The following is a 44,059-nucleotide window of genomic DNA, read 5'->3' on the forward strand; positions in this document are numbered from 1 at the left end:
TCCTCGATCAGATGGCGGCGGCCCTGAACATCCGTCAGAGCTTCTTCTCGATCAACCCGGCCGAACCGACCGTGCAGTTCAAACTTGAGCCGTACACCCTCGATCCGGCGGTCAGCCGTTCCGAGTTCAAGTTCGGCGACAAGACCATGGAATACCGCCACGGTCCGATCCTGCCCATGAGCTTCAAGTGGCCGACCGATGCTGAAGACGGTCGCACCAGTCTGGTCATGGACAAGATGGCCGGTCGCCCGATCGGCATCGAGAAGAACTCCGGCCCGTGGTCGCTGTTCCGTCTGTTCGACCTGATGCAGACCGAGTACCTGACCGGTCGCGACGTGCTGGTGCTGAAAGCCGACGTGGGAGGCCTGCGCGCCAACTACCTGCTGACCAGCCAGCGCACGCCGAACCCGTTCGACATGGGCGTGCTGCGCACTTTCCGTATGCCGGTGCAGCTCTGATGCTGGTGGCCAGTCCCTGGCGCAGCGCGGCGCGAACCGACCCGGGCAAGGTGCGGTCGCGCAACGAAGATGCCTTCCTCGACACCCCGCAGCATGGGCTGTGGGTGGTCGCGGACGGCATGGGCGGTCATCAGGGTGGCGACATCGCCAGCCAGTTGATCGTCGCCAGCCTGGCTGAACTGCCGCAGCACGAAGACTTCGACGAACGCCTCAAAGCCATCCGCCAGTGCCTGCACTGGCTGAACCGGCGCCTGGGGCAAGAGTTGACCGTCACCGCCGGGCGTCACGACAGCATCATGGGCAGCACCGTCGTGGCGCTGCTGGTGGAAGGCAACCGTGCGGCCTGCATCTGGGCCGGCGACAGTCGTTGTTATATGTGGCGCGGGCAGCGGTTGTATCAGCTGTCGAAGGATCACTCGCTGCAGCAACAACTGATCGACGAACAGCAGATGAGCGTCGAACAGGCAGCGGCGCACCCGGCGGCCCAGGCCTTGACCCGGGCGGTCGGCGCGGCGGAACAACTGACCCTGGATGTGCTGGAGCTTGAGGTGTATCCGGGCGATGTGTTCCTGCTGTGCAGCGATGGTTTGTATCAAGGCCTGAGCAGCGATGCCCTCGGCAATGCTCTCAGCCTGGCGGCGCCACATGTGGCGCTGGAACGTCTGTTCGACGGTGCCCTGCGGGGCGCCGCCCGCGACAATCTGACGGCCGTGGTGATCCGCCAATGACTGAAATCGAATCCTCAGTCGATGACTTGCTGATGAGTGAAGAGCAGGCCAACAACCTGACCTATTTTGCTTTTGCAAAGCAGCACAACGCCGAACCCGCGCTGGCGCCGACCAAGGCCAGCGTCGGCGAACTGCCGGATGTTCTGGCAGGCCGCTACCACCTCGAGCGTCTGCTCGGAGCCGGTGGCATGGGGGCGGTTTACCGGGCCCGGGATCTGCTGCACGAACAGTTCGGCGATCCCGATCCTTACATTGCGCTGAAAATCCTCAGCGAAGAATTTGCCGAGTCGCCGGACGCCAGTGCCTTGCTCTACAGCGAGTTCGCCCTGACCCGACGCCTGCGCCACGACAACGTGCTGCGACCGCACACGTTCGAAGTGGACACCGATTGCCAGCGGGCCTTCATCACCATGGAACTCATGCGTGGCCTGACCCTGGACAAACTGCTCTGCGAACGGCCGCTGGGCCTGCCGTGGAAAGAACTGCGCGACATCGCGCTGCCGCTGCTCGACGCGCTGGCCTACGCCCACCGTCGCGGTGTGCTGCACGGTGACATGAAACCGAGCAACGTCATGCTCAGCGAAGACGGCGTGCGCCTCTTTGACTTCGGTCTCGGGCAAGCCGAGGAGGGCATCCTGCCCGGCCTGCCGCACCTGAGCCGCGAGCGCTTCAACGCCTGGACCCCGGGCTACGCCGCCCCCGAACTGCTTGAGGGCCAACCACTGTCGGCCAGCGCGGACGTGTACGGCGTGGCCTGCGTGATCTATGAACTGGCGGGCGGCAAACACCCGTTCCGCCGCTTGCCCTCGACCCAGGCCCGTGACGAACACCTGGATCGCGAACTGCAAGCCCCGGCAAATCTGCCGACACACTGCTGGCCCGCGCTGCGCACCGCGCTGGCCTTTGACGCGGCAGAGCGCACCATCACTGCCGACCAATTGCGTGACGCCTTGGGCGCCACTTCGTCCTGGCTGCAGCGTTTGCGACTGCGGGCGTAACGGATGACATTCGAACAGGGAGCACTTTATGTTCAACCCAGCTAACGAAACGCACTTCAGCCTGACCGTTGAAGACTACGTGGGCGACCTGCAAGTCCTGTCGTTCACCGGCACCGAAGGCATCAGCCAGCCGTTCCGTTTCGACCTGGAACTGGTCAGCGAAAACCCGGATCTGGACCTGGAAAAGCTTCTGCACAAACAGGCATTCCTCGCCCTCGATCCGCAGGGCTCGGGCATCCACGGCCAGATCTACCGCGTCGCCCAGGGCGATGCCGGCAAGCGCCTGACCCGCTACAAAGTGTCGCTGGTGCCGCAGCTGCAATACCTGCATCACCGCACCAACCAGCGCATCTACCAGCAGATGTCGGCGCCGAAAATCATCGCGCTGATCCTCGACGAGCACGGCATCAAGGGCAACGCCTACAGCTTCCAGCTCAGCCAGCCATGCCCGGATCGCGATTACTGTGTGCAGTACGACGAAACCGACCTGCACTTCGTCCAGCGTCTTTGTGAAGAGGAAGGCATTCACTACCACTTCCAGCACAGCAAGAAAGGTCATTTGCTGGTGTTCGGCGATGACCAGACCGTGTTCCCCAATCTCGGCCAACCGACCGCGTATGTGCAGGGCAGCGGCATGGTCGCCGAAGAACCGGTGATCAAAGGCTTCAAGCTGCGCCTGGAAACCCGCACCAGCCGCACCACCCGCCGCGACTACGACTTCGAAAAACCGCGCCTGCAAATGGAAGCGGCCTACAAACCGGACGGCGCTCTTGATAGCAAAGACGCTGAACCGGATCTGGAAGACTACGACTACCCCGGCCGCTTCATCGACCGCGCGCGCGGCAAGTTCCTCAGCCAGCGCGCCCTCGAACGCCATCGCGCCGATTACCGTCAGGCCGAAGGTCGCGGCGACCAGACCAGACTGGTCAGCGGCCACTTCATGGAAATGTCCGACCACCCGCGCAGCGAGTGGAACGACCTGTGGCTGCTCACCGAAATCTTCCACGAAGGCAAACAGCCACAAGTCCTCGAAGAATCGGTGACCAGCGACACCACCGACAACAAGGACGACTTCCACCAAGGCTACCGCAACCGCTTCCTCGCCACCCCGTGGGACGTGTTCTACCGCCCAGCGTTGGAGCACCCGAAACCGCGCGTGCTCGGCAGCCAGACCGCCATGGTCACCGGCCCGAAAGGCGAAGAAATCCACTGCGACCAATACGGCCGCATCAAAGTGCAATTCCACTGGGACCGCGAAGGCCTGGCCGACGACAAGACCAGCTGCTGGCTGCGCGTCTCCAGCTCCTGGGCCGGCGACCGCTACGGCGCCATCTCCATCCCGCGCATCGGCATGGAAGTCCTCGTCACCTTCCTCGAAGGCGACCCCGACCAGCCACTGGTCACCGGCTGCCTGTACCACAAGGAAAACCCGGTGCCGTACGCCTTGCCGGCAAACAAAACCCGCAGCGTCTTCAAAACCCTCAGCTCCCCGGGCGGCGGTGGCTACAACGAACTGCGCATCGAAGACAAAAAAGGCGCCGAACAAATCTTCATCCACGCCCAGCGCGACTGGGATGAAAACGTTGAGCACGATCAGAAGATTCGGGTCGGGAATGAACGTCACGACACGGTGGTGAAGAACAGCTACACCGAGCTGAAGGCTGAAGAACATCGCACCACGATTTCCGATCGCAAAGTCGAAGCGCGGATGGACGACCACCTGACTATTGGCGAGAGCCAGCATGTGAAGCTCGGGACGGCGCAACTGACCAGTGTCGGGAAAGAGATTCATATCAAGGCCGGGGACAAGATTGTCATTGAGGCAGGGACTGAGCTGACGATTCTCGGCGGCGGCAGTTTCATCAAGCTCGATGGCGGTGGTGTGACGGTGGTTGGGCCGGTGGTGAAGATTAATGCTGGCGGTTCGCCGGGGAGTGGCACCGGGATCGGTATCAAACCGCCGGTGCTGCCGGGGGCGGCGGATAAGGATAAGGCGGGGAGTTTGATGGATCAGGCGTTGTTGAATGCGCCGCCTGAGAAGGTTAAGCCGAAGGCTTTTTTTGTGTTTTCTGAGTGATGAGTTAGTTATGAAAATTAAAAAGAACGCCGGGAAATTCGGCTTGAGATGGATCGTGTTGCTGGTATTGGGCCTGAGTTCAGACGTATTCGCCATTCAGTGCCCTTCTGATAATTTTCATGGTTTTGTGAAAGAGTTTTTGGCGAAGCCAGAGGTGCAACGCGCGTTTACCGCTTCTCCTATCCACTTTTTGGAGGTTGTTGCCGAGGGTAGTCAACCTAAAGTGGTTGAGCGAGAAATTGAGGTACTAGGGGGGGGCGAGCTGAGCGCGGTCTCTCCCGAAGTAGTCGAAATGTCGAGTTTGGAGGTAAAGGTTCAACCTCCGAATAAGATCTTCGTACGTGATCGGGCAGGAGAGTTGCTGAAAATCCTTACATTCCAAAAAGCCGATTGCTGGTCTTTGAGTAGCCTTGAAAACTGGTCGCTAGAAACCGTGTTGGACTCTCAGGTTGATGCATCAAGTCTCCCTCCTGGGGAGCGCAGCTTGATGAGAGGGAAAAACTATGCTGATTTGGCGATGGAAGCAGAGTTTCCAGCATCAAGTCAGCTTTATATTTCTGCACTTGATAGCTATATGAACGGCGCAGATAAGGGCTCCATAGAAGCGGGGTATCAGGCAGTCTTGCTGAGCCTATCAGGTCAAGCGCCGCGCTTGGATGACGCAAGGATTCTTGAGCTTTTGCTCAGCGCGGCCAGCACTTCTGGAGCAGCAAATCTGGCACTAGCGAACTTCTATTGCGACGAAGGCCGTTATGACCAAGTCCGTCCCTGCGCAGATCCCCAAAAGTCTTTGAACGCCCTTGAGGCAGGTTCAAAACTGGGCTCTATGGAAGCGTTGAATCAATTGGGACTCTCATATGAAAGGGGGACCCTCGGTACTAAAAACATCAATCGTGCACTGGCGTGTTTCCAAGCTGCGGCTGCTCAAGGTTTTGAGTTATCCAAGGAAAATGCAGCGAGATTGATTGCCAAGAATGTAAAAACTGAATCCTCAAATTGCTTGAAGCAGGAAGCTAACTGATGACTACTGGAGTTCTTGAGCAGCGACCGCTCTATACCAAAGGCGATTATGTTTATGGTGGCGGCAAGGGAAAAGATACTGATGGCGACGGCAAAAAAGAGATTGATTGCTCAACTTTAGTGTGGGAAATGCTAAAGGCGGCTGGCTATAACGTTCCGTACAATAATACTGCTTTGCTCAAAACGAACGTCGACAATTACGATGTTATTGAGTGGAAAGATGTGTTGCCAGGGGACATCGCGCTTTGGCCAACCCATACGGGATTTGTCGAAGATATCGATGTCGAAAACAGAAGTGGAAACTTTTTCGGTTCACAAAATTCTACTGGTCCTGCTTCCGCTAAATTTGGGAACGGTTCAAATTATTGGCGAATGCCGATAAAGTTCTTACGAGTTAAGGAGATTTTTAAGACAGGTTCCCAACCTGCGTCTACCCCTGCGCCGACTCCCACAGCGCCGACTGCGCCAGCCGCTGCTCCTATAATGAATTTTCAATTTCCATTTAGAAAGGCTGATGGAACACAGTTCAAAGATTCTGAAGAGGTTTTTAAGGCCCTTGAGGGTGAGACTTCGGGAAATTTTTTATTAGGTAATCATGGTTTTTGGCATGGCGGAATTCATATATCACATAGGATTGCCCCGCAATGTATGCGAGACGAGCCTATTCGTTGTATTGGAGACGGTGTCGTCGTAGCCTACCGTTTGAATGAAGATTATCTAGCGACTGCATTTGAGGCATCAAATTCTACAGAAGTATTGAAATACTCAAATTCATTTTGTCTTGTTAGGCATGACTATAAGTCACCTCCGAATAAGGAAGTGACGCCTAACACTAAGAATGAGCTCGTATTTTATAGCCTGTATATGCATCTGCTACCATATGACAGGTATGCGGATGACCCAGAGCAACCAGGTGCTCCAAAAATAAAAATGATCGCAAGTGGGTTTAAAGCGCGAAGCGATATTCTTGGTGCAAGCGGCTGCGTCGAATATGGTTCAATTTCTGCTGGAACTGAAATTGAAATACTAGAAGAACATTCTGATCACGTCCACGCCAAGGGTAAGCTGATTAAAGGTACTGTTGGAGGGCGCACTCCAGGGCAAGATTTTTGGTTCGCCTATAAGCAAAACGGCATCGCCTATCCAAGAGGTGATGGAAGCCCGAGCTGGAGCGCAATAACTGCACCAGAGCGAAAGAAACCAGACTATTGGAAGGGCAAAGTCAGAGCTGTAGTTTCCGGAACGGGGCTTACTTTGCGAGCGGCTCCCTCAACGCAAAGTCACGGTGCTTTAGCTGGGGCTGCAATTAGACAGGTAAATAGTCTAGGACAGAACGCAGACTTAGTTCTTTGTACAAATAGCATAATAGAATTTGATAGCGGGAAAGTTTTTAGCCTGAAGATTGGCTCTAAGTTTTTCAAAATGGCGGAATGCTCCTTTGTACCGAGTGCTTCCGGCGCTGCAACCGGTTTGAAAAGCCACTCCACTCCTGTGCCCGCCACTTTTTGGGCTTGTGTTGAAAAACCTTATGTTCAATTGCAAGGCTTGGTTCCGACTGAGTTTGATAAGATTGTGCCGATGGATACGGCAATTAAGGCAGGCGACACAATTGGTTTTCTTGGTTTAAATGAAACATTGGCAGGTCCAGATGGTGGAGTTTCGAGAAGTTATCAAGTTCACGTGGAGATTTTCTCGGCTGATCCTAAAATTGAGGATTTTCTAAAAAATAAAGCAAATGTGAAACAGGGGAAACAATACCTACATTTGCCAGCGAATACGAACTTAAGAAGCAAGCCACCGCAAACCGGAGTGGTGACGATTTCTAATGAAAGCTTTGTAGAGCTTGGAAAGGCCGTTCTATATAAGGACACTGAAGAATGGTATGAAATAACTATAATTGATAACGCAGAAAGCAAAACCGGCTTGCTCAAAAAAGAAGGCGCAAAGCTCCTCAGTCAACACGATTGGGAAAAACTAGGTTTTCGTGTTGTTAAGGAGTCGAATTCAAATTCCGATGGTTTTCTGGATCCCGGAGATATGCCGGATTTTTTTCAAGCCTTATATAAGGATTTGGATAAGTTTGGTAATAAGGATCAAAAAGTCACCCCCGAAGATTTTCCAATTGCGCTTAAGAATGTAGAGTTTAGAAACCACTGGTCAAAGCTTATTGCATATCACCCAACAGAGTGGAGGTCTAAGTCTGATTCTGCCAAGTGGGCACGGCTAGATACGTTGCTCGAGGGGAATCCGTCTGTTTTAAAGCACGAGAAAGAACGGATAGATAGCTTAATATTTTGGGATGATCCGGTTACGCAGTCTAAAGGCGTGGGCGATGGAAATGTATGGCATTTTCATCCAATTGCTATGATCGGAAATATGATGCCTTCGTCGGGCACCAATATGTGCAAGAAGTGTGGCAGTAATATCGCGTTAACTAATGCATTGATGCGAAGCATTTGTCCATCCTCTGTAGCGGATACATTTATCAGTGAATTTGTTACGGTGGCGAACGAGCTTTTCCCCAAGTATGGTGTGAATACCTGTTCTCAGGTTTTCCATATAATGGGGCAGGGTAAGCACGAAACTTTTCAATTTTCTGCTTTCAGAGAGAGTCTAAATTATACTCGCCGTAGTTATACTGCCGAAAAACTCTATAGAATGGCACCGACCGCTATTAATGATGGTTTTGCAAGGCTGGGAATGTCACTAACCAGAGAGGAAAAACTTGAGTATATAGATCAGCATTTGATTGAAAACGATCCAGCGTACGGTAAACATAGCTTTGGTAGCAATCAGTACCCTCATAACGACTACAGGGGTAGAGGTCTTCTTCATTTGACTCACTATGCTAACTATCGTGAATGCGCTGTGGCGATAGGTGTGAATATCGATGCTAATCCAAACCTGGCACAAGACAATATGAAAGTCGCAATAGAGTCTGGTCTGTGGTTTTGGAAGTCGAAAGGTATCGGTGCGCTTGCGGATGCTAGCTCATCTGATATAGATGCCAAGATTAAGTCTGTAACTAGGGTTATCAACTCTGGGCTGAAAGAGCTTGATAAACGAGAGAAGTACACGAAAGAGATTGCTGAAAAATTTAAGGCTGGATTTGGAGGCTGTTCGTTATGAGAGCTTTGTTTAAGTCGGGATTTCTAATTTCATTTTGTCTGTATTCGGTAGCTTCATTTGCTTGCGATGTCCCTGAGAGTCAAGCTTACCATTCGATCTCAACAAAAGACGGTGCGATTGTTTTTGATCTGGTTCCCATAGAGGGTGAGGCGAGTAGTGACGGATCAAACAGTCAAATGGGTATAGATGTTAACTATATTGATTGTGCGAGTAGGGCTAAGACATTGGTCGGGCAGTTACCGTATTTGGCAGATACAGGACAAGTCCGTGCGGCTTTTTTTGCTGATGTAAAAGGCGGCTCTGAAAGTGAACTATTTGTAATTCACAGTGTGGGAATACATTCTGATACCGGAGTTAAGTACTCTGGCGAGTACTACAGTGTGCATGTTTACAAAAAGAGCGATGATGGTTACTCAAGGGATGAGCGGATTTCCAAGTATTTTGGTGAGGGTGGGGATATATTGACGGATGACTATAAGGGGTTTTTGTACGTGTTTCCTTACAAGGATCAATTATCTGTCAGTAATAAACTTGCTACCACGGCTTTTTCTAAATGGAATGACGGTATTCCTGTTCAGCTGACGATAAACAAAAAAGCCAAAATTTATAGTTCTCCGGTTTTTGACGATGTCACTCGTATGTATCTGATCGCTGGGGACAAGGTCCAGCAGGAAGCTGTTGAGGCTGGCTGGCTCTCGGTTATGTTCAAAACACCAAAAGGTAAAGAAATTCGCGGATGGATCTTATGTGGTGATGCGGATGGATGCTGATATCACGGGACTATGAACAGGGCAAAAAATTAGGGTTTGAATGGCGAGGGAAATGACCGCCGCCAAGCAATCCGTTTTGCAAAGCGCGAAGCGTGATGACCTGAATGAATCAAGGATTAAACACAGTGAAGCGTTTTTTTTTTGCGTTTATCGGCGGGTTTTTGCTGCCGGCTTCGGCGGTGTATGCGCAGGATGGCTGCACTCAGGTTACTTCGAGTCTGGAAATGGTGCCCTGTTCCGAATCGGCAATGAAGGCTGCCGATACGCAGCTGAACGTCAGCTATAAGCAATTGATGGCGCGGCTTGAGTCTGACTATCGAGCAGATCCGGCATTGGGCGCAGAGTACGCGGCGAAGGTTAAAGAGTCGCAACGCGCGTGGCTGAAATTGCGCGATGCGAATTGTCCATTGGAGGCATTCGAGATCGAGACGGGGATGCCGGCGCATGTGTTCGCGGTCAACTCGTGCATCACAAGAATGAGTCGCGAGCGCTCGGCGTACCTGGACAAGATCGTCCCTGTTCTTGCATCCGACAAGAGCACTTCGACGACGCCGGCCAACGGCGCTTGTCCTTCGGAGGAATTCCCTGCTTTCCTGACAGCGTTTTCCGCCAGCAGTGAATCACAGCGTCGTCTCACTGCGATGACGGTCAAGTTGCTTTTGTTGAAGCCGGTTGCAGGCAAGGACCGTAGTACCTTTGAGCCTTCGACCTCGGGCGTCAGCGGAGCTTCCTTCACCTATCCGCTGATGGCCGCCATCACACCCGGCAAGACACCTGGAGTCGAGATTGAAGAGGTCGATGACAGTCACGTCGATGTGGTCGATAAACGGGCGGGCAACAGCAATGTAAAAATCTTCAACTTCTCTCGTCAGGCGTGCTGGGTGCTTGAAGGCGTTGAAGACTGGTCGATCAGCGAGAAGGATCTTGTCGCAACACGTAACCCTGCAATGAGCCGTGCCGAGAACTTCTGTGATCAACGTGCCGAGGCTTTGGGAGGGCTGGGTTCGCTCGAGCAATACCGTCTGACTGCGGAATTGTTAGAAGCGTCCCTGGAAAATTATGTCTGTGCGGCTGAGTCGGGTGATCCAGAGGCGAGCCTGTCAGCGGCGAGCTTGAGTCTTTCGCAGATGGCGTCTCAGTTGGAAACCAGCAAGGTTGAAGCGTTGTTCAAAGCGGCTTCGAAAATACCGAGTGGTGCGTTGGGCTACGCCACGTTTCTTTGTTCAGGAAACTCCACCGACTATAACGGTCCTTGCCTTCATCCCAAGCAGGCAGAAGAGCAGGTCATTCGGGCGATTACCATGGGCTCAAAGGAAGCGATGTTTTATCTGGCATCTACCCTTGAGGGGGGCGAGTTGGGAACGAAAGATATGTCCCGGGCGTTAGCCTGTTATCAAATGGCGGCTGACAAAGGTTATCGGTCGGGCGTCGACAGTGTGGCGCGATTGAAGTCGCAAGTTCCAGAGCCGATCAAGGCGAGCCATTGCATTTGAAACTCGGAGCGCGGATGTGTCGCGATTCTTTGCCGTTAAATTCCAAGTGGGTGGAACTGTGCCTGACTTGTCGATACCGGGTTTCGTGAGGCCTCGATTTCTGCGGGTATTGCTGATCAGCGTTGCTGCGTTCGCGCAGGCCAGTCATGCCGCCGCAAGTGTTGTCTCGGTGGGCAATGCGTCGGGTCAGTCGCAGATCGCGCAAGGCCCAGCCGAAGCTGCGGTCGACATGACACCTTGCCGGTTCTCAATGACGCTCTCGAAAGATCAATGGTTGCAGTTCAATACGCCTGATCTGGTATTCATTGCGGCCAAACAACTGCCTGAAACCACTAACGCCCCGCGTTTATCGCAGGCTCAGACCTCGACTGGTTATGAGTGGAATTTCGAAAAGCCCGCAAAGCTGAGCCAGCCCTGGTTCGGTGTCATGTGTGAAAGTGCCAACAACCTTTCCGCGCTCACCACTCAGAAGCCGCCGCTTGATGACGCGATTGAGTTGCAACTAGTGCGAGAAAGTAACGACCTTAAATGCCCGGCGACCCTGACCGATCATGGTTGGGAACCGACGTTGTTGGCCGGTGATCCGCAATCCTTCACTTTCGAATCCCTGCAGAGCGCGAGTTCATCAGGATTCGTCATTGGTTACCACGGCAAGAATCCACGTCAGTTCAGTCGTATCACCTTCTGCTTGATGCATAACGAACAGGTGCTGATCGGTTCGGCGGAGTCGGGTTCATCCACCTCATTGGCGATCAGCGCCGAAGGCTTTGAACAAATCAAAACAGCGGTGCGCAGCATGGCTTTTGAGTAAGCCTGCGAAGACCGAACGGAGTTACAGCGTGAAAGGATGTTCAATTCTACTCGGTGGCCTCTTGGCCATTGCCACGTCCGTGGCTTTCACACCACACGCGCTCGCTGCACCCCAAGTCCTCAAGGAAATCCCGGCAAGCCTGCTGGGTGATGGATCACGGCAAAACGTGTTCGTTCTGGCGGGAGGCGCGGACGAGGCATCCAACCGGTTGTTGATCGCGCCGGTTCAAGGGCGCAATGAGGATATATTGCTCGATACGTCCAAGGCTTTGCCTCTTACGAAGAGTCAGTACTCGTCTGATCTTCTGGATAGTTTTAGCGTGCGGGTTTTCAACGGCCGGCCTGGAGCCATGACGGTTGTGGATCCACAAGAGGAAGAGGTTCTGGTCAAGCAGCGGTTCGTTGAGGCGGGGGACTACATTGCGCTGGTGACCAACGAAGAAGACAACGCTGTTTATAACTTCAATCTTTTGTTCACCTTCAATAAAGGCTCAAAGCAGTTCGAGCTGAAAAGTTTGCTGAAAGTGGTCAATAACGACTCCTGCGATCGCTCGCTTGTGAGCATCGCGGAGCTGCCGATTGAGACGCTTGGCCCAACCACTTTGGCTTCATTCAACGGCCTCGAAGCGCTTAAAAAGTTGCGGGCTGCAAACGTTGGCAGCCCTCAGGGCGGTTATAAAAAACTGATGACAGTTGGTTCGGCTGACCTGCTGGATAAAGCGCTGGCAGCCTATCGAAAGGGCGACAGCAGCTCGTTCAAGGAGGTGATGGGTAATATGTTGATGGGAAATGATGCGCATGGCGCGTGCTCTCCGGAAAGTTATATCGTCGGAAAGTACTTCTTCTCGCAGCAGCCTGGTTGGTCCAACGACGTCGGTTTTCTGCTGGGCGAGGCGGGTTACTACACGGAGTCTGTCCAGTTGCTGAATGCGGTGATTGCCCACAACCCGGAACGGACGGTGGCTTACCTGAATCTCGCAGATAGCTATTGGGCCATGAACAATAAAGAGCGGGCGGTGCCGGCGTACAAACAATATGCATCGCGTATGTCGGACGCGGGAAAGGCTTCGAAGATTCCCGCTCGGGTTGCTGAGCGCAGTGCCGGAGTATCCGGATCATGATCAAACTCAAGGCGTTCTTTGGGCTGATCGCAGGTGTTTCTTTGACTGCTTTGCTGGTTCCTGCGCATGCCCAGGAAACCTGCAATCCCGACAGCTTTTCCAATCCCGATTTGGTCATTTGCGGTCAGCAGACTTTCAAGAAAGTCGACGCAGTGTTGAATGAGCAATACAAGAAAGCGCTGGTCAGTCTGGCGCCCGCCGACAAGAAGCAACTGACTGACGTGCAAAAGAAGTGGGTGCGCTTCAAAGAGGCGTATTGCGAGGATATTTATCAGTCGGCCTTGCCCGGTGCAGAGGCGCCCATCGAAAAGCTTGGGTGCCTGGTGCAAACAACCAATGCCCGGTTGGGGGAATTGGTTGCTCTGCAGACTGGGTTACCCCTGGACGGTTTTTATAAAGCTGCATCGGCCATGGCGGGGCAGGATCGAGAAAAAGGTCTGGTGGCTTCGATGGAGCGATTGGGGGGTGACAACTTCGATGATCCGTTGTGGCGGCAATACGTCGATGGGCACTGTGAAATGAGTGAGCGCGTGTTCCGGGAGGACATCGCTAACTGCGCAGTGCGAATGCGTTTTCAGTTGCCTCTGAATCGTTGAAGGAATGATCAGATTGAAGTCACTGCGAGTTTTATCTGCTGCACTGTTTGTTCTCTTTCCTATGGCGGCGCACAGTGAGGTCTCGACGGAGATTTATTGCTTCCGTTCGCAAGAAAGCGCCAAAAGCATCAATTTCGAACTCAGAACTTATTACGACTCCTTCTCCAAATGGAGCGGAGCGGCTGTCAGGTACAGCAAGTCAAAGAAGGCCATTTCTCTGGTGTATCGGAATACCGAGCAAGAAATTCTGGCAGAGGATCGTCCGTATCAGTTCACTACGACTTGGGTTGAGGTATCGGAGGGCGCGCTGACGGGTGAGTATGAAATGGTGAGTCAGGGTGCCCGGGTCTATGGCATGACTTATACGAACTACAAAACCGGGAAGAAGTACTCCTTCGAACACGATTTCAGTATGGATTTCTCATCGGAGACGGGCTGTCAGTGGTGAGGAATTGGTCAGTTGGAAAAGGGGACTCATCGTCCCCTTTTTTCCGCCCGCGATTCAGCTACGGCTTGGCCTGATACTCCCGAAACTCAATGTGATCGAGCGTGCCTTCCACCATCAAGCGCACGCCATCCGCCATTCTGCTCAGGCCCAGTGCCATCGAGCGGCGGGGACCGTCGAGGTCGTCGGCCAGGTTGGCGGCGAAGGCGCTGATGGACAGGAGGTCTTCTGAGGCGTTGGCCATGAGGGCTTCGGCGTCGGCATTGGGGCAGAGGGCGAACAGGCCACCCAGGCGTTTTGGGCGTGGGGTGGTAGGTTTGAAATGGTGGTCGAGGGCGCGTTCGGCGGCTTCGTGGAGTTTCTTTGAATCGGGGGATTCGTAGGGGGAGGTTTCTGGTGTTTCTGGTGGATTGGGTGTTGGTTTGATCATGGATGTCATCCCTGGAGTTAAGACGCTGACACCGTTTCGCTTTGCACTTCGAAATAGGTGGCAGCTGTGCGTTGGTGTGCAAGACCGGTCCAGGTGCCCGGCAGACCCGAAGGTCTCCGACGCACAGCCGCCATAACGATCCGCGAGCATAGGAAAAGGCTCGGCGAAATGCCATTGCGATTGTGCACCTGAACCGGACTTGCACGTCCGAGTCACCGATTTTGCGGTGACACACAGAGGCTATCGACGATGGTTCAGCCTGCCTAGTTCATGGACAGCACCGCAGTTTGAAGGACATTTCCCAAGGATTTGCGAGGTAGAAGATCAATAGATCGCAGCCTTCGGCAGCTCCTACAGGAATGTGTTTCTTCAGGTGTAGGACGGGGGGATGGTGTGACGCGGAGCGTCACGGGAGGCATTCCCACGCAGAGCGTGGGAACGAGCAAGGCAAGGGGACTGGAAATCGTGACTTGGTAGTCATCTGGCAGGAAAAGCCCAGCATCGTCTTCTATCAGCCCAACATAGTGGCGAATCCATCCGAATCCCTTACACTCCCCCAGCCGTTCATTTTCCTTTTGAGGCTGTGCGCATGAAATTTCGTTTTCTTCTGTGGATGCTGGGTCTGTTGATGGGTAAGGCCAGTCGGACAAATCCTGCGTTCCAGCAGCAGTTGGGTGACAAGGATCTGGTGTTTCAGCTGCAGACTCTGGATGGGAAAGTGGCGCGGCATTTCGTGGTGAAGGACCAGCGCATTACCAGCAAGTCCGGGGTGGTGGCGGAGCCGGCGTTTGCGATTGCCTTTAAAGACGCGGCGTTCGGGTTTGCCACGATGCAGGCGAAGAACAAGCAGCTGGCGTTCATGCAGGGGATTCAGGACAAGTCGATCCAGCTCAAGGGGAATCCGGCGCTGGTGATGTGGTTTCAGGGGTTGATGAAGTATTTGAAGCCGCGGAAGGCCAAGCCGAAGGCATAGGTCTTTCAGGTAGCGTGCCGGATGGTTCAGCCTCTTCAGCTATCCGGCTCATGAGGCTCGGCGTCCAGCGAGTTTTGAACATATCCAGCCGTTTCGAAGTCGCCGAATGGATCAAAAGTCATGCGCTACGTTTCTGTGCACGCCTTTCTTGAAGATAGCGCCCTTGGAGCGCCAGGATTTCAGATTTGCTCAGAACGCCTTTTCGCTTGAGATTGACGAGCAACTGTTCGATGCCATCCAGCTCGACGACATCGCCAGACAAGCGGGTAATCCCCACGGCCATACGACTCATGCCGTCACGACTGGCTGTAACCTTGTTGTCTTTGGCAAGCTTGCGCACTTCGCTTGCAACGCTGACAGCATCTGTTTGGGTCATCGGAAATTCCTCTGAATGCCGTCAAATCATAGCAGGGCGCTTGTTTGCTGTCGTTGCTGGCAAAGTGGCCGAAATCTGTGGAGCCAGGGCCCTATCTGCAATCAAGACAGGCCCTGGTTGACGTTCCGAAGAATGCTTTAAGCCTGGCTGAACTGCGAAGCCAGTTCCCGCAGCAACACTTCCGCCTCAAGCACTTTGCTGACCACATCATTGGCCTTGTCGCGAGTCAAACCAACACGCTCCAGCAGCGCATCCGGAATATCTTCATCCGGGCCGGAGCCGATCCCGCGGCTGCGCAGCAGGCGCACGGCCAGGCAGACGAGGTTCGGGTATTCGGCGTAGGCGCCGTCGTAGTTCGGGTCGTGCTGGAAGCGCAGGGCGGTGGCCAGTTCGTCCGGCATGTCCCAGTAGCGCATCAGCCAGGAGCCGATCTGTTCGCGGCTGATGCCCAGCAGGTGTTGCTCGACATAGCTGTGGCACAGGTGCGGGTTGACCTCCAGGTGGCGGCAGATCAGCGAGAAGTGCGGCGGAAACACGTGGGCCAGCAGCAGGTAGCCGAAGTTGTGCAGCAGGCCGGCGAGGTAGGTCAGGCCGGATTCCGGGCGTTGGGCACGCGGCATGGCGCGGGTCAGGCCTTCGATGACGGCGGCGGTGTAGATCGACTGCTGCCAGTACGGCGTGGTGTGCTGCGGGTGATCCTTGGGCAGGCTCAGGGTCTTGCCGAGGGCCAGGCCCAGCGCCAGGTTGATCACCAGATCGAAGCCCAGCACGCGCACGATCGCGTCTTCCACCGAACGGATCTTGCCCGGCGAGGCGTAGTACGGCGATGCCGCCCAGCTCACCACTTGCGCAGCCAGCGCTGGGTCGGTTTCGACCACGCCGGTGATGTCGTCGATGGTGGCGTTCGGGTCTACGCGCAGCTTGATGATTTTTTGCGCGGTTTCGGCCAGTGGCGGAATCTCGATGGTCGCTTCCAGACGCTGCTGGATGCGCCGCGCGGTGAACGCCTGCACGGCCTGGGTGATTTCCTCGCGGTCATCGTCCGGGCGGTCGAGGTTCGGGCGGATGCTGCTCAGGGCTTCGCCGAAGTTGGCGGCGCTGGCCTTGGTCAGCATGGTCTTGAAGTCTTCGCTGGCGATTTCCAGCAGCAGACCCGGCTCGCCGGAGTTGATCAGCAACTTCGGCTCGCGCAGCAGACCTTCTTCGTAGAGGCACGGCGAGCTGGTCAGCGCCGGCAGGCCCGGCAGCAGGCTCAGGCTGTGTTTGCCGAGCATCTTTTCCAGGCGCTCGGTGGACACGGCGGTCAGGCGACGGCCCGTCAGTTCGGCGAGGCGGTTGAGATCCAGCAACTGGCTCTGTGGAAACAGCACCATCAGCGCACCGACCGCGTCGTCCAGCAACACCGCCTGCACTTTGCGCGAGGCATTGAGGCCGTGGTGGTCGAGCACTTCTTCGTAGGCGACGCCCAGCTTGTTGAGCAGCAGCCGAATAACAGACGGAGCGTGCGGTGATTCGGGGGCGAGAGCAGCTTCGGTCATGGTCTGTATCCGTTTTTGAAACAATTGCAGGAGTATAACCAGCTTGGTTGGAACGAGCTGTCAGAAACTGCGACGGTGCTCACACTTGGCCGTATTGCTGCCCGTGTCGCAGCCAGCGGTCGAGCAACGGGCTGACGTGGGTGGGCCAGCGCTCGAGCAAGGCCTGTGCGGCATCGCGCACGGCGGGCAGCAGATCGGCGTCGCGCATCAGGTCGGCGACCTTGAATTGCAGCAGGCCGGTCTGGCGAGTGCCGAGCATTTCGCCGGGGCCGCGCAGTTCGAGGTCTTTTTCGGCGATGACGAAGCCGTCGTTGGTCTCGCGCATGATGCCCAGGCGCTGGCGGCCGATCTGTGACAGCGGCGGATGGTAGAGCAGCACGCAATGGCTGACCGCGCTGCCCCGGCCGACGCGACCGCGCAACTGGTGCAGTTGCGCAAGGCCGAGACGCTCAGGGTTCTCGATGATCATCAGGCTGGCGTTGGGTACGTCGACGCCGACTTCGATCACGGTGGTGGCGACCAGCAGTTGCAGGTTGCCGGCCTTGAATTCGGCCATGACGGCGGCTTTTTCGGCAGGTTTCATGCGGCCGTGGATCAGCCCGACTTTCAACTCGCCGAGGGCGGCGGTCAGGTCTTCGAAAGTGGTTTCGGCGGCCTGGCAGGTCAGCTCTTCGGACTCTTCGATCAGCGTGCACACCCAGTAGGCCTGCCGACCTTCGGCGCAGGCGCTGCGCACCCGCTCGATGACTTCGACGCGACGCGTGTCGGTGACCAGCACGGTGTTGACCGGGGTTCGGCCGGGCGGCAATTCGTCGAGGATCGAGGTGTCGAGGTCGGCGTAGGCGCTCATCGCCAGCGTCCGGGGAATCGGCGTGGCGGTCATGATCAGTTGATGCGGGCACATGCGCCCGCCGACGCCTTTCTGCCGCAGCGCCAGACGTTGCTGCACGCCGAAGCGGTGTTGTTCGTCGATGATCACCAGCGCGAGGTTCTTGAACTGCACTTCATCCTGGAACAGCGCGTGGGTGCCGACCACCATCGGTGTGCCGCTGGCGATCTGCTCCAGCGCGGCGACGCGGTTCTTGCCCTTGAGCTTGCCGGCCAGCCACGCCACGTCGATGCCCAGCGGTTCGAGCCAGCGCTTGAAGGTGATGAAGTGCTGCTCGGCGAGGATCTCGGTCGGCGCCATCAACGCGACCTGATAACCCGCCTCCAGCGCTTGCAGCGCGGCGAGGGCGGCGACCACGGTTTTGCCCGCGCCGACGTCGCCCTGAATCAGTCGCAGCATCGGTTCGTGCTGACTGAGGTCGTAGGCGATTTCGTTGCCGACCCGTTGCTGAGCGCCGGTCGGGTTGAAGCCGAGGTTGGCCAGGTATTTCGCCGGCAGTTTGGTGGCTTTCGGCATCGCTGGCGCACGCAAGGAGCGCATGCTCTCGCGCAGGCGTTGCTGCGATAGCTGGTGAGTCAGCAGTTCTTCGAAGGCCAGGCGATGCTGGGCCCAGTGATGACCGAGGGCGAGTTCATCGACGTCGGCATCAGCGGGCGGGTTGTGCAGGTAGCGGATCGCATCGGCCAGCGGCGCCAGTTGATAGTCGCGGGCCAGTTCGGTCGGCAGCCAGTCGGGCAGGGTGGCCGGTTTGAGCAGGGTCAGGGTCTGCATGCACAACTGACGCAGACGCGCCTGGGTCAGGCCTTCGGTCAGCGGGTAGACCGGGGTCAGGGTTTCATCCACCGGCGGCGGTTCGTCGCCGTTGATGGCGCGGTATTCCGGGTGGTAGATCTCCAGCCCCGAGGCGCCGGGCCGGGCTTCGCCGTAGCAGCGAATCCGCGTGCCGCGCTTGAGGCCTTCTTTTTGCGCGTTGCTGAAGTGGTAGAAGCGCAGGCTCAGGCCGCCGGTGCCGTCCTGCAAGCGCACGACGAGGCTGCGGCGCCGGCCCATGACCACGTCGGCGCCGCTGACGGTGCCTTCGACCACGGCGTCCTGCCCCGGCCGCAATGCGCCGATCGGCACCACGCGGGTGCGATCCTGATAACGCAGCGGCAGGTGGAACAGCACGTCCTGGAGGTTTTCCAGGCCGACCTTGGCCAGTTTCTCGGCCATGGCTTCACCGACACCCTTGAGTGCGGTGACCGAGACCTGCGACAGCTCCGTCATGACGCTGGCTAACCGGCCGTGACCGGCGCGGCAGGTTTGGCGACCGAGCACAGGCGAATGGAGTCTGCGAGGATCTCGATCGCTTTCGGCCGTGGGAAGCTCGCGCGCCAGGCGATGGCCACGGTGCGGAACGGCACCGGTGCCGACAGCGGGCGCACTTCGATCACGCCGGGGGCGTAGTGGTGACTGTCCACCGCCGACAGCGGCAGGATCGAGATGCCCAGGCCGGACGCGACCATGTGGCGAATGGTTTCCAGCGAGCTGGATTCGACCGTGGTGTGTTTGGCGCCGTCGTTGCCTTTGGTCAGGGTCGGGCAGGCCTCCAGCACCTGATCGCGGAAGCAGTGACCCTCGCCGAGCAGCAGCAGGCTCTTGTCGTTGAGCAGGGCGGCGTCGATGGATTCTTTCTGGGTCCACGGGTGCTGGGCCGGCATCAGGACGTAGAACGGCTCGTCGTAGAGTGGCAGGGTCAGCACGTCGGCTTCGTTGAACGGCAGGGCGATGATGATCGCGTCCAGCTCGCCGTTGCGCAGTTTGTCGCGCAGCACGTGAGTGAAGTTTTCTTCGATGTACAACGGCATCTGCGGGGCGACCCGGTGCAGTTGTGGAATCAGATGCGGAAACAGGTACGGGCCGACGGTGTAGATCGCGCCGACTTTCAGCGGGGCGGTCAACTGGTTCTTGCCGGCCTGCGCCAGTTCGCGGATGCCCTGGGCCTGCTCCAGCACTTTCTGCGCCTGGGCGACGATGCCTTCACCGACCGGGGTCAGACGCACGGCGCTTTTGCTGCGCTCGAAAATCAGCACACCGAGTTCGTCTTCAAGCTTTTTCACGCCCACCGACAGGGTCGGCTGGCTGACGTGGCAACGCTCGGCCGCGTGGCCGAAATGCTGCTCTTGGGCGAGGGTAACGATGTAGCGTAATTCTGTGAGAGTCATAGCAAGCGTCCATGAAGATGCGGGCCAAGCATACCGGCTGCAATCGATAGACGCACGTTATCAGACTGAGTGATGAATGCGACACCGGGCAATGCCGGTTTGCCGTTTGCAGATATGACAAAGGCACCTTTCGGTGCCTTTTGGGCGGGATCGAGCCGTGTTCTGCCAGTGCAGATCAGCGGCGGCGTTCCAGCGAGTAAACAAACGGCGCAACAATTTCGATCGAGCCATTGGTCAACATGTCGGCCGGTGGCTTGGGCAGCGGTTGGGCGCGGCGGATCATGTCCAGGGTGGCCCGGTCCAGATCGGCGTTGCCGGAGCGGCCCACCAGTTCGAACGACAGCACGTTGCCTTCGCCATCGACCACGAAGCGCAACCGGTTCAAGCCTTCCTTGCCCCTTGCCTGAGCGCTGGCCGGGTACTTCTTGTACTTGGCCAGATGCGCGAGCAGGGTGCCTTGCCAGCTGGCCTTGGCGGCCAATTGTGCAGGCGACGGGCCCGGTGCAGGCTGGGCGGATTTCTCCGTCGGGGCCTGAGTCGGCTGGGTATCGGCCGGCTTCTCTTCGGACGGTTTCTCCTTCGGCGGATCGGGCAGTTTCTTCTCGATCGGCTTCGGCGGTTTGGGTTTCGGCTTGGGTTTCGGTTTCTGCACCGCGATCTCGGCTTTCGGCGCTTCGGCCAGTTTCGGGATCGGCAGTTCCTCAACCGGAGCCGGTGGCTGCGGTGGCGTGACGACTTTCGGCGGTGCGGGCGGTGGCGGGGCCGGAACCGGCGCCAGCTCGACCATCATTGCCTGCGGCGGCAATTCGATGGGCGGGCGGACGTTCCAGTTCAGCGCCAGCGCGATGGCCAGCGCGTGAACACCCAGCACCACGGCCAGGCTACCGCTGTAACGCGTCAGCTTATGGCGCGTCGTGATCATTTCTTGACTGCGCTCTCGAGCCCGACCAGACCGACCTTCAGGTAACCGGCGGCGCGCAGGTTATCCATCACGCTCATCAGATCGCCGTAATCCACGCCTTTGTCGGCCTGGAAAAAGATCGTCGTGTCTTTCTTGCCCTGGGTCTTGGCGTCGAGTGCGGCGCCGAGGGTTTCGGCTTTCACTTCGTCATCGCCAATGAACAGGCGCTGGTCTGCCTTCACGCTGAGAAACACCGGTTTCTCCGGCCGCGGCGCCGGTTTGGCGGTCGAGGCGGGAAGGTCCACCTTGATGTCCACGGTGGCCAGCGGAGCGGCGACCATGAAGATGATCAACAGCACCAGCATCACGTCGATGAACGGCGTGACGTTGATTTCGTGGTTCTCGGCCAGATCGTCGTCTGCGCCTTCTTTCAAATGCAGGCCCATGGCCGATTACCCCACTTTCACCATGTGCGGATGCGAGCTGCTGCGCTCAGGCTGGTGGTCGAGGTCGCGGCTGACCAGCAGCAGCACCTGAGCCGACGCATCGGACACCTGAGCCTTGTAACCGGCGATGGAGCGGGCGAAGACGTTGTAGATGACCACGGCAGGAATCGCGGCCACCAGACCCAGTGCGGTAGCCAGCAGCGCTTCAGCGATACCCGGTGCTACGACGGCAAGGTTGGTGGTCTGGGTTTTGGCGATGCCGATGAAGCTGTTCATGATGCCCCACACGGTACCGAACAGACCGACGAACGGCGCGGTGGAACCGATGGTGGCGAGGACGCCGGTGCCGCTGCTCATGTTGCGGCCACAGGCTGCAACCAGACGCTCGAGGCGGAAGCTGACGCGTTCCTTGATGCCTTCTTTCTCGCGGGCGTTGGCCGACAGGCGCATTTCTTCGAGGGCGTCGTGTACCAGCAGGTTGGCCAGGGTACCTTCTTTCGCGGCGGTGGCGCTGGCTTCCTTGAGGGAGGCGGCTTTTTTCAGGTTGGCGATCTCACCGCGCAGGCGGCGTTTGGCGCCCATCAGTTCGAAACCCTTGGCGATCCAGATGGTCCAGGTGATGATCGAGGCGATGGCCAGGCCGATCATCACGGCTTTAACGATCACGTCGGCGTTCTGGTACATACCCCATGGCGACAGATCGTGGGCCATGCCCAGAGTGTTGTCGGCTTCGAGGGCTTCCGGTGCGTCGGCGGCGCTGGCGTCTACGGCCTGCACCGGGTCGGTCGCGGCAGGTGCAGCGGCCGGAGCGCTCTGCTCGGTGGCGGCTGGTGCGGCCGGGGCTTGTGCGTCAGCGAAGGCGGCGACCGGCGCCAGCATCAGGCTGAGCAGCAGGGCAGCCACGGCGCTCCAGGCGCGAGGTCGGTTGGTTGGCGAAGCGGAGTTTTGAATGCGTGTCATGCTGGCCGGACCTGAGATAGAAAAACGGTGATGCTCTTCCAGGCCTCGTGAGGCCGAGAACAAAAGTGGCATGCATTATTGCAAGTAATTCTTGTTAACAAAAGTAATAGAGTTGCTTTTTTTCCTTCATTGCTAGCCGCTCGTCCCTTGCCGAGGCTAGTCTGTCGCTTTCCGATGGGAGATTTTTGATGTCCGCGCCTTCTGTTTTGATCGCCGGTTGCGGTGATGTCGGCAGCCGTCTGGCCACGCAATTGCTGGCTGCCGGCTTCCAGGTCTACGGCCTGCGCCGGGACGTTTCGCGTTTGCCGTACGGCGTTATCGGTGTCGCTGGTGACTTGTTCAACGAGGATTGCCCGGCGACCTGGCCGGTGGGTGCCATCGATTACCTGGTGTATAGCGCGGCGGCGACCGATCACGATGAGGCCGGATATCGCGCGGCTTATGTGCAGGGTTTGCAGCATGTGCTGGGCTGGCTGAACGATTACGGGCAGGAGCCGGAGCGGCTGCTGTTCGTTTCCAGCAGCAGTGTTTATGGGCAGCAGAACGGCGAATGGGTCGATGAAAAATCCGAAACCGTCGCCGCTGGTTATTCCGGGCGGGTGATGCTGGAAGCCGAGCAGGTTGCGCTCAACTCTGGCATTCCCGCAAGCATCGTGCGCCTGACCGGCATTTACGGCCCCGGCCGTGAATGGCTGCTGACCCAGGTGCGTCGGGGTTATCGGGTGGCGGTCGATCCGCCGCTGTATGGCAATCGCATCCATGCCGATGACGCGGCGGGGTTGATGGCGTTCTTGCTGGACGCGGATTGCAAGGGTGTGGAACTGGATAACGTTTACATCGGCGTGGACGATGCGCCGGCGCCGCTGGCCGAGGTGGTGGCGTGGCTGCGTGAGTATCTGGGTGTCACCGAATGGTCGGAAGACGAGAGCGTACGTCGCACCGGCAGCAAGCGCTGCAGCAATGCCCGGGCGAAAGCCTTGGGTTGGGTGCCGAAGTATCCGAGTTATCGTGAGGGGTATGCCGCGATTCTTGAGGGCAAGTGCTGAATTTCAAGCGCAACAAATAACCGTGGGAGCGAGCTTGCTCGCGATAGTGGCATAACAGTCAGCATAAATGTTGAATGCTATGGCCTCATCGCGGGCAAGCCCGCTCCCACAGGGTTACATGCTGTTCTCAGGTGCAGTTACTGCTTCTCGAGCAACCACTTGCGCTCACCCGGGGTGAACTGCGGTTGTTCGTCCGCCAGCGCCGTGTTCACGGCCTGCAGGATTTCCAGCTCTTTGCCCTTGCGCACAAAGATCCAGTTGTTGCCCTGACCGTTCTGCTGCAACCACATGCTGTCGTTGCCGCTGCTCATCGACGCGCAATCGCCCGCGAGACACAGGGCATAGCGGTCGGCACCCGGCAGGCCGGAGACTTGCCCGTCCGCCTGGAATTGCACGGTGGCGCCTTCGCCCTGGCCGCTGGTGATCGTCCAGTTGCCGCCCAGATAAGCGGAATACAGCGCGCGTTCGAAGCTGGCGCCGATCGGTGCGCCTTCCGGAACCGGAATCTGTGCGCGGTCGAAGACCTGTTCCGGTTCGTTTTCGTTGGCGACTTGTTGCAGTTGACCGCCGTCACGTTTCAGCTCGCTGGCGGAGCTGCCATAGACGTCGACCTTCCAGGCACCGGCCTGTTCGCCGAGCAAGCGACCTTCGACGTTTTCGAAACCGTTGGTGTAGCGGGCCTGACCGGCCTTGGTGTTGACGTCCCACTCCAGGTTCGGGCCGTAAGCCTGAAGCGCTTCGCGCAGGGGGCCGCCCTTGGCAGCGGCATCGATGGCGACCTGATTGATCCAGGTGCCGCTGATGTCACGGTCGGCAGGGTTGCTGGCGCAACCGCCGAGGAAAATGGCGAGCAGCGAGAGAGCAAGCGCTTTGCGCATGGTGGAATCCTTTCAAAACCTTTTCTTTACCGCAGAGCAGTCGGCGCGGCGTCTAGGGCCGCGCCGTGCGCATTACTCGATGACCAGAATGGCATCCATTTCAACCTGCGAACCCTTTGGCAGGGCTGCCACGCCGATGGCGGCGCGGGCCGGGTACGGCTGGTCGAAGTACTTGCCCATGATCTCGTTGACCTTGGCGAAGTGGCTCAGGTCGGTGAGGAAGATGTTCAGCTTGACGATGTCCTTGAACGAGCCACCGGCGGCTTCGGCCACGGCTTTCAGGTTCTCGAACACCTGGACGGTCTGGGCTTCGAAGCCTTCGACCAGTTCCATGGTTTTTGGATCGAGGGGAATCTGACCCGACATGTAAACGGTGTTACCGGCCTTGATCGCCTGGGAGTAAGTACCGATGGCGGCCGGGGCCTTGTCGCTGGTGATAACGGTCTTGGTCATGTATGACTCCTTGTAATGTTTGAGTTATGCACGCATGCGGGTGATGCGGATCACCCCGGTCAGGGCGCGCAGTTTCTTGATCACGCGGGCCAGGTGCACACGGTCGTGGACGCTGACCACCAACTGGACAACGCTGATGCGACCATCGCGCTCGTCCATGCTGATTTTCTCGATATTGCCGTCGGCTGCGTTGACGCTGCTGGCCAGCAGGGCGATCAGGCCGCGCTGGTGTTCCAGCTCGACGCGCAGTTCGACGTTGAATTCGCCGGTGACATCCTTGGCCCACGAAAGCTGGATGCATTTTTCCGGGTTGTGGCGGATTTCGCTGATGTTGCGGCAGTTGTCCAAGTGCACGACCATGCCTTTGCCTGCCGACAGGTGACCGACAATCGGGTCGCCCGGGATCGGTGTGCAACATTTGGCGTAGCTGAGGACCAGGCCTTCGGTGCCGCGAATCGCCAGCGGGCCTTCCGGGCTTGGCAGTTGCTCGCCTTCGCCGAGCAGGCGGCGCGCCACGACGTAGGCCATGCGATTGCCGAGGCCGATGTCTTCCAGCAAGTCTTCGATCAGTTCGAGGCGGTACTCGGTGAGCATTGCCTTCACGCGTTCGGCCGGAATCTGTTCCAGCGCGCTGTCGAAGCCATTGAGCACCTTGTTCAGCAGGCGTTCGCCGAGGCTGATGGATTCGGAGCGGCGTTGCAGTTTCAGTGCGTGGCGGATGTGAGTGCGCGCCTTGCCGGTGACCACGAAGTTGAGCCACGCCGGGTTCGGCCGTGCGCCGGGAGCGCTGACGATCTCGACCGTGGAGCCGCTTTGCAGCGGTTCGGACAGCGGCGCGAGACGACGGTTGATCCGACAGGCGATGCAGCTGTTGCCGACGTCGGTGTGCACCGCGTAGGCAAAGTCGACCGCCGTGGAGCCTTTGGGCAGCTCCATGATCCGGCCCTTGGGCGTGAACACGTAGACCTCGTCCGGGAACAGGTCGATCTTCACGCTCTCGATGAATTCCAGCGAATTGCCGGCACGTTGCTGCATTTCCAGCACGCCTTTGACCCACTGACGGGCCCGGGCATGAGTGCCTTTCGGCTGCTCGTCGCCGCTGGATTTGTACAGCCAATGAGCGGCGATGCCGTTATTGGCCATCTCTTCCATTTCACGGGTGCGGATCTGGATTTCGATCGGTACACCGTGCATGCCGAACAGCGTGGTGTGCAGCGACTGATAGCCGTTGGCCTTGGGGATCGCGATGTAATCCTTGAAGCGCCCCGGCAACGGTTTGTACAAATTATGTACAGCACCCAGCACGCGGTAGCAGGTATCGACCTTGTCGACGATGATCCGGAACGCGTAGACGTCCATGATCTCGTTGAAGGCCCGACGCTTGCCGCGCATTTTCTTGTAGATGCCGTAGAGGTGTTTCTGGCGACCGCTGACTTCGCCCTGGATGCCGTCGATGGCGAGGCAGTGGGCAAGGGACTCTTCGATCTTGTTGACGATTTCCTTGCGGTTGCCCCGGGCGCGTTTGACGGCCTGGTAGATCCGCGCGGAACGCATCGGGTGCATCGCCTTGAAGCCGAGGTCTTCGAACTCGATGCGGATCGCGTGCATGCCCAACCGGTTGGCGATGGGTGCGTAGATCTCGAGGGTTTCCTTGGCGATGCGCCGGCGTTTCTCGCCGGACAGCACTTCCAGCGTGCGCATGTTGTGCAGGCGGTCGGCGAGCTTGACCAGGATCACGCGAATGTCGCGTGCCATCGCCATCGCCATCTTCTGGAAGTTTTCAGCCTGGGCTTCGGCCTTGGTCTCGAAGTTCATCTGGGTCAGTTTGCTGACCCCGTCGACCAGTTCGGCCACGGTTTCACCGAACTGCGCTTGCAGCGCCTCTTTGGCGATACCGGTGTCTTCGATCACGTCATGCAGCATCGCGGCCATCAGGCTCTGATGGTCCATGTGCATGTCGGCAAGAATATTCGCCACGGCAAGAGGATGCGTGACGTACGCCTCGCCGCTGCGGCGGCGTTGGCCGTCGTGGGCTTGTTCGGCGTAGAAATACGCTCGGCGGACCAGGTTGACCTGGTCGTTGCCGAGGTAGGTCGATAAGCGATCGGCGAGGGCGTCTATGCTCGGCATGATGTCTCCTGCCGCAAGCTGTGATCCCGCGCCGTGCTACGTCGACCAGGCATAGGCTTAGACGGCCTCGTTGGACTCGTCCTCGAACGCAGCGAAGACCGGGTCTTCGTGGACGATTTCCTGCTCGGCGATGAACTCGTAGCTCATCAGGCCTTCAGCGATTTCACGCAGCGCAACAACGGTCGGTTTGTCGTTTTCCCACTGAACCAGGGGCTCTTTGCCGCCGGTGGCCAGTTGACGGGCACGCTTGGTAGAGAGCATGACCAGCTCAAAGCGGTTTTCCACGTGTTCTAGGCAGTCTTCAACGGTTACGCGGGCCATGGTATTCCTCGGAGCGAATGCAATATGCGCGCTGCCCGGTTGGGCGAGCGGACTCAACAGTTTAAAAAATCACCAGCGATTAGGGAAGCGCTGATTTTTTGACCAGACTCTTCAACGCGCTGCAAGTGCCAATGTAAAGCCCTTGCAGCGGTTTTGGGAAGTGCTGTTTCAGCCCAGCAATTCAGCCAGCAATTTGCCGAAACGCACTTGCTGACGTTTCTGTTGCAACTGATTGGCGCGGAAAATCGCCTTCAGATCGTCCAGCGCATGGGCGAAATCGTCGTTGATGATCAGGTAGTCGTACTCGACGTAGTGGCTCATTTCGCTGACCGCTTCACGCATCCGGCCATCGATGATCTCGTCGCTGTCCTGGCCACGGTTGGTCAGGCGCTGGTGCAGGGCCTGCAGTGATGGCGGCAGGATGAAGATCGAACGGGCCTGCGGCATCAGCTTGCGCACTTGCTCGGCGCCTTGCCAGTCGATTTCCAGAATCAGGTCGTGGCCTTCGTCCAGGGTCTGCTGCAGGCGGCTTTGCGAGGTGCCGTAGAAGTTGCCGAAGACTTCGGCGCGTTCCAGAAAATCGCCGTGCTCGCCCATCTTCACGAACTCTTCGCGGGTCACGAAGTGATAGTTCACGCCGTCCACTTCACCCGGGCGCATGGCGCGGGTGGTGTGGGAAATCGAGACGCGAATGTCCGGATTGGTGTCGGTCAGGGCCTTGACCAGACTGCTCTTGCCCGCACCCGAAGGGGCGGAAATGATGTACAGGGTGCCGGTGCTGTGGGTCATGTCGGGGTAGCCTTACTCAATATTCTGCACTTGTTCGCGCATCTGCTCGATCAACACCTTGAGGTTGACCGCTGCCTGTGTGCTGCGCGGGTCGAAGGCCTTGGAGCCCAGTGTGTTGGCTTCGCGGTTGAGCTCCTGCATCAGGAAGTCCAGGCGCCGGCCGGCGGCCCCGCCGGATTTCAGCACCCGGCGAACTTCAATGATGTGGGTGCTCAGACGATCCAGTTCTTCGGCCACGTCGCTCTTCTGCGCGAGGATGACCATTTCCTGTTCCAGGCGCTGCGGGTCCAGTTCGGCCTTCATGTCGGCAAAGCGGTCGAGGACTTTCTGACGCTGGGTGGCGAGCATCTGCGGAACCAGTTCGCGCAGGGTCACCACATCTTCTTCGATGGAGGTCAGGCGATCGTTGATCAGGCGGGCCAGCTCCGCGCCTTCGCGCTCGCGGCCGGCCTTGAGGTCTTTCAGAGCCTGATTGAACAAGGCTAGCGCCTCGGCGTTCAGCGCCTGCGGGTCGGTGGCGTCGGCGACCAGTACGCCTGGCCAGGCCAACACTTCCAACGGGTTCAGCGCCGCTGGATTCTTGATCAGGCCGGCAACCGTTTCGGCCGCGGCGACCAGTTGCGCGGCGCGCTCGCGATCCACCTGCAACGGCTTGCCGGTGCTTTCCTCGGTGAAGCGCAGGGTGCATTCCAGTTTGCCGCGCGACAGGCCCTGGCGGAGGGCTTCGCGGACGGCGCCTTCGAGGTCGCGGAACGACTCAGGCAGGCGCAGGTGGGGTTCCAGGTAGCGGCTGTTGACCGAGCGCAGTTCCCAGCTCAGGGTGCCCTGGACGCCGGCTTTTTCGACGCGGGCGAAGGCGGTCATGCTGTGCACCATGGTGGTACCTCGCAATGCAGATCGGCGCAGAAACGACGTTCCGCGCGGACGATCTCAATGAATGTAAGCCGACTGGCAGCAAAGGCGCAGGATTGTAGCGCAGTGCGGCGGATGCGCCCAAACACACGGTGTGACAAAGGGCTGCAGGCCGTCGGCAAAGCGCGTTTCAGGGCCCTCGGTCGTCGGCCGGATTTTTTAACGAGTGCCCAGGCGCGGTGCACAGCTCTATAATGCTCCGCAGTTTTCCGTCCCCAGTACAGGTATCTCCTATGAAACGTCCAAGTGGTCGCGCTGCCGATCAGCTCCGCTCGATCCGCATTACCCGCAACTACACCAAACACGCCGAGGGATCGGTACTGGTCGAATTCGGTGATACCAAAGTCATCTGCACCGTCAGCGTCGAAAACGGCGTGCCGCGTTTCCTCAAAGGCCAGGGCCAGGGTTGGCTGACCGCCGAATACGGCATGTTGCCGCGCGCCACCGGCGAGCGTAATCAGCGCGAAGCGAGCCGCGGCAAGCAGGGCGGCCGTACCCTGGAAATCCAGCGCCTGATCGGTCGTTCCCTGCGCGCCGCGCTGGACATGTCCAAGCTGGGTGACGTCACCCTTTACGTCGACTGCGACGTGATCCAGGCTGACGGCGGTACCCGCACCGCGTCGATCACCGGCGCCATGGTTGCGCTGGTCGATGCACTGAAAGTGATCAAGAAGCGTGGCGGCCTGAAGGGCGGCGACCCGCTCAAGCAAATGATCGGCGCTGTTTCCGTGGGCATGTACCAGGGCGAGCCGGTGCTGGATCTGGACTATCTTGAAGATTCCGCCGCCGAGACCGACCTCAACGTGGTGATGACCAGCACCGGTGGTTTCATCGAAGTGCAGGGCACCGCCGAAGGTGCACCGTTCCAGCCTGAAGAGCTGAACGCGATGCTGGAACTGGCGAAGAAAGGCATGAACGAAATCTTCGAACTGCAAAAGGCTGCACTGGCCGACTGAGCAGGTTCGTAACCCGCAAGGAGGACGCGATGAGTGATGAGCAAGAGTTGCTGCCCAAGCCGAGCCAGGAGGTTCGCCAATGGGCCATGTTTTGTCACTTGTCCGCCTTGCTGGGGATCTGGATTCCGTTCGGCACGCTGATCGGGCCGCTGGTTCTGTGGCAGATGAAACGTGAGACCGATCCGTTCATCGACGCCCAGGGCAAGGAAGCGCTGAATTTTCAGATCACCGTGGCGATCGCTTCGATGATCTGCTTCGTGCTGATGCTGTTGCTTATCGGGTTCGTGCTGTTTGGCCTGCTGGCCATCGCGGCGCTGGTGTTGACGATTATCGGTGGGGTGAAAGCCAACGAAGGTTTCCCGTACCGTTATCCGTTCACCTGGCGGTTGATCAAATAACGAACGATCGCCCACAAAAAAACCGACAGTGATGTCGGTTTTTTTGTGTCTGCGAAAGGCTGCTTAGATGGTCAGCGTCCAGTCGTAGTCGACGATCAGCGGCGCATGCTGCGAGAACCGTGGCTGACGCGGCAGGCGTGCGCTGCGCACGAAGCGCCGCAGGCCAGGGGTCAGGATCTGGTAATCGAAGCGCCAGCCCAGATTCAACATCTCGGCCTGTTCGTTGTCCGGCCACCAGCTGTACTGGTCGCCTTCGCGGCTGACTTCGCGCAGGGCATCTACGTAGCCCATGTTGCCGACAATCTCGTCCATCCAGGCGCGTTCCGGCGCCAGGAAACCCGGGGATTGCTGGCTGTCGCGCCAGTTCTTGATGTCGAGCTTCTGCTGCGCGACGTACAGCGAGCCACAATAAATGTACTCGCGACGTTTGCGCCGCTGTTTGTCCAGGTACTTGCCGAAATCGTCCATGAGCTTGAACTTCTGGTTCAAGTCCTCATCGCCGTTCATCCCCGAAGGAAGCAGCAAGGTGGCAATACTGACTTTGTCGAAATCTGCTTGCAGGTAGCGCCCGTAGCGGTCGGCCGTCTCGAAACCGAGACCGCTGATGACAGCCTTCGGTTGCAACCGCGAATACAAAGCCACGCCGCCTTGGGCAGGGACTTCAGCATCGCAGGCATAAAGGAAGTAGCCGTCCAGTTGGAAGGCTGGGTCATCCAGTTCAAAGGCGGAGGCACGGGTGTCCTGCAGGCAGATGACGTCGGCATTCTGTGCCTGCAGCCAACTGAGCAAACCGCGCTCGACTGCAGCCTGAATACCATTGACGTTCACACTGATGATCCGCATAAATGGCCCCAAAAATCGCGTGCGTGTATGATACACGGCGTCAAGCTAATTAGCTAAATCCGTGGTATTTGGGGTTTTTTTCATGCAAGCGTATCAGCGCGATTTCATTCGTTTTGCCATCGATCGCGGCGTTTTGCGCTTCGGTGAGTTCACCCTGAAGTCCGGGCGTACCAGTCCTTACTTCTTCAATGCCGGCCTGTTCAACTCGGGTTCCGCGCTGGCGCAGCTGGGTCGTTTCTACGCTGCGGCCATCGCCGAGAGTGGTATCCCGTTCGACGTGCTGTTCGGTCCGGCCTACAAAGGCATCCCGTTGGCGGCAACCACTGCCGTGGCGCTGGCCGAACACCACAACCGTGACCTGCCATGGTGCTTCAACCGCAAGGAAGCCAAGGCCCACGGCGAAGGTGGCAGCCTGGTCGGCGCACCGCTGACCGGCGACGTGCTGATCATCGACGACGTGATCACCGCTGGCACCGCGATCCGTGAAGTGATGCAGATCATCGCTTCCCAGGACGGCGCCAAGGCCGCCGGCGTGCTGATCGCCCTGAACCGTCAGGAGCGCGGCAACGGCGAGCTGTCGGCAATCCAGGAAGTCGAGCGTGATTTCGGCATCCCGGTCATCAGCATCGTATCGCTGAACCAGGTACTGGAATTCCTGGCAGACGACCCGCAACTCAAGCAGCACCTGCCAGCCGTTGAAGCCTATCGCGCCCAGTTCGGCGTCTGATAGATAAAAGAAAGGCCCTGAGAATCAGGGCCTTTCTTTTTTTGTAGCTTTAGTCCCGCAGTCGCAAGGCGCGTAGCAAAGCATCCACCTGTCCGAAGGCATCCTGCTGCCACTGATCCGGTGTTCGATCTTCAAGGATTTGGCTGTCTTCAACAAAGCGTCTAACTGACGTTGGGCCGTACCCGTCAATGACGTCGAACTTCTGGCTGATGTATATAAAGCCTTGTTCGCCACTTCCTGTTTCCAACACTGACCGGCACTCATCAGCAAGTGATTCTGTGCCTCCGGGATAATTGCGGACGCAGTAGTAGATGTCGTAGGCGTCTTTCTGTTTGTGTCTCCCATTCAAGGCGTAACCCTTCATCGCAAGAAGTGCTGGTATGGAACATACGGCAACTTCTACACGATTTTTACCGCCTGTGGGCATAGGTCCTTCGATTGCTACCATCTGGTAGAAACGGATGGCCAGGTCGGCGCCGTCAGCGCGTTGTACTGCAAAGTCGCTGAGAATGGGTGGCCTGTTTTTGATGATTTCGGCGTCGCGTGGCATCAAAAAATCCACGATCACATCTATCGGGGCTCCCCCGTCTTCGGCGGGCACCTGACGAACGAGTTGGAAGCGTCGTAAGTCGCCTCTTTGTTCATAGCCGTTGCCCATCAAGGCCTCGATCAAGGTTGCGTACTCGCCGTCACCCAGTGCCTGCGGATCCAGGCTCAAGTCGACGTCCAGAGTCCCGACATGTTGCATGTCATCATTTGCAAGCAGTAACCATGGCACCGCACCGCCTATCACTGTGAACTTGCCTCTGAAGCTACCAAGAATTTGTCCCATTTCAACGAGTACAGCTTTCACTGCGGTCGTTGTTCTGTCGTCATATTCCGAGGCATTTTGAGGTTCTTGAAGCACTAACGGGGCCATGTCAATTGCTCCTGTCGTAGATGCTCGGCAGCTTCCTTGCCGCGTTCTCCTGAAACAGATAAATCCAGATAGGTCTGAACAGGACTGGTGCAAATGACACCAGGTGCTGCTTCGACGGTGTCCAGCAAAATCCCTTCGTCCTTGGGAAGAGTGATCACGACATTTTCACCCTTGGACGCGGGAGCGAGCTTTAACGCCTTGATCAACACGTCTACTCCTTTTTCGTCTGCGTAGAAGTGATGGGTGCTGACGCGCGCGTAAGGGGCTAACCACTGTGCGGCAGAAAACGAGGAAAAGAGCACAGTTGCGTCGTTATGTTGGCTGATAGCATTTCGAGCCGCGCTTTCCAGGGCGCTGCCATGTAATGGGGTGTAGAACGTCTTGCGCACTCCTGGTGGCGGTTCATAGGCCTCAACCCAGGCATCCAGAACGGTCTGAGGATCGCGCAAGAGAAATCCATTGTTTGTCGCTTCTGCCCATTCTCGGTTGAGCAGAGCGGTGCGGACGTTGCTGACTTGACCAAGGCTGACGCCGGAAGCTTGAGAAAGCTCTATTACTCGCCATTCATGAGCTGGCTCTCGAAGCATCCTGCGAATAATCTGCGCCGATTTTGGTTTGAACAGAGACTTCAGCTCTCTATGTTCAGACGGGGGCTTTTCAGCGACTTGATGATCAATGAAAACACCCGCGAACGAAATCCAGGCGTTTCCTTCCAGATCCAGATACCCAACGTCTTTTTCTCGACAGGCTTGTCGGGCTGCCGGGGAAAGATAAGGGGCTATCAGGATGGGTGTGGCATCGATCTCCCGCGTGTTGATGTAGTCACGAAGTTGCAGGATGGCGGAGTTTACAAATCTGGGTTGTCCACTCGCCTTTGCTTCGCAGACCAGCGTGTACGACTTCCCGGATGTGATGATTTCGACAACGAAGTCAGGCTCCCAGGCTTCGGAGTGCTCAGTCGATTTAATGCTTTTAACTTCAAGAATCGGAATTTTTGCAATAAGGCCGTGAAGCGCGTCTTTTGAATTTTTTTCGAGCTCTTTCATCAAACAGCTCCTTTTCAACGAATGCTGAAAATAATCATTCTGATGAAAAAAAACTACATTTTTCACTCAATTTGATAATTTCATCAGATGCTGAAAGATAGAAAAGTAATGAAATCGCGTAAAGAAGCGTACCGGCGCGGCTGCCGTACGGCTATAAAAAAACCGCAGGCTTCAGAATCTCCTGCGGGATTCTCCTTTACATTCGGAATCCTCGTAGGAGCTACTAAAGGCTGCGATCTTTTCGTTTTCGGTTATTACGGACGCTTGCGATTGCTGATCAGCGTACCCACGCCGGTATCGGTGAAGATTTCCAGCAGGATCGCGTTCGGCACGCGACCGTCGATGATCAGCGAGCTGCCCACACCGCCCTGAACCGCTTCCAGCGCACAGCGGATCTTCGGCAGCATGCCGCCATAGATAGTGCCGTCGGCGATCAGGTCGTCGACCTGCTGGGTGCTCAGACCGGTCAGCACGGTGCCCGACTTGTCCATCAGGCCGGCGATGTTGGTCAGCAGCATCAGCTTCTCGGCTTTCAGCGCTTCGGCAACCTTGCCAGCCACCAGGTCCGCGTTGATGTTGTACGACTCGCCGTTTTCACCCACACCGATCGGCGCGATCACCGGGATGAAGTTGCCTTTGACCAGCAGGTTCAGCAGTTCGGTGTTGATCCCGACCACTTCGCCCACATGGCCGATGTCGATGATTTCCGGCTGGGTCATCTCCGGGGTCTGGCGGGTGACGGTGAGCTTTTTCGCACGAATCAGCCCGGCGTCTTTACCGGTCAGGCCAATGGCGCTGCCGCCGTGACGGTTGATCAGGTTGACGATGCTTTTGTTGACCTGGCCGCCGAGGACCATTTCCACCACGTCCATGGTCGCGGCGTCGGTAACGCGCATGCCGTCGACGAAATGGCTTTCGATCGACAGGCGCTTGAGCAGATCACCGATCTGCGGGCCACCGCCGTGCACGACCACCGGGTTGATGCCCACGGCCTTCATCAGCACGATGTCGCGGGCGAAGCCGGTTTTCAGCTCCTCGCTTTCCATCGCGTTGCCGCCGTATTTGATCACCAGGGTCTTGCCGACGTATCGGCGGATATAAGGCAGCGCTTCGGACAGGACCTTGGCAGTGTTGGCGGCGGCATCGCGTTCGAGGGTCATTCAGGGCTCCGGGTGAATCAGCAATCAGAACGGTAGTTGGAGATCAGGTGCAACGCGTTTCAGTTGGGCATGGAACACAGCTTTGATGCGCTGCAGTTCAGCCTCGTCATCGGCCTCGAAGCGCAGCACCAGCACCGGTGTGGTGTTGGACGCGCGCACCAGGCCCCAGCCTTTGGCGTAGTCGACCCGCACGCCGTCAATGGTAGTCAGGTCGGCGCCTGGGCCCCACTGTGCATCGTGCAGTGCATCAATGATGCTGAATTTGCTCTCTTCGGTCACATGGATATTGATTTCCGGCGTGGAAATATCGTTCGGGAAGGTCGCGAACAGCTCTTCGGCCGAAGATTTTTCCTTGCTGAGGATTTCCAGCAGCCGTGCGGCGCTGTAAATGCCGTCGTCGAAACCGAACCAGCGCTCTTTGAAGAAGATGTGCCCGCTCATTTCACCGGCCAGCAGTGCGCCGGACTGTTTCATTTTCTTTTTGATCAACGAGTGACCGGTCTTCCACATTAGCGGCCGACCGCCATATTCCTTGATCAGCGGGATCAGGCGACGGGTGCATTTGACGTCGAAGATGATCTCCGCGTCCGGGTTGCGCGCCACCACGTCACGGGCGAACAGCATCAGCAGGCGGTCCGGAAACACGATGGTGCCAGTGTTGGTCACCACGCCGACGCGGTCGCCGTCGCCGTCGAAGGCCAGGCCGATGTCGGCGTTGGTTTCCTTGACCTTGGCGATCAGGTCGACGAGGTTCTCAGGCTTGCCCGGATCCGGGTGATGGTTCGGGAAATTACCGTCGACTTCGCAGTACAGAGGGATGACTTCGCAGTTCAGCGCTTCGATCAGTTGTGGGGCGATTACGCCGGCCGCGCCGTTGCCACAGTCGACCACGACTTTCAGGCGCCGGGCCAGTTTGATGTCCTGGACGATTGCGGTGTTGTAGCGGTCAAGGATCTCGACCTGGGTCACGCTGCCGGTGCCGCTGCTCAGGTTGCCGGTCTTGAGGCGCTCGTGCAGGGCCTGGATCTGTTCGTTGGCGAGGGTGTCGCCGGCGATCACGATCTTGAAGCCGTTGTAGTTCGACGGGTTGTGGCTGCCGGTGAGCATCACACCGGATTTGCCGGCCAGCACGTTGGCGGCGTAGTACAGCGCAGGCGTCGGCACCAGGCCAACGTCGCTGACATGGCAGCCGCTCTCGGCGATGCCGCGGATCAGTTCGGCAACCAGTTCCGGACCGGACAGGCGGCCGTCACGACCGACGGACACGTTCGGTTCGCCTTGGGCCAGGCTTTGGGAGCCGATGGCGCGGCCGATCCAGTAGGCGGTTTCGGCATTGAGGAATTCCGGCACGGTGCCACGAATGTCATAGGCGCGGAAGATGCTGTCGGGAAGCTTCGGGGCGACTTGGGCGGGGGTGCTCATCTGCAAAAATGCTCCATCTCGAAAGTGGCTGGACACACCGACGATTATTCGACGGCAAGCTCAAACTGAAGGGTATGACGGCGGTTTTCACAGAGAGTTCGTGGTGTGAAAGGGCCATGACGCCTTGTCCGGCGTGGTGTTGGCCTGCCAATGCGTTGATTTTCAGCGCTAAACCTTGCAGATGACATTTTGAAAGTTCGTGGCGGGGGATGCCTCCTCGCCACGACGGGTTTTCAGCCGATCACTTGGTGCCGGAATGGCCGAAACCACCCGTGCCGCGCTCGGTCTCGACGAACTCTTCAACCATTTCGAAGTGCGCCTGCACCACGGGTACCAGTACCAGTTGAGCCAGGCGCTCGCCGACCGGCATGGTGAATTCGGTCTGGCCACGGTTCCAGCAGGACACCATCAGCGGGCCCTGGTAGTCGGAGTCGATCAGGCCGACGAGGTTGCCCAGCACGATGCCGTGCTTATGGCCCATGCCCGAACGCGGCAGGATCAGCGCGGCGAGGTTCGGGTCGCCGATATAGACCGACAGACCGGTAGGAATCAGCACCGTTTCACCCGGCTTGATCACGATGTCCTCTTGCAGCATGGCGCGCAGGTCGAGACCGGCGGAGCCCGGTGTGGCGTATTGCGGCAGCGGGAATTCGGTACCGATGCGTGGGTCGAGGATCTTGGCTTGCAAAGCGTGCATGTAAATTAAACCTGGTTCAGACGTTCGGCGATAAAAGTGACCAGTTGGCGAGCGATTTTGCCCTTGCTGGTCTGGGCGAAAACCGTGGCGTGCAGCGCACGGTCGATGACGCTGCAGGCGTTTTCTTCGCTGTTGAAACCGATGCTCGGGTTGGCGACGTCGTTGGCGACGATCAGATCGAGATTCTTGTCCTTCAGCTTGCGCGCAGCGTAGTCGAGCAGGTGTTCGGTCTCGGCGGCGAAGCCGACACTGAACGGACGGTCGGGACGGGTCGCGATGGTGGCCAGGATGTCCGGGTTGCGCACCATTTGCAGGACGAAGCCGTCGCCGCTCGTAGGGTCTTTCTTCAATTTTTGCGGGGCGACGACTTCCGGGCGGTAGTCCGCGACCGCCGCCGAGGCGATGAAGATGTCGCAAGGGATCGCGGCTTCACACGCGGCGAGCATGTCGCGGGCGCTGACCACGTCGATCCGGGTGACACGATCCGGCGTCGGCAAATGCACCGGGCCGCTGATCAGCGTGACGCGGGCGCCGGCTTCCACCGCCGCTTCCGCCAGGGCGAAGCCCATTTTGCCGGAGCTGTGATTGGTGATGTAGCGCACCGGATCGATGTTTTCCTGGGTCGGACCGGCGGTGATCACTACGTGTTTGCCGGTCAATGCCTGGCGCTGGAAGCAGTCCGCCGCGAGCTGGGCCAGGTCGGTGGCTTCCATCATGCGGCCCATGCCGACGTCGCCGCAGGCCTGGCTGCCCGAGGCCGGGCCGAAGGTCTTCAGGCCGCGACTTTCAAGGAGTTGCAGGTTGGCCTGGGTCGCCGGATCGCGCCACATGGCCTGGTTCATGGCCGGGGCGACTGCGACGATGGCGTCGGTGGCCAGCACCAATGTCGTTAGCAAATCATTGGCGATGCCTTGGGCCAGGCGAGCGAGCAGGTCGGCGGTGGCCGGAGCGATCAGCACCAGATCGGCCCATTTGGCCAGTTCGATGTGGCCCATTGCGGCTTCAGCAGCCGGGTCGAGCAAGTCCAGGTGAACCGGGTGGCCGGACAGCGCCTGCATGGTCAGCGGGGTGATGAATTCGCTGCCGCCGCGGGTCATGACCACGCGCACTTCGGCGCCCTGATCGATCAGGCGGCGCACTAGGTCGGCGCTCTTGTAGGCAGCAATGCCGCCGCCGACGCCCAGAACGATGCGTTTCCGATACAGCCGCTGCATAGGTCTGCCTTTCATTTCGTTGGTGACATACGTGGCGAAACCCCCTCCCCAGAGTGAATTCGCCCGCAAAAAAGATGGGCTACGATATCACAGCGACCGCTACGGAACAGCGGCGCCCACAGACAAGGAATGTGTATGAGTATTCGCGATTGGCCGGCGGCGGAAAGGCCGCGGGAGAAGCTGTTGGAACAGGGCTCGGGAAGTCTTTCCGATGCCGAATTGCTGGCGATTTTTCTGCGAACCGGGGTATCTGGCAAAAGCGCAGTGGATCTGGCGCGACACTTGTTGAATCAGTTCGGTAGCCTCCGTGCGTTGCTGGAGGCTGACCTTGGGGCGTTCAGCGAGCAATTAGGCCTGGGGCCGGCGAAGTTTGCCCAACTGCAGGCTGTACTGGAGATGGGGCGGCGACATTTGGCCGAGCGCATGCGGCAGAAAACGGCGCTGGAAAATCCACAAGTGGTCCGTGATTATCTCAAAGCCATGTTGCGCCATGAGCCGCACGAGGTTTTCGGCTGCCTGTTTCTGGACTCCAAACATCAAGTGTTGACCTTTGAAACGCTGTTTCGCGGCTCGATCGACAACACCGCCGTGCATCCCCGGGAAGTCGTGAAGCGTTCCCTGGCCAACAACGCGGCGGCGGTGATCCTGTGCCACAACCATCCGTCGGGAAACAGCGATCCGAGTCAGGCTGATCGATTATTGACCAAGCGCTTGCAAAAGGCTTTGGAGTTGATCGATGTGCGGGTGCTCGATCACTTCATCGTGGGCGATGGTGAGCCGTTGTCGATGGCGGAATGTGGCTGGATGTAGCTCCGAAGGGAGAATGCAAAACCCTGTGGGAGCTGGCTTGCCAGCGATGACGGCGGCATTCAGCACAATGTTGTCTGTCAGTCCGCTATCGCTGGCAATCCAGCTCCCACAGGTTTTGTGTTGTGGCGGGTTATTTAAGGGTGACTTTGGAGTAGTCCTGCCGCCCGAACGGGCTCACCGAGTAACCCTGCACGTCTTTACGCGTCAGCGCATACGCCGTCGGATGCGCCAATGGCAGCCACAGCGCCTGCTGCTGGATCTGCGCCTGTGCCTGTTCGTACAGTTTGGTACGTACGCCTTGTTCGCTGGTGGTCTTGCCGGCGCTGATCAGCTTGTCCAGGTCGGCATTGCAATAGCGGGCGAAGTTGGTGCCGGATTTGACCGCCGCGCAGGAAAACTGCGGGGTGAGGAAGTTGTCCGGATCGCCGTTGTCGCCGGCCCAGCCCATGAACAGCAGGTCATGCTCGCCAGCCTTGGCGCGACGGATCAGTTCGCCCCATTCGATCACGCGGATTTCCGCCTGAATGCCGATTTCTGCCAGATCCGATTGCAGCAGTTGTGCGCCTAGGCTCGGATTCGGGTTGAGCAGGCTGCCGGACGGACGCGTCCAGATGGTGGTCTGGAAACCGTCCTTCAATCCGGCCTTGGCGAGCAGTGCCTTGGCCTTGTCCACGTCGTGGGCGTAACCCGGCAGGTTTTTCGCGTAGCTCCAGGTATTCGGCGGATACGGACCGTTGGCGGCTTCGGCGGTGTCTTCGAATACAGCCTTGAGGTAGTTGGCCTTGTCGAAGGCGAGGTTGATCGCCTGGCGCACTTCCGGTTTGTCCAGTGGTGGATGCTGGCTGTTGATGCCGACGAAGGCGGTCATGAACGCGTCAGTCTTTTCGACTTTCAGCGTCGGCTCCTGCTTCGCGGCCTGTACGTCCAATGGTTTTGGCGACAGGGCGATCTGGCACTCGTTGCGCCGCAACTTTTGCAGACGCACGTTGGCGTCCGGAGTGATGGCGAAGATCAGCGGGTCCACCGCAGGCTTGCCGCGGAAGTAGTCCGGGTTGGCCTTGTAGCGGATCGAGGCGTCTTTCTGGAATCGGGTGAAGACGAACGGTCCGGTGCCGACCGGTTGGCTGTTGAGTTTGTCGGTCGCACCAGCCTTCAGCAGCTTGTCGGCGTATTCAGCAGAATAAATGGAGGCGAAGCCCATGCTCAGGGTCGCGAGGAACGTCGAGTCCGGATGATCGAGAGTGAAGCGCACGGTGAGCGGATCCAGTGCGTCGATCTTCTTGATCAGGCTCGGCAACTGCATCGACTGGGCGTGGGGGAAGCCGCTCTGGGCGACCTTGTGCCACGGGTTGGCCGGGTCGAGCATGCGATCGAAACTGAATTTGACGTCTTCGGCGGTCAGTTCGCGGGTCGGTTTGAAGTAGTCGGTGGTGTGGAACTTCACCTGCGGATGCAACTTGAACACGTAGGTCAGGCCATCGGTGCTGACTTCCCAGCTGTCGGCCAGGCTTGGGACGACCTTGCCGCTGGCGGTGTCGAAATCCACCAGACGATTCATCAGCACGTCAGCCGAGGCGTTGGTGGTGGTCAGCGAGTTGTACTGCACCACGTCGAAGCCCTCGGGGCTGGCCTCGGTGCAGACGCTCAGGGCGGCGGCCTGGGCCAGTGGACTCAGTAACAGCGGGGCGAAGAGCAGGGGGAGGGCAGCGAGGCGCATGGTCGGCTTCCTTTACAGATCGAAGGCCCATCTGCAAGTGCAGTCTGGAAAAGTCCTACCCTAGTGGTCGCGATTGCAAATGACTATCCCCTTTTTGCATTTTCGGGGCTGCGCGGCGGAGGATTTGTCGCAAGTGACGGCAGGAAAAGTCGCGATAGCGGGTATGATCGGTTTTCTTCGACGAATGGTAAAAATTGCCGGCAGCCTTTGTCCAAGGCGCTTGCGGCCGGGAAAAGCGGCTTTTTAGCCATTCTTTGCGCACGGAAAGTTGTTGCTCCGTGGTCTTTCTGGTATAAAGCAGCGCTCTTTTCTAGGGGCCCGGTTCCTTCGCTTGTAGGTGTAGCCGGTAAGACCTCTAAAGAATCGCGGCGCCTGGCGCCACAATGACTAGAGATTAAGCGGCCAACCCATGCCGGGTTGGGCATGTGGTTTTAGAGGGCTGAGGCATGTCTAGAGTATGTCAAGTTACCGGTAAGGGTCCGGTGACTGGGAACAACATTTCCCACGCAAACAACAAAACCCGTCGTCGTTTCCTGCCGAACCTGCAGCATCACCGCTTCTGGGTTGAAGAAGAGAAACGTTTCGTACGCCTGCGCGTTTCCGCCAAAGGCATGCGTATCATCGACAAGCGTGGCATCAGCGTTGTGCTGGCCGAGCTGCGTCGCGACGGCAAGGTTTAAGGGAGCTAATCATGCGTGAATTGATTCGTTTGATCTCGAGCGCCGGTACTGGTCACTTCTACACTACCGACAAGAACAAGCGTACTACCCCGGACAAAATCGAGATCAAGAAATATGATCCGGTTGTTCGCAAGCACGTGATCTACAAGGAAGGCAAAATCAAGTAATTGATTTTTCCCGACTTACGAAAAAGGCCCGTATCTCACGATACGGGCCTTTTTTGTTGCCCAGGATTTTGTGGTGTCTGTGCGGGCCTCATCGCTGGCAAGCCAGCTCCCACAGGGGTAATTGGCGTTCACAAGATTTGTGCACACCGCCGAAATTGTGGGAGCTGGCTTGCCAGCGATTGGGGCCAGATCAGTCAACGAAAACCTCAAGCCTTCTGTTCGAAGATCACATAGACCTTGCGGCAGGCTTCCAGCACTTCCCAGGTGCCACGGAAACCGGCCGGAATCACGAAGCGATCACCGACGCGCAGGGTCTTGGCATTGCCTTCGCCGTCACGCAGCACCGAAACGCCTTGCAGGATCTCGCAGTATTCGTGTTCGGTGTAGTTCACCGTCCACTGCCCGACCGCACCTTCCCACACGCCGACACCCATTTGCCCGCAAGGGCTGTCGTACTGATTGAACACCGCTTGTTCGGGATCGCCCTTGAGCACTTTGGCCGGGTCCGGGCGATAGCGTTCGGCTTCGGTTGTGGTCAGGCTGATGTCGACGACGTGCTGGATGTTCATTGTTGTTTTCTCCCGTAATGACGGCGCGATGGCGTGAAAGGGCCAAAGTCTATGTTGATTAAATTGAACGCCGCAAGGCAGTATGGCGAGCTTATGTCAAATATATTGAAACAACCCCGGCCGCTGGTTTAGGGTGGCGGATGCCTTGGGCCGAAAAGCAGGCTGGCCGGGCAGTATTCCTGAGGACGACCGCGACGATCGCGGCGCTCGTATTGAACAAGAGGAGGACACTCGAATGACCACCCTGACTCGTGCCGACTGGGAACAACGCGCCCGCGACCTGAAGATCGAAGGCCGCGCCTACCTTAATGGCGAGTACACCGATGCCGTCTCCGGCGAGACCTTCGAGTGCATCAGCCCGGTCGATGGCCGTCTGCTGGGCAAGATTGCCAGCTGTGACGCCGCCGACGCCCAGCGCGCCGTGGAAAACGCCCGCGCCACCTTCAACTCCGGCGTCTGGTCGCGCCTGGCGCCGACCAAACGCAAAGCCACCATGATCCGTTTCGCCGGCCTGCTCAAGCAGCACGCCGAAGAACTGGCCCTGCTCGAAACCCTCGACATGGGCAAGCCGATCAGCGATTCGCTGTACATCGACGTGCCGGGCGCTGCGCAAGCGCTGAGCTGGAGCGGTGAGGCGATCGACAAAATCTACGACGAAGTCGCCGCTACGCCGCACGATCAACTGGGTCTGGTGACCCGCGAGCCAGTGGGCGTGGTTGGCGCCATCGTGCCGTGGAACTTCCCGCTGATGATGGCCTGCTGGAAGCTCGGCCCGGCGCTGTCGACCGGTAACTCGGTGATCCTCAAGCCATCGGAAAAATCCCCGCTGACCGCCATCCGCATCGCCGAGCTGGCAGTCGGGGCCGGCATTCCGAAAGGCGTGCTGAACGTGCTGCCTGGTTACGGCCACACCGTCGGCAAGGCGCTCGCTCTGCATAACGATGTCGACACCCTGGTGTTCACCGGTTCGACCAAGATCGCCAAGCAGCTGATGATTTATTCCGGTGAATCGAACATGAAACGTGTGTGGCTGGAAGCCGGCGGCAAGAGCCCGAACATCGTGTTTGCCGATGCGCCGGATCTGCAAGCCGCTGCCGAATCCGCCGCCAGCGCCATCGCCTTCAACCAGGGCGAAGTCTGCACCGCCGGTTCCCGCCTGCTGGTCGAGCGTTCGATCAAGGACAAATTCCTGCCGATGGTGATCGAGGCGCTGAAAACCTGGAAACCGGGCAACCCGCTGGATCCGGCTACCAACGTTGGCGCGCTGGTCGACACTCAGCAGATGAACACCGTGCTGTCCTACATCGAGTCGGGCCACTCCGATGGCGCCAAACTGGTGGCCGGCGGCAAGCGCATCCTTCAGGAAACCGGTGGCACCTACGTCGAGCCGACGATTTTCGACGGCGTGAGCAATGCGATGAAGATTGCCCAGGAAGAGATCTTTGGCCCGGTGCTGTCGGTCATCGCGTTCGATACCGCCGAGGAAGCGATCAACATCGCCAACGACACGCCTTACGGCCTGGCGGCAGCGGTGTGGACTCAGGACATTTCCAAGGCGCACCTGACCGCCAAGGCCCTGCGAGCCGGCAGCGTGTGGGTCAACCAGTACGATGGCGGTGACATGACCGCGCCGTTCGGCGGCTTCAAGCAGTCGGGCAACGGTCGTGACAAGTCGCTGCACGCGTTCGACAAATACACCGAGCTGAAGGCGACCTGGATCAAGCTGTAAACCGTTGACGGGAGCCCGGTCACTCCAGGCTCCCTGACGAAACAGAGACCCTTGTGGGAGCGGGCTTGCTCGCGAAGGCGGTGTGTCAGTCAGCAATATGTCGACTGCCAGACT

The 44,059-nt window shown here is 58.2% G+C and carries 43 protein-coding genes and 1 pseudogene (1 of these 44 only partly in view); 21 read left to right on the top strand and 23 right to left on the bottom strand.

The annotated features are described in order from the left end of the window. The 12 genes from tssM to ACTJK7_RS25385 form a co-directional block, all read left to right on the top strand. On the top strand, positions 1 to 458 hold the 3' portion of the coding sequence (gene tssM / locus ACTJK7_RS25330; RefSeq protein WP_108563574.1) for a type VI secretion system membrane subunit TssM. The gene continues 3,082 nt to the left of window position 1, outside the view; only the last 458 of its 3,540 coding nucleotides appear in the window; its start codon lies beyond the left edge, outside the window; the stop codon is at positions 456 to 458. Further along, positions 458 to 1,186, top strand: a complete 729-nt coding sequence (locus ACTJK7_RS25335; protein WP_039765158.1) for a PP2C family protein-serine/threonine phosphatase — start codon at positions 458 to 460, stop codon at positions 1,184 to 1,186. The genes tssM and ACTJK7_RS25335 overlap by 1 nt, the downstream gene beginning before the upstream one ends. Beyond that, complete coding sequence (locus ACTJK7_RS25340; protein ID WP_102688419.1) at positions 1,183 to 2,184, top strand: serine/threonine-protein kinase; 1,002 nt, start codon at positions 1,183 to 1,185, stop codon at positions 2,182 to 2,184. Before ACTJK7_RS25335 ends, ACTJK7_RS25340 begins: the two co-directional genes overlap by 4 nt. Before the next feature lie 28 nt (positions 2,185 to 2,212). Then, a complete protein-coding gene (locus tag ACTJK7_RS25345) occupies positions 2,213 to 4,261 on the top strand; it encodes a type VI secretion system Vgr family protein (RefSeq protein ID WP_440779414.1) in 2,049 nt (682 codons plus the stop codon). 10 nt (positions 4,262 to 4,271) lie between these two features. Next, complete coding sequence (locus ACTJK7_RS25350) at positions 4,272 to 5,282, top strand: hypothetical protein (protein ID WP_064379819.1); 1,011 nt, start codon at positions 4,272 to 4,274, stop codon at positions 5,280 to 5,282. After that, positions 5,282 to 8,410, top strand: a complete 3,129-nt coding sequence (locus ACTJK7_RS25355) for a glycoside hydrolase family 19 protein (RefSeq protein WP_236196231.1) — start codon at positions 5,282 to 5,284, stop codon at positions 8,408 to 8,410. Before ACTJK7_RS25350 ends, ACTJK7_RS25355 begins: the two co-directional genes overlap by 1 nt. Beyond that, entirely contained in the window at positions 8,407 to 9,180 is a 774-nt protein-coding gene (locus ACTJK7_RS25360; RefSeq protein WP_064379824.1) for a hypothetical protein, read from the top strand. Before ACTJK7_RS25355 ends, ACTJK7_RS25360 begins: the two co-directional genes overlap by 4 nt. Before the next feature lie 104 nt (positions 9,181 to 9,284). Beyond that, a complete protein-coding gene (locus ACTJK7_RS25365; RefSeq protein WP_170928907.1) occupies positions 9,285 to 10,673 on the top strand; it encodes a lysozyme inhibitor LprI family protein in 1,389 nt (462 codons plus the stop codon). A 16-nt stretch (positions 10,674 to 10,689) separates the two neighbouring features. Further along, positions 10,690 to 11,484, top strand: coding sequence for a hypothetical protein (locus ACTJK7_RS25370; RefSeq protein ID WP_223290649.1), 795 nt, complete (start codon positions 10,690 to 10,692; stop codon positions 11,482 to 11,484). A 28-nt stretch (positions 11,485 to 11,512) separates the two neighbouring features. Continuing rightward, positions 11,513 to 12,604 (top strand): tetratricopeptide repeat protein, encoded by a 1,092-nt coding sequence (locus tag ACTJK7_RS25375; RefSeq protein ID WP_440779417.1) that lies wholly within the window; start codon positions 11,513 to 11,515, stop codon positions 12,602 to 12,604. Further along, positions 12,601 to 13,200: a lysozyme inhibitor LprI family protein gene (locus ACTJK7_RS25380; RefSeq protein WP_236196228.1), complete on the top strand. Its 600-nt coding sequence runs from the start codon at positions 12,601 to 12,603 to the stop codon at positions 13,198 to 13,200. Before ACTJK7_RS25375 ends, ACTJK7_RS25380 begins: the two co-directional genes overlap by 4 nt. A gap of 13 nt (positions 13,201 to 13,213) precedes the next feature. Beyond that, positions 13,214 to 13,648 carry a hypothetical protein gene (locus ACTJK7_RS25385; protein WP_309295773.1) on the top strand — a complete coding sequence of 145 codons (435 nt, stop codon included), beginning with the start codon at positions 13,214 to 13,216 and terminating at the stop codon, positions 13,646 to 13,648. Between the two features lie 58 nt (positions 13,649 to 13,706). Here the strand turns inward: ACTJK7_RS25385 and ACTJK7_RS25390 are convergent, their stop codons facing one another. Then, entirely contained in the window at positions 13,707 to 14,075 is a 369-nt protein-coding gene (locus ACTJK7_RS25390; protein ID WP_134023025.1) for a DUF6124 family protein, read from the bottom strand. A 589-nt stretch (positions 14,076 to 14,664) separates the two neighbouring features. On the opposite strand from ACTJK7_RS25390, the gene ACTJK7_RS25395 reads away from it, so the two are divergent. Further along, positions 14,665 to 15,048, top strand: a complete 384-nt coding sequence (locus tag ACTJK7_RS25395; RefSeq protein ID WP_096817262.1) for an SCP2 sterol-binding domain-containing protein — start codon at positions 14,665 to 14,667, stop codon at positions 15,046 to 15,048. Positions 15,049 to 15,166: 118 nt separating this feature from the next. Here ACTJK7_RS25395 and ACTJK7_RS25400 read toward each other — a convergent pair whose 3' ends face one another. The 7 genes from ACTJK7_RS25400 to exbB form a co-directional block, all read right to left on the bottom strand. Beyond that, a complete protein-coding gene (locus ACTJK7_RS25400) occupies positions 15,167 to 15,424 on the bottom strand; it encodes a hypothetical protein (protein WP_039765180.1) in 258 nt (85 codons plus the stop codon). Positions 15,425 to 15,561: 137 nt separating this feature from the next. Then, a complete protein-coding gene (locus ACTJK7_RS25405) occupies positions 15,562 to 16,962 on the bottom strand; it encodes an aminoacyl-tRNA deacylase and HDOD domain-containing protein (RefSeq protein ID WP_039765182.1) in 1,401 nt (466 codons plus the stop codon). A 79-nt stretch (positions 16,963 to 17,041) separates the two neighbouring features. After that, positions 17,042 to 19,117, bottom strand: coding sequence for an ATP-dependent DNA helicase RecG (gene recG / locus ACTJK7_RS25410; RefSeq protein WP_011336566.1), 2,076 nt, complete (start codon positions 19,115 to 19,117; stop codon positions 17,042 to 17,044). A gap of 8 nt (positions 19,118 to 19,125) precedes the next feature. Next, complete coding sequence (locus ACTJK7_RS25415; RefSeq protein ID WP_064379831.1) at positions 19,126 to 20,055, bottom strand: hydrogen peroxide-inducible genes activator; 930 nt, start codon at positions 20,053 to 20,055, stop codon at positions 19,126 to 19,128. Positions 20,056 to 20,230: 175 nt separating this feature from the next. Further along, a complete protein-coding gene (locus ACTJK7_RS25420) occupies positions 20,231 to 20,977 on the bottom strand; it encodes a TonB family protein (RefSeq protein ID WP_064379833.1) in 747 nt (248 codons plus the stop codon). Next, on the bottom strand, positions 20,974 to 21,402 hold the full coding sequence (gene exbD / locus ACTJK7_RS25425) for a TonB system transport protein ExbD (protein WP_064379836.1): 429 nt from the start codon (positions 21,400 to 21,402) through the stop codon (positions 20,974 to 20,976). The genes ACTJK7_RS25420 and exbD overlap by 4 nt, the downstream gene beginning before the upstream one ends. 6 nt (positions 21,403 to 21,408) lie before the next feature. Further along, positions 21,409 to 22,362 (bottom strand): tonB-system energizer ExbB, encoded by a 954-nt coding sequence (gene exbB, locus ACTJK7_RS25430; protein ID WP_064379839.1) that lies wholly within the window; start codon positions 22,360 to 22,362, stop codon positions 21,409 to 21,411. 188 nt (positions 22,363 to 22,550) lie between these two features. Between exbB and ACTJK7_RS25435 the strand changes: the two genes are divergently transcribed. Then, the gene (locus ACTJK7_RS25435; RefSeq protein WP_108563567.1) at positions 22,551 to 23,408 is read left to right on the top strand and encodes an SDR family oxidoreductase; all 858 of its coding nucleotides are present in this window, start codon (positions 22,551 to 22,553) and stop codon (positions 23,406 to 23,408) included. A gap of 137 nt (positions 23,409 to 23,545) precedes the next feature. Here the strand turns inward: ACTJK7_RS25435 and ACTJK7_RS25440 are convergent, their stop codons facing one another. The 6 genes from ACTJK7_RS25440 to ACTJK7_RS25465 form a co-directional block, all read right to left on the bottom strand. Then, complete coding sequence (locus ACTJK7_RS25440) at positions 23,546 to 24,286, bottom strand: hypothetical protein (RefSeq protein ID WP_108563566.1); 741 nt, start codon at positions 24,284 to 24,286, stop codon at positions 23,546 to 23,548. 72 nt (positions 24,287 to 24,358) lie between these two features. Further along, on the bottom strand, positions 24,359 to 24,739 hold the full coding sequence (locus tag ACTJK7_RS25445; RefSeq protein WP_003229509.1) for a RidA family protein: 381 nt from the start codon (positions 24,737 to 24,739) through the stop codon (positions 24,359 to 24,361). A 24-nt stretch (positions 24,740 to 24,763) separates the two neighbouring features. After that, positions 24,764 to 26,869: a bifunctional GTP diphosphokinase/guanosine-3',5'-bis pyrophosphate 3'-pyrophosphohydrolase gene (gene spoT / locus ACTJK7_RS25450; RefSeq protein ID WP_064379844.1), complete on the bottom strand. Its 2,106-nt coding sequence runs from the start codon at positions 26,867 to 26,869 to the stop codon at positions 24,764 to 24,766. Between the two features lie 57 nt (positions 26,870 to 26,926). Next, positions 26,927 to 27,190 (bottom strand): DNA-directed RNA polymerase subunit omega, encoded by a 264-nt coding sequence (gene rpoZ / locus ACTJK7_RS25455; protein ID WP_003229503.1) that lies wholly within the window; start codon positions 27,188 to 27,190, stop codon positions 26,927 to 26,929. A gap of 168 nt (positions 27,191 to 27,358) precedes the next feature. Next, positions 27,359 to 27,979, bottom strand: a complete 621-nt coding sequence (gmk, locus tag ACTJK7_RS25460) for a guanylate kinase (protein ID WP_011336561.1) — start codon at positions 27,977 to 27,979, stop codon at positions 27,359 to 27,361. Between the two features lie 12 nt (positions 27,980 to 27,991). Beyond that, entirely contained in the window at positions 27,992 to 28,855 is an 864-nt protein-coding gene (locus tag ACTJK7_RS25465) for a YicC/YloC family endoribonuclease (RefSeq protein WP_011336560.1), read from the bottom strand. Between the two features lie 269 nt (positions 28,856 to 29,124). Here ACTJK7_RS25465 and rph point away from each other — a divergent pair, with 269 nt between their 5' ends. Together rph and ACTJK7_RS25475 are read left to right on the top strand one after the other, a co-directional pair. Beyond that, positions 29,125 to 29,847 carry a ribonuclease PH gene (gene rph, locus ACTJK7_RS25470; RefSeq protein ID WP_003229494.1) on the top strand — a complete coding sequence of 241 codons (723 nt, stop codon included), beginning with the start codon at positions 29,125 to 29,127 and terminating at the stop codon, positions 29,845 to 29,847. A gap of 29 nt (positions 29,848 to 29,876) precedes the next feature. After that, positions 29,877 to 30,245, top strand: a complete 369-nt coding sequence (locus ACTJK7_RS25475) for a DUF4870 domain-containing protein (RefSeq protein WP_007954441.1) — start codon at positions 29,877 to 29,879, stop codon at positions 30,243 to 30,245. Positions 30,246 to 30,308: 63 nt separating this feature from the next. Here ACTJK7_RS25475 and ACTJK7_RS25480 read toward each other — a convergent pair whose 3' ends face one another. Next, positions 30,309 to 31,088 (bottom strand): exodeoxyribonuclease III, encoded by a 780-nt coding sequence (locus ACTJK7_RS25480; protein WP_007920349.1) that lies wholly within the window; start codon positions 31,086 to 31,088, stop codon positions 30,309 to 30,311. A gap of 82 nt (positions 31,089 to 31,170) precedes the next feature. Here ACTJK7_RS25480 and pyrE point away from each other — a divergent pair, with 82 nt between their 5' ends. After that, positions 31,171 to 31,815, top strand: coding sequence for an orotate phosphoribosyltransferase (gene pyrE / locus ACTJK7_RS25485; RefSeq protein ID WP_011336558.1), 645 nt, complete (start codon positions 31,171 to 31,173; stop codon positions 31,813 to 31,815). Positions 31,816 to 31,864: 49 nt separating this feature from the next. Here pyrE and ACTJK7_RS25490 read toward each other — a convergent pair whose 3' ends face one another. The 6 genes and pseudogenes from ACTJK7_RS25490 to coaBC all read right to left on the bottom strand — a co-directional run bounded on the left by ACTJK7_RS25490 (position 31,865) and on the right by coaBC (position 38,273). Beyond that, positions 31,865 to 32,734, bottom strand: coding sequence for a nucleotidyl transferase AbiEii/AbiGii toxin family protein (locus ACTJK7_RS25490; RefSeq protein WP_108563565.1), 870 nt, complete (start codon positions 32,732 to 32,734; stop codon positions 31,865 to 31,867). After that, on the bottom strand, positions 32,722 to 33,780 hold the full coding sequence (locus ACTJK7_RS25495) for a type IV toxin-antitoxin system AbiEi family antitoxin (RefSeq protein WP_108563564.1): 1,059 nt from the start codon (positions 33,778 to 33,780) through the stop codon (positions 32,722 to 32,724). The genes ACTJK7_RS25490 and ACTJK7_RS25495 overlap by 13 nt, the downstream gene beginning before the upstream one ends. A 254-nt stretch (positions 33,781 to 34,034) precedes the next feature. Further along, positions 34,035 to 34,940: an acetylglutamate kinase gene (gene argB, locus ACTJK7_RS25500; RefSeq protein WP_007954443.1), complete on the bottom strand. Its 906-nt coding sequence runs from the start codon at positions 34,938 to 34,940 to the stop codon at positions 34,035 to 34,037. A gap of 24 nt (positions 34,941 to 34,964) precedes the next feature. Then, positions 34,965 to 36,341 (bottom strand): annotated as a pseudogene (locus ACTJK7_RS25505) (phosphomannomutase/phosphoglucomutase); the annotation flags it as partial. A gap of 262 nt (positions 36,342 to 36,603) precedes the next feature. After that, on the bottom strand, positions 36,604 to 37,059 hold the full coding sequence (gene dut, locus ACTJK7_RS25510) for a dUTP diphosphatase (RefSeq protein WP_011336556.1): 456 nt from the start codon (positions 37,057 to 37,059) through the stop codon (positions 36,604 to 36,606). A gap of 5 nt (positions 37,060 to 37,064) precedes the next feature. After that, complete coding sequence (gene coaBC, locus ACTJK7_RS25515; RefSeq protein ID WP_064379854.1) at positions 37,065 to 38,273, bottom strand: bifunctional phosphopantothenoylcysteine decarboxylase/phosphopantothenate--cysteine ligase CoaBC; 1,209 nt, start codon at positions 38,271 to 38,273, stop codon at positions 37,065 to 37,067. Between the two features lie 135 nt (positions 38,274 to 38,408). Here coaBC and radC point away from each other — a divergent pair, with 135 nt between their 5' ends. After that, positions 38,409 to 39,083, top strand: a complete 675-nt coding sequence (radC, locus tag ACTJK7_RS25520; protein ID WP_039765208.1) for a RadC family protein — start codon at positions 38,409 to 38,411, stop codon at positions 39,081 to 39,083. Between the two features lie 130 nt (positions 39,084 to 39,213). On the opposite strand, the gene ACTJK7_RS25525 is transcribed toward radC, so the two are convergent. After that, entirely contained in the window at positions 39,214 to 40,800 is a 1,587-nt protein-coding gene (locus tag ACTJK7_RS25525) for an ABC transporter substrate-binding protein (protein ID WP_221615806.1), read from the bottom strand. Between the two features lie 446 nt (positions 40,801 to 41,246). Here ACTJK7_RS25525 and rpmB point away from each other — a divergent pair, with 446 nt between their 5' ends. Both rpmB and rpmG read left to right on the top strand, forming a co-directional pair. After that, complete coding sequence (rpmB, locus tag ACTJK7_RS25530) at positions 41,247 to 41,480, top strand: 50S ribosomal protein L28 (RefSeq protein WP_003177273.1); 234 nt, start codon at positions 41,247 to 41,249, stop codon at positions 41,478 to 41,480. Between the two features lie 11 nt (positions 41,481 to 41,491). Next, positions 41,492 to 41,647 (top strand): 50S ribosomal protein L33, encoded by a 156-nt coding sequence (rpmG, locus tag ACTJK7_RS25535; protein ID WP_003177274.1) that lies wholly within the window; start codon positions 41,492 to 41,494, stop codon positions 41,645 to 41,647. A 206-nt stretch (positions 41,648 to 41,853) separates the two neighbouring features. Here rpmG and ACTJK7_RS25540 read toward each other — a convergent pair whose 3' ends face one another. Beyond that, positions 41,854 to 42,216 carry a cupin domain-containing protein gene (locus tag ACTJK7_RS25540; RefSeq protein ID WP_108563561.1) on the bottom strand — a complete coding sequence of 121 codons (363 nt, stop codon included), beginning with the start codon at positions 42,214 to 42,216 and terminating at the stop codon, positions 41,854 to 41,856. A 235-nt stretch (positions 42,217 to 42,451) separates the two neighbouring features. Between ACTJK7_RS25540 and ACTJK7_RS25545 the strand changes: the two genes are divergently transcribed. Continuing rightward, complete coding sequence (locus tag ACTJK7_RS25545) at positions 42,452 to 43,945, top strand: aldehyde dehydrogenase (RefSeq protein ID WP_440779423.1); 1,494 nt, start codon at positions 42,452 to 42,454, stop codon at positions 43,943 to 43,945. Positions 43,946 to 44,059: the final 114 nt, after the last annotated feature.

The organism is Pseudomonas sp. 22085 (assembly GCF_052045815.1).
Taxonomy (GTDB): domain Bacteria; phylum Pseudomonadota; class Gammaproteobacteria; order Pseudomonadales; family Pseudomonadaceae; genus Aquipseudomonas; species Aquipseudomonas glycinae.

Coding starts and splice junctions, on each gene's coding strand:
- ACTJK7_RS25335 (WP_039765158.1), top strand. CDS start 458: ATGCTGGTGGCCAGTCCCTGGCGCAGCGCGGCGCGAACCGACCCGGGC.
- ACTJK7_RS25340 (WP_102688419.1), top strand. CDS start 1,183: ATGACTGAAATCGAATCCTCAGTCGATGACTTGCTGATGAGTGAAGAG.
- ACTJK7_RS25345 (WP_440779414.1), top strand. CDS start 2,213: ATGTTCAACCCAGCTAACGAAACGCACTTCAGCCTGACCGTTGAAGAC.
- ACTJK7_RS25350 (WP_064379819.1), top strand. CDS start 4,272: ATGAAAATTAAAAAGAACGCCGGGAAATTCGGCTTGAGATGGATCGTG.
- ACTJK7_RS25355 (WP_236196231.1), top strand. CDS start 5,282: ATGACTACTGGAGTTCTTGAGCAGCGACCGCTCTATACCAAAGGCGAT.
- ACTJK7_RS25360 (WP_064379824.1), top strand. CDS start 8,407: ATGAGAGCTTTGTTTAAGTCGGGATTTCTAATTTCATTTTGTCTGTAT.
- ACTJK7_RS25365 (WP_170928907.1), top strand. CDS start 9,285: ATGAATCAAGGATTAAACACAGTGAAGCGTTTTTTTTTTGCGTTTATC.
- ACTJK7_RS25380 (WP_236196228.1), top strand. CDS start 12,601: ATGATCAAACTCAAGGCGTTCTTTGGGCTGATCGCAGGTGTTTCTTTG.
- ACTJK7_RS25390 (WP_134023025.1), bottom strand. CDS start 14,075: ATGATCAAACCAACACCCAATCCACCAGAAACACCAGAAACCTCCCCC.
- ACTJK7_RS25395 (WP_096817262.1), top strand. CDS start 14,665: ATGAAATTTCGTTTTCTTCTGTGGATGCTGGGTCTGTTGATGGGTAAG.
- ACTJK7_RS25400 (WP_039765180.1), bottom strand. CDS start 15,424: ATGACCCAAACAGATGCTGTCAGCGTTGCAAGCGAAGTGCGCAAGCTT.
- ACTJK7_RS25405 (WP_039765182.1), bottom strand. CDS start 16,962: ATGACCGAAGCTGCTCTCGCCCCCGAATCACCGCACGCTCCGTCTGTT.
- recG (WP_011336566.1), bottom strand. CDS start 19,117: ATGACGGAGCTGTCGCAGGTCTCGGTCACCGCACTCAAGGGTGTCGGT.
- ACTJK7_RS25415 (WP_064379831.1), bottom strand. CDS start 20,055: ATGACTCTCACAGAATTACGCTACATCGTTACCCTCGCCCAAGAGCAG.
- ACTJK7_RS25420 (WP_064379833.1), bottom strand. CDS start 20,977: ATGATCACGACGCGCCATAAGCTGACGCGTTACAGCGGTAGCCTGGCC.
- exbD (WP_064379836.1), bottom strand. CDS start 21,402: ATGGGCCTGCATTTGAAAGAAGGCGCAGACGACGATCTGGCCGAGAAC.
- exbB (WP_064379839.1), bottom strand. CDS start 22,362: ATGACACGCATTCAAAACTCCGCTTCGCCAACCAACCGACCTCGCGCC.
- ACTJK7_RS25435 (WP_108563567.1), top strand. CDS start 22,551: ATGTCCGCGCCTTCTGTTTTGATCGCCGGTTGCGGTGATGTCGGCAGC.
- ACTJK7_RS25440 (WP_108563566.1), bottom strand. CDS start 24,286: ATGCGCAAAGCGCTTGCTCTCTCGCTGCTCGCCATTTTCCTCGGCGGT.
- ACTJK7_RS25445 (WP_003229509.1), bottom strand. CDS start 24,739: ATGACCAAGACCGTTATCACCAGCGACAAGGCCCCGGCCGCCATCGGT.
- spoT (WP_064379844.1), bottom strand. CDS start 26,869: ATGCCGAGCATAGACGCCCTCGCCGATCGCTTATCGACCTACCTCGGC.
- rpoZ (WP_003229503.1), bottom strand. CDS start 27,190: ATGGCCCGCGTAACCGTTGAAGACTGCCTAGAACACGTGGAAAACCGC.
- gmk (WP_011336561.1), bottom strand. CDS start 27,979: ATGACCCACAGCACCGGCACCCTGTACATCATTTCCGCCCCTTCGGGT.
- ACTJK7_RS25465 (WP_011336560.1), bottom strand. CDS start 28,855: ATGGTGCACAGCATGACCGCCTTCGCCCGCGTCGAAAAAGCCGGCGTC.
- rph (WP_003229494.1), top strand. CDS start 29,125: ATGAAACGTCCAAGTGGTCGCGCTGCCGATCAGCTCCGCTCGATCCGC.
- ACTJK7_RS25475 (WP_007954441.1), top strand. CDS start 29,877: ATGAGTGATGAGCAAGAGTTGCTGCCCAAGCCGAGCCAGGAGGTTCGC.
- ACTJK7_RS25480 (WP_007920349.1), bottom strand. CDS start 31,088: ATGCGGATCATCAGTGTGAACGTCAATGGTATTCAGGCTGCAGTCGAG.
- pyrE (WP_011336558.1), top strand. CDS start 31,171: ATGCAAGCGTATCAGCGCGATTTCATTCGTTTTGCCATCGATCGCGGC.
- ACTJK7_RS25490 (WP_108563565.1), bottom strand. CDS start 32,734: ATGGCCCCGTTAGTGCTTCAAGAACCTCAAAATGCCTCGGAATATGAC.
- ACTJK7_RS25495 (WP_108563564.1), bottom strand. CDS start 33,780: ATGAAAGAGCTCGAAAAAAATTCAAAAGACGCGCTTCACGGCCTTATT.
- argB (WP_007954443.1), bottom strand. CDS start 34,940: ATGACCCTCGAACGCGATGCCGCCGCCAACACTGCCAAGGTCCTGTCC.
- dut (WP_011336556.1), bottom strand. CDS start 37,059: ATGCACGCTTTGCAAGCCAAGATCCTCGACCCACGCATCGGTACCGAA.
- coaBC (WP_064379854.1), bottom strand. CDS start 38,273: ATGCAGCGGCTGTATCGGAAACGCATCGTTCTGGGCGTCGGCGGCGGC.
- radC (WP_039765208.1), top strand. CDS start 38,409: ATGAGTATTCGCGATTGGCCGGCGGCGGAAAGGCCGCGGGAGAAGCTG.
- ACTJK7_RS25525 (WP_221615806.1), bottom strand. CDS start 40,800: ATGCGCCTCGCTGCCCTCCCCCTGCTCTTCGCCCCGCTGTTACTGAGT.
- rpmB (WP_003177273.1), top strand. CDS start 41,247: ATGTCTAGAGTATGTCAAGTTACCGGTAAGGGTCCGGTGACTGGGAAC.
- rpmG (WP_003177274.1), top strand. CDS start 41,492: ATGCGTGAATTGATTCGTTTGATCTCGAGCGCCGGTACTGGTCACTTC.
- ACTJK7_RS25540 (WP_108563561.1), bottom strand. CDS start 42,216: ATGAACATCCAGCACGTCGTCGACATCAGCCTGACCACAACCGAAGCC.
- ACTJK7_RS25545 (WP_440779423.1), top strand. CDS start 42,452: ATGACCACCCTGACTCGTGCCGACTGGGAACAACGCGCCCGCGACCTG.